The sequence below is a fragment of the Algibacter sp. L4_22 genome, from assembly GCF_023473045.1.
Taxonomy (GTDB): domain Bacteria; phylum Bacteroidota; class Bacteroidia; order Flavobacteriales; family Flavobacteriaceae; genus Algibacter.
Genome location: NZ_JAMCOK010000010.1, coordinates 1 through 46,986, shown reverse-complemented (window position 1 = coordinate 46,986; position 46,986 = coordinate 1). Strand labels below are relative to the sequence as shown.

The 46,986-nt window shown below is 30.4% G+C and carries 29 protein-coding genes and 2 pseudogenes; 8 read left to right on the top strand and 23 right to left on the bottom strand.

The features are described 5' to 3' along the window. Positions 1–204 precede the first annotated feature (204 nt). From M4I23_RS18945 to xerA, 3 genes are all read right to left on the bottom strand, one after another. Positions 205–894, bottom strand: coding sequence for a hypothetical protein (locus M4I23_RS18945; protein WP_249755431.1), 690 nt, complete (start codon positions 892–894; stop codon positions 205–207). A 219-nt stretch (positions 895–1,113) separates the two neighbouring features. Next, on the bottom strand, positions 1,114–2,469 hold the full coding sequence (locus M4I23_RS18940; protein ID WP_249755430.1) for a hypothetical protein: 1,356 nt from the start codon (positions 2,467–2,469) through the stop codon (positions 1,114–1,116). 61 nt (positions 2,470–2,530) lie between these two features. Then, positions 2,531–3,658 carry a site-specific tyrosine recombinase/integron integrase gene (xerA, locus tag M4I23_RS18935; protein WP_158848170.1) on the bottom strand — a complete coding sequence of 376 codons (1,128 nt, stop codon included), beginning with the start codon at positions 3,656–3,658 and terminating at the stop codon, positions 2,531–2,533. A gap of 93 nt (positions 3,659–3,751) precedes the next feature. Between xerA and M4I23_RS18930 the strand changes: the two genes are divergently transcribed. Next, positions 3,752–4,132: a hypothetical protein gene (locus M4I23_RS18930; protein ID WP_249755429.1), complete on the top strand. Its 381-nt coding sequence runs from the start codon at positions 3,752–3,754 to the stop codon at positions 4,130–4,132. Positions 4,133–4,406: 274 nt separating this feature from the next. On the opposite strand, the pseudogene M4I23_RS18925 reads toward M4I23_RS18930, so the two are convergent. From M4I23_RS18925 to M4I23_RS18885, 9 genes and pseudogenes are all read right to left on the bottom strand, one after another. After that, positions 4,407–4,565: pseudogene (locus M4I23_RS18925) on the bottom strand (transposase); the annotation flags it as partial. Between the two features lie 18 nt (positions 4,566–4,583). Further along, a complete protein-coding gene (locus M4I23_RS18920) occupies positions 4,584–5,528 on the bottom strand; it encodes a hypothetical protein (RefSeq protein ID WP_249755427.1) in 945 nt (314 codons plus the stop codon). 13 nt (positions 5,529–5,541) lie between these two features. Next, the gene (locus tag M4I23_RS18915) at positions 5,542–7,005 is read right to left on the bottom strand and encodes an MBOAT family protein (RefSeq protein ID WP_249755426.1); all 1,464 of its coding nucleotides are present in this window, start codon (positions 7,003–7,005) and stop codon (positions 5,542–5,544) included. 6 nt (positions 7,006–7,011) lie between these two features. Then, entirely contained in the window at positions 7,012–7,254 is a 243-nt protein-coding gene (locus M4I23_RS18910; protein WP_249755425.1) for an acyl carrier protein, read from the bottom strand. A gap of 312 nt (positions 7,255–7,566) precedes the next feature. After that, positions 7,567–9,087 carry an AMP-binding protein gene (locus M4I23_RS18905; RefSeq protein WP_249755424.1) on the bottom strand — a complete coding sequence of 507 codons (1,521 nt, stop codon included), beginning with the start codon at positions 9,085–9,087 and terminating at the stop codon, positions 7,567–7,569. 624 nt (positions 9,088–9,711) lie between these two features. Further along, positions 9,712–12,999 carry a VCBS repeat-containing protein gene (locus M4I23_RS18900; protein ID WP_249755423.1) on the bottom strand — a complete coding sequence of 1,096 codons (3,288 nt, stop codon included), beginning with the start codon at positions 12,997–12,999 and terminating at the stop codon, positions 9,712–9,714. Between the two features lie 118 nt (positions 13,000–13,117). After that, positions 13,118–14,644 (bottom strand): RagB/SusD family nutrient uptake outer membrane protein, encoded by a 1,527-nt coding sequence (locus tag M4I23_RS18895; protein WP_158848188.1) that lies wholly within the window; start codon positions 14,642–14,644, stop codon positions 13,118–13,120. A gap of 16 nt (positions 14,645–14,660) precedes the next feature. Then, the gene (locus M4I23_RS18890; RefSeq protein WP_249755422.1) at positions 14,661–17,684 is read right to left on the bottom strand and encodes a TonB-dependent receptor; all 3,024 of its coding nucleotides are present in this window, start codon (positions 17,682–17,684) and stop codon (positions 14,661–14,663) included. A gap of 609 nt (positions 17,685–18,293) precedes the next feature. Further along, the gene (locus M4I23_RS18885) at positions 18,294–22,457 is read right to left on the bottom strand and encodes a two-component regulator propeller domain-containing protein (RefSeq protein WP_249755421.1); all 4,164 of its coding nucleotides are present in this window, start codon (positions 22,455–22,457) and stop codon (positions 18,294–18,296) included. Between the two features lie 466 nt (positions 22,458–22,923). On the opposite strand from M4I23_RS18885, the gene M4I23_RS18880 reads away from it, so the two are divergent. The 7 genes from M4I23_RS18880 to M4I23_RS18850 all read left to right on the top strand — a co-directional run bounded on the left by M4I23_RS18880 (position 22,924) and on the right by M4I23_RS18850 (position 32,232). Then, positions 22,924–24,306, top strand: coding sequence for a glycoside hydrolase family 30 beta sandwich domain-containing protein (locus tag M4I23_RS18880; RefSeq protein WP_249755432.1), 1,383 nt, complete (start codon positions 22,924–22,926; stop codon positions 24,304–24,306). Between the two features lie 4 nt (positions 24,307–24,310). After that, positions 24,311–26,620 (top strand): beta-glucosidase BglX, encoded by a 2,310-nt coding sequence (gene bglX / locus M4I23_RS18875; protein ID WP_249755420.1) that lies wholly within the window; start codon positions 24,311–24,313, stop codon positions 26,618–26,620. 10 nt (positions 26,621–26,630) lie between these two features. After that, a complete protein-coding gene (locus tag M4I23_RS18870) occupies positions 26,631–28,283 on the top strand; it encodes a sodium/sugar symporter (protein ID WP_249755419.1) in 1,653 nt (550 codons plus the stop codon). Positions 28,284–28,611: 328 nt separating this feature from the next. Further along, the gene (locus M4I23_RS18865; RefSeq protein WP_158848201.1) at positions 28,612–29,337 is read left to right on the top strand and encodes a flavodoxin family protein; all 726 of its coding nucleotides are present in this window, start codon (positions 28,612–28,614) and stop codon (positions 29,335–29,337) included. A gap of 135 nt (positions 29,338–29,472) precedes the next feature. After that, the gene (gene egtB, locus M4I23_RS18860) at positions 29,473–30,627 is read left to right on the top strand and encodes an ergothioneine biosynthesis protein EgtB (protein WP_249755418.1); all 1,155 of its coding nucleotides are present in this window, start codon (positions 29,473–29,475) and stop codon (positions 30,625–30,627) included. A 1-nt stretch (position 30,628) separates the two neighbouring features. Beyond that, positions 30,629–31,576, top strand: coding sequence for an L-histidine N(alpha)-methyltransferase (locus M4I23_RS18855; RefSeq protein ID WP_249755417.1), 948 nt, complete (start codon positions 30,629–30,631; stop codon positions 31,574–31,576). 2 nt (positions 31,577–31,578) lie between these two features. Continuing rightward, entirely contained in the window at positions 31,579–32,232 is a 654-nt protein-coding gene (locus M4I23_RS18850) for a hypothetical protein (RefSeq protein ID WP_249755416.1), read from the top strand. A 51-nt stretch (positions 32,233–32,283) separates the two neighbouring features. Here the strand turns inward: M4I23_RS18850 and M4I23_RS18845 are convergent, their stop codons facing one another. The 11 genes and pseudogenes from M4I23_RS18845 to M4I23_RS18795 form a co-directional block, all read right to left on the bottom strand. Beyond that, a complete protein-coding gene (locus tag M4I23_RS18845) occupies positions 32,284–32,505 on the bottom strand; it encodes a DUF2892 domain-containing protein (protein ID WP_158848210.1) in 222 nt (73 codons plus the stop codon). A gap of 275 nt (positions 32,506–32,780) precedes the next feature. Further along, positions 32,781–34,265 carry a phage tail sheath C-terminal domain-containing protein gene (locus M4I23_RS18840; protein ID WP_249755415.1) on the bottom strand — a complete coding sequence of 495 codons (1,485 nt, stop codon included), beginning with the start codon at positions 34,263–34,265 and terminating at the stop codon, positions 32,781–32,783. 362 nt (positions 34,266–34,627) lie between these two features. Continuing rightward, positions 34,628–36,812, bottom strand: a pseudogene (gene feoB / locus M4I23_RS18835) (ferrous iron transport protein B). Further along, positions 36,802–37,833: a metal-dependent transcriptional regulator gene (locus M4I23_RS18830; protein ID WP_158848214.1), complete on the bottom strand. Its 1,032-nt coding sequence runs from the start codon at positions 37,831–37,833 to the stop codon at positions 36,802–36,804. The pseudogene feoB and the gene M4I23_RS18830 overlap by 11 nt, the downstream one beginning before the upstream one ends. Next, positions 37,830–38,483 (bottom strand): metal-dependent transcriptional regulator, encoded by a 654-nt coding sequence (locus M4I23_RS18825; RefSeq protein ID WP_158848216.1) that lies wholly within the window; start codon positions 38,481–38,483, stop codon positions 37,830–37,832. The genes M4I23_RS18830 and M4I23_RS18825 overlap by 4 nt, the downstream gene beginning before the upstream one ends. Positions 38,484–38,648: 165 nt before the next feature. Further along, complete coding sequence (locus tag M4I23_RS18820; protein ID WP_249755414.1) at positions 38,649–40,106, bottom strand: AMP-binding protein; 1,458 nt, start codon at positions 40,104–40,106, stop codon at positions 38,649–38,651. An 11-nt stretch (positions 40,107–40,117) separates the two neighbouring features. Then, a complete protein-coding gene (gene nadE / locus M4I23_RS18815; RefSeq protein WP_249755413.1) occupies positions 40,118–41,101 on the bottom strand; it encodes an NAD(+) synthase in 984 nt (327 codons plus the stop codon). 21 nt (positions 41,102–41,122) lie between these two features. Continuing rightward, positions 41,123–43,102, bottom strand: a complete 1,980-nt coding sequence (asnB, locus tag M4I23_RS18810; RefSeq protein WP_249755412.1) for an asparagine synthase (glutamine-hydrolyzing) — start codon at positions 43,100–43,102, stop codon at positions 41,123–41,125. Positions 43,103–43,202: 100 nt separating this feature from the next. Next, entirely contained in the window at positions 43,203–44,261 is a 1,059-nt protein-coding gene (locus tag M4I23_RS18805) for a peptidoglycan bridge formation glycyltransferase FemA/FemB family protein (RefSeq protein ID WP_249755411.1), read from the bottom strand. A gap of 121 nt (positions 44,262–44,382) precedes the next feature. Continuing rightward, complete coding sequence (locus M4I23_RS18800) at positions 44,383–45,051, bottom strand: hypothetical protein (protein ID WP_158848239.1); 669 nt, start codon at positions 45,049–45,051, stop codon at positions 44,383–44,385. Positions 45,052–45,165: 114 nt separating this feature from the next. Beyond that, positions 45,166–45,414: an acyl carrier protein gene (locus M4I23_RS18795; protein WP_249755410.1), complete on the bottom strand. Its 249-nt coding sequence runs from the start codon at positions 45,412–45,414 to the stop codon at positions 45,166–45,168. Between the last annotated feature and the right edge of the window lie 1,572 nt (positions 45,415–46,986).

Genomic DNA, 46,986 nt, shown 5'->3' with positions numbered 1-46,986 from the left:
TGAGTTACTATTTTAAACTACTTTTTAAGCGGTTTTAGAACTTTTTTTAGAGCTGAGTGAGCATGAATGGCAACGTTTATGTATAAGGATAGTTGCGGGTTTGTATGCGAGGATTTTCCGAAGGAAAATCAGATGCAGGCAAACACGCAATTGCCTTTGTTTTGGCACTAAACCGCAATTATTTTTATACGGTGTTGGCAATAGTTATGACTTCACGATTTTCATATTATATTTCGTAAAATAATCAAGAATAAATTGTACTTTATCTTTATCAGAATTTTTCATTTCTCTGTAAAGTTGCTTTCCTAGTATTTTGGGGAATTGTTTAAAATCTGATTTAGATTCTATTATATACAATCCATCCAAATATTGAAAGTATAATGTTTTGGATTCAATAAATTGATCTTTTTCTAGATTCACATGTGACGGCCACTCTACACATTCTTCCTGAGATAAAACTTTGTTTTTTAGATAAATATAATTATGTAAATATAAATTTAGTTTCCCTTTTTTAAGTTCACTTTCTGAATTTTCAATTAAAACAGTCATAAAAGCATTTCTTTTTACCGCACGACTAAATGTTTTTCTTTTAAAGGGTAAGGATTTTAAAGTTAAAGTTTTTCCTTCTGAATTTTTCATTAATAAATATGTGAAATCATCAGGGTTTATTTTTTTTTTATCTTCGTTTTCTGTTAAATAAACAAAACCTCTTTGTATTGTTTCAATTGGCAATATTTCACCATATATTAGTGTTGTATCACTCTTTTTATTTACCAAATAATAATTTATTGGTCTTTTAATATTTGAATTCAGCTTATCTATACTTTGAAGAGTTTGAGAATAACTTAGAGATATAAATCCTATTGAGATAGCAAAGAATAATTTAGTTTTCATAAGTTTTATTAAAATTGGTTTAAACTACGAATTCAAATAAATAAACCTCAAAAATCATTCCAATTAATTAATAATTAGGATTCTTGGATTCAGTTTTTATTATTGCCAACGTTGTTGTATAAGATTAGTTGCGTGTTTTAAGCACTAAAGTTAGCAAATAAATCACAGATAGAAAGTCCGAAAGGACTTTCGTAAATTGGCTTTTACCAGCAATTAATTTTATACGGTGTTGTACCTAGTTTTTATTAATTCAACTGTTTTTTGTAAATCCTCATCATATTTTACTTCTATTAGTTTACATCCATTCCGTTTACACTTTTTCTTTTTTATTTTATCTCTTTCAACGGTTTTTAAAAAACCTTCTTTTCCTCCAAAATATGTTACAGGTTCATAATGTTGTTTTCCATTATATTCTATAGCAAGATTTAGTTCCCTAATATAAATATCAATTCTTTGTCTTCCTAACCAATCTGGACTGTATTGAGTAATTACTTCGTAATTAGGAAAAGCATTTTGAATTAAATTATAAAGTAAACTTTCATTATAAAGACTACCGACAATATTAAATCCTTTTTTACTCCTAATTTTATTTTCGATAGACCTTAAGTTCCTTTTTATTCTCTTATAGTATTCGCGAATGAGTTTTTCTGATATGTTAACGGAATTCATTCTATTTCGGACATTATTCGCTACATTACCATTAAAACCATCTTTTTCCCATCTTTCCAAAATTTTAATACCTAAAACATCAAGTTTAAATTCAGGATATATATTATCCGTTTCTAAAGATTCTTCAAGAAAATTTAATTCAAAAAAATCTTTTACTTCTTCATTAGTTAAGGAATTAATAAATTCTAAAAAATCTTCTGTTTCTAAAATTTCATTTGTGCTATCTGAAACTTTGAAATTAAATGAAGGGTTTGAAATATAAGGTATTGAAAGAGGTATAGTATTATTGTTAAGTAGATAATTTTGGATGTCTTTTTTTTTTATACTTATTCCATCTGTAATTGAAATTATACTTAATTGAAAAGGATTTAGCAATTTTAATTTTTGAAAAGCATCTAAAATTTCATTTGGTCTTGCTTCAGACCTTACAAGAAATTGAATTCTTTCCAAGATAGTAAGCCAATCATTTTCCGAAAAGGTTTCAAGGTAAAGCTTGTCAAACTTTATTAAATCGTCAAATGATTTCAAGTGTTCAAACAGCTTTAGTGTATAAAAACTATATCTAACTGATGAATTTTTATTTAAAATCTTTATTTTCTGACCATTTGGAATTATTAACACTTCTACCCATCGATAACCATTTGTGTTTTCATAAACTCTTGAGCAAGGATAACATCTTGAATTACTGATTAAAAAGTTTTTATTCTCAAAATTTACTAATCTAAAAATCTCATTTGAATCGTCTGTATATGCAATTGGATGATTAATTAAATCTAAATCTACAATTTCTAATTTATTACCATTATTTGTGTGATATTCTGAATATGAATTCATCTCGAAATGAATTGATTTTAAATCAATATTCAAGAAATTTTCATAGCATTTATTTATTTTTTCAGATGTCATTCTAAATTAGGTACAACAATTGTATATAGTTAGTACTAACTATATATCTATTATATGCGCACTAAGATAGTAAATCTTTAATTTCTGTAAAGGAACTTGTAGCAACATGTGTGTAAATTTCTGTAGTTTTAGTAGAGTTATGTCCTAAAAGTAATTGAATGTAGCGAATATCTGTACCACTTTCCAGTAAATGCGTGGCAAAACTATGTCTTAACATATGGGGAGTAACTCTTTGTTTAATACCTGCATTTTTGGCAGATTTAACAACAATTTGTAATACACTAGAGCTACTGTATGGATTGCCAGGAATGGGATTTTCAAACAAATATGTTTTAGGTCTGTAAATTTTAAAATACGTTCTCATGTCTTCCAGAACACTTTTGTTGAGAACTGTATAGCGGTCTTTATTACCTTTAGCTTGTTCAACTCTAATAACCATTCTTTTACTATCAATGTCTTTTATTTTTAATTGTAAGAGTTCATTTCTTCGTAAGCCAGAAGAGTACAATAAGCTTATAATACATTTATGTTTTATGTTGTTCGTAAAGTTAATTATTGTAATTATTTCTTCTTTCGATAATACTTTTGGCAATTTAGATTCTTTTCTAGGTCTTTCAATAGAGTAGAATCGGTTAGGCATTCCTAAAACCATTTCGTAATAAAATTTAATAGCATTGATAGACATATTAATATATGAATTAGACTTGTCTTCTTTAATTAGTTTTTGAAGATAGAGCCTAATATCATTTTCGTTAATACTAAATAATTCCCTTTGTTTATAATGATTAATAAATTTCTCAAAACTATGAACATAGTTTTTTACTGTGCTATTCGAATATTTTTTTAGTTCTAATTTTTGTAGAAATTCATCAGGACATGTTCTAAAATTTTTTTTAATGGATCGTTCTCTAAACCAAGATACATCCGTAGTTTTGTTATCACTATTAAGTTTTCTATCTTTAAAAAAGTAGTTGCAATTAACCCAGGCAACACCCTTAAATTTTTCAAAAACCAAACTGACATTAGATTTGTTGTTTAGAATATATACCATATTAAACTCTTTACTCCATTTAGGGTTTGGTAATTCTTTAATTAGAGCTTGAATGACTTTATCTGAGTTGAATTGTAAGCCAATACATTGTTTTTCTTTAATAAAAAGATGTTTCAATGTGATATGTTTATTTAGCATATAAATATTTTGAATACAAGGTATTTATATGAAACGAAATAGTCGTATCTTAAACGAATAGTATTCGTGTAATACCACACTTAAATTTATTTTATGAAATTAAAGAAAAAAGAATGTTTAGCTTGTGGAAAAGAATTGATTGGGCGTTCGGATAAAAGATTTTGTGATTTGCATTGCAAAAGTTCTTATCATTATCGTAAATCTTTAGAAGAAACTCCTAGGTTTTATAGTAAAGTAGATAATCAGTTAAAACTGAATCGAAAAATTCTTAAGAACTACAATAAATCTGGAAAAGCAACTGTACGAGCATTGACAGTTTTAGGTTTAGGTTTTAATCCTAGCTTTTTTACACATTATTGGAAAAATGCAAAAGGGGATGTTTATCTTTTTGTTTATGAATTTGGCTTTTTGAAAAAGAAAGAAAATAATGTTGAAAAATACATTTTAATAAAATGGCAGGAGTATATGGAGTAATAAAATAATCTATTATATTTTATTCAAATATTTATACAACAAGTGAACATAAAGTTGAACACATTTTTGAACACAATTCTACAAAACAATAGCGCTAAACACCAGTAAAATGGTTTAAAAAATGAAGGTCTCAGGGATCATCACCCAAAGTTCACTGGTTCTATTCCAGTTCCCGCTACTAGAAAAATTAAGCCTTTACAGAAATTTGAGAGCTTTTTTATGCCTTGGGTACAACATTTCAAGGATCAAGTAATATTATAGGAGGCAACTCAATTTATGCATATAATTTAGTTAGTCTAAAGAAGACGAATTCTACACCTCTTACGCCTCTGAACTGAGTTCTAAATTCTTTGATTTTAGCATTAAAAGATTTGGCAGAGACATTGGCACTTCTGTTATTAAAATAGTTCAAAATAGAATTATGGTGTATCTGTAATGATTTAGATTTTTTTTAATTTGTAAGTTTTTTAATATCTTGAGCTAGAATTTTTGTAAATAACTCGGCTCCTTTTTTATTTAAATGTTGAGAGCTACAGAAATATTCGGTCGAGTTTACAATGTAATTACTTGAATAATCAAGAAACGGTATTTGATATTTTTTAGATAATCTGGTGTAGTATAAAATAATATCATTTTGGTTTTTAATGTATTTATTGTATTCGTAATAAGTTGGCGGGTAAACAAGAAACATGTTTATTTTATTCTTTTTACATTCAATAATATGATCTTCGAATAATGTCATTAATTCATGATCCATTTTTATGAACTGCCCGTTCTTATAGGTTTCCGTGAATCTATCAAAAGAGTTATCCCATTTTCTATCCTGTTCAAAATACCCCTTATATCCAGTAGGTTTTCTTAGTTCTAAACCTAGAAAACTGAAAAAACCATCTATAATATCAAAAGGACGCCCAATATATCGAATAAACGGAATATGATAATCTAAAAAAGTAAATCCCTTATATTTTTGAGTAACTGCTTTAATTTTTTCATTGTCTAAATAAGGTGCAAATTGTGGAAAACCTAGTAATTCTTCGTTTTTAAAGAGAGTAAGATCGCCCACCATTTGAATCACTGTTTTTGGTGGCTTATTATGTTTTACATAAAGGTCGTATTGCAATTTTTCTGGTGCGAAATCTACTCCTATCATTCCGAAGTTATAAGAGTTAACATTTAAAACAGAATCAATTATGGATGGAGATATTTGATACTTGGCTATAGAACTGCCATTGATTATTAAATCGGAATTTATCTCTCCATTAAATGTTTTGTTTAAATTATTAAACGTGTGAAAATGAGTCTTTTTTAAACCTTTTGTAACTGTATAATCTAAAAAATATAAAATGGAGCTTATTATTAAGCAAAATAAAACCATTTTCCCAATAAATTTTTTCATTTAATTTTTTGTTTTAAAATTGAAAATAAATAAAATCTTGTTTTCCTCCCGCAAATACTAGTATTGATACTACTATAATTATATAGATAAACCAACGGGTATATTTTTTAACTTTATTGTCTATTTCAGTTAACGGACACTGAGTATCTCGGCCATACCATTCAATTAGCATAAAAACTATTATGTAAATAATTATAATAATAATTAAATCTAGGTTGTGAGTACTAAGCTTTGGTGCGGTAAGAAGTGAACTCGAAAAAATATTTGAGAAATAACTCCAAGCCTGTGAAATATTATTAGCTCTAAAAATTATTAAACTAAAAGTCCATATTAAAAATGTACCACTAATCTTTAAAAAATCGGTTATCGATGGTAAATCGAACTTGTTTACTGTTAGTTTTTTGGTTTTAAAAATTGTTCCTGTAAGAATTAAAGGAATAAAAAGTAAGCCATGGTAGAGACCATAAAGAACAAAGGTCCAATTGGCTCCATGCCATAAACCAACTAGTGTAAAATTAATGATTATGGCTAGAATAATACCCCAATTTCCGAAAGAGCGAAACTTGAAATTTAATGGCATAAAAATATAATCTGTTAACCATGATGTTAAAGATATATGCCAGTTTCGCCAGAATTCTGCTATATTCCGAGAGAAATATGGGTAATTAAAGTTTTTAGTAATGTTGAAACCTAAAATTTTACCAACACCTATAGCTATGTGTGAATATCCCGAAAAGTCGGTATACATTTGGAAGCTATAAAGAATAGCCATAAGTAATAATGTACTTCCTTGTTGATTTGGGATATCGTTCCAAGCTCCATTAATAATTGAAGCTAAATTATCTGCAATTATTACTTTTTGGAATAAACCCCAAAGTATTTGGCGACAACCATCTACAGTCATTTCGTAATTAAACGACCGTTTATTTTTAAGTTGAGGAATAAAACTATTGGGTCTGTCAATTGGGCCAGCCATTATTGTAGGGAAAAAACCAATGTAGGTTGCAAAGACTACAAAATCTTTAGTAGGTACAATTTGGCCTCTATGTACTTCTATAATATAGCTAATTAATTTAAATGTAAAAAAGCTTATACCAATTGGCATAATAATATTAAAAGTTCCAATATTAGATTTTAGACCTATTGAATTTAAAACAGATGAAAACGACTCGATAAAAAAATTGAAATATTTAAAGTAAACTAATGATCCCGTTGCTAATATTATGCCTAATGTCGCTAACCATGAAGATTTTTTTTCATTTTCCTCAAATTTATATACAGCAATGCCCAAAGCATATATTACTATAGTTGAAATTAATAGAATTGGAATAATTTTCCAGTTTATATACCCATAAAAAAAATAGCTTGAAAGGAGTAAAAGCCAATTTTGAAATTTGGTGTTTTCTTTAAATACGAAATAATATAAAAAGAAAATAGTAACGAAAAATATTAAAAAACTGAGAGAGTTAAAAATCATGATTGGTTATTCTGTTTTTAATACTAAAAGATCAATCATATCTCCAACATTTTTCATCTTGTTTAATTCTCTTAATTTAAATTTTATATTAAAAGCTTTTTCTATTTCGACAATAAGCACCATGTGGCTTAAAGAATCCCAACTATCAACATCATTAGCAGTCATTGTTGAGGTAATTTCTAATGTATCATCTTCGAATACGTTTTTAAATATAGCTTCAGTTTTTTCGTGTATTTTATTCTTATCCATAATAATTAATTTTCTATTGTTTAGGTTGATTGTGTTTTTCGGTCTATTTATGAGACTTAGTGAAAAGTTTATATTAAAGCCGTTTTTTACAAAATTCGGCAAATGTATATTTTTATGTTTTATAGATTGTTTACATAATTTTTTTTATTGTTGAGTTTTCTGTTTTCTTAGATTAACTAGAGAGATTGAGAGAAAATTAATGCTTTTAAAATTAGTATGCTTAGTTCGCGTTTTTTGTGTAAAAACATAATACAAGATAATAATAAAAATTAAATTACTCTTTGATTATAAGTGTTTTAGCTGCTGCTGTTGTTAAGTGTTTATTAATGATTTTAATACAATTCTATCTGTTTTTCCACTCGTATTTAATGGAAATTCATTTAAAAAATATAGTTTAGAAGGAAGCATGTATGGAGGTAACTGTGTTGATAAATAATTTTTAATGGCATCGCCAGAAACCTCTTTGCTTTCTACAAATAATGCTAGTTCAGTATTACCGGTATTGTTAGTAAAAGCGATTGATATAGCATTTACACCATTAAGATAATCTCTAACTTTATATTCTATTTCTCCAAGCTCTATTCTATATCCTTGTATTTTTACTTGGTAATCAATTCTCCCGTACAATAAAATGTCTCCATCATTATCAAAATTACATGAATCGCCAGTTCTGTAAAACCTTAGCTCTTTATTATTAATTATTTTAGTGATAAACGAGTCTTTGTTCTTGCTATCATTTTTCCAATAACCAGGAGTAACTTGGTCTCCAGCAACACATAATTCTCCTTTAATTCCTGGCGCTTTCGTAATATCACCATCAATAAGAATAACAGCCTCTAAACCTTCCATTGCTTTACCAATAGAAAACATGCCGTTTAATGATTTATTTTTAGAATCTCTAAGAATCTCATAATATGTACAATATATTGTAGCTTCAGTTGGTCCATAAAAATTAAATAATCGTGCATTTGGCAGGCATGTTTTCCATTCATCAACCAATTCAATAGGAGAGGCTTCGGCTGTAAGAATATTATACCTCATGCTAGGAATATTAATTTCATCAAAATAAGGACGAAGATATCTTAACATAGACGGTGCCATAGCTCCAAAAGTAATTTCATGATCTTCTAAAAGTCCAAATACATAACTAAATTTTATTTGGTCGTGGGGTATTGTAAATGTGCATGCTCCTCTAGTTAGTGGGACTAAGTATGATTGAACAGAAACATCAAACGTTAAATCGAAAACCTGTAAACACCTGTCTTTTTCGGTAATATCAAATCCTATTTCAAAAAAAGATTTGATAAATGTTCCAACATTTCCTCTTGTAATCGACACACCTTTTGGTTTTCCTGTGCTTCCTGAAGTAAATAATATATAAGCGAGTTCGCTATCTGCTATTTCCTTTATTTCTAAATTGAATTTATTAAAGACTAATTCGTTTGTAGCTATTTTTTCGAATTTTTCATATTTGCTAACCAATGACGAGTCTAATATTAAACTCACCTCTGCTTGATCGATTATTTCAATATTTCTTTCAATTGGCTGTAGCGGATGCAGAGGTACATAGGCTAAACCTTCTAACCAAATAGCAAATATTGAGGCGTACGTTTCTAAATCGTCATTTACAACTAAGCCTACATTTTTAGAAACAACTTTTTGTAGTTGTAAACAATCTCTAATTTTAGAAATACTTTTAGTAAAGTCTTTATATGTAAAAAATGTTTCATTTATACAGAAAGCATTTAAATCTTTATTAATCTGATTAATGAATGGTTTTAATATATGATCGTTAAAAACGATGGGTTTTAGTTCTTTTCTGTGTTTTTGCATAGATTCTATTTTTTAGTTTAGCATATTACTAGTAATATGCTATTAAAAAAGTTAGAACTATTAATAATAATGAAGGGAGCTTTATTATTTAATATGGTTGAAAAATAATAATTAAAAATGTAAATATTGTAAATAAAGATAATTAATTTGAATATTTAAAAATAAAAACACCTTTAAAGGTACTATTTTATCAACCTTCCTTCAGGAAAGTAGTTAATTCAGAAGAAGTTATGAGTACCAAAAAAAAATAAAGAAAGCTTAAGCATAATTATGAAGTATATCTATTTAAATTCATCTCTATTTTGAAAGTAGAAAATTTGAGGGAAAATAAATTAACGCCAATCTTTAAAAAGAAACCTGATAAATAAAATATAGACGAACATTGGGGGATCGCAATGCTAAAACGAGAAAATAACAATATAATACTACCTGTAATTTCTTTTGAAATTAATTATAAGAAACCTGCCCGCTATTATGAGTTTATCACGCTAAAAACAATAATTAAAGAAATGCCAAAAGTTCTAATTTTTATTAATCTGAATATAATCGCGCAATTTGTTTTCAAACAAGATTATTTAGTTTTTGTTATTCAGGAATAAGATACTGCCAAAAAAAGCCAACCAATTAATGGCTGGCTTTTATAAATTGTAAAAAGTCGTTATTTTTTGCAACAACAATATATTTTACACCTTGCACTTCAATTTCTGCTAGATCTTTTGTGTCGCCTTTAATAAAGAAACCACTTTTACTTGGGGTAATTGCTTTAAAATCACCTTTTCCATTTCCTTTTAAAAAGTTACCAAAACTGCCATCATTTCGTGGAGTTTCAACTTCCGAAACATATAAGTTGCCAGCAATTAAAGCATCTAAATTGCCGTCTTTATCATAATCATCCACCAATATCTTATTAATACTTGAAAACTGTGCTTCAACTGGTAGTTTATGAGATACAAATTGAGTGCCTTTATTTTCTAAATAAATACTTGCAAACGATTTTACTTGATAATGCAACGACGATTCTAATCCTTTTTTAGTATAAACATCTACTAGTGTAGCTTCAGAAAAAGTATTGTAATCTTTAAATTTTTGTTTAATACCAGGTATTTGTTGAGAAGAGCACGAACGTCCTCTTACAGGAACTTGGTTGCCTTCACTATAATAACTTAATACTATATCTTCTTGATTGTTGTGATCAAAATCATTAAAATAAATATCGAAAGTTTCATTCTCTGTAGCTTTGTATTTATAGTTTAAGCCATTATTTCCTAAGAGATAATCCATATCACCATCACCATCAAAATCACCTTGATTAATACTCCACCACCAACCAGCAGTATCAGGGCCTAAACCCATTTTTTTAGATACATCTTTAAAACCGGTCTTAATGTTTTTAAATACTTTTATCGGCATCCATTCACCAACAATTATAATATCTAACCAACTATCATTATCAAAATCGGAAATAATAGCACTTGTTGCCATTCCTAAATTTAAAAATTCTTTCGCTAATTTATCCGTTTCATTTACAAAAAGAACTCCTTTTTCCGAACTTCTGTTCATTAATAAATAACTACTAGCAGGAGTAGGGTAGTGTCCAGGAATTTGCCTTCCAAGGACTAATAAATCTTCTTTTCCATCTTTATCAAAATCGGCATGATATACCTTGGAACCACTAGTTTTCATTTCTGGAAGTGGTGTTTTTAAGAATTCACCCTTTCCATTATTTAAATACAATCTGTCTTGACATAATTTAGATTCTTTTGCAAACTCATAACCTCCACTTACTACGTATAAATCGTTATCTCCGTCGGCATCAGCATCAAATATCAAGGCACCAACATCTTCACTTAAATTATCTTGTTTTAAAAAGTTTACTGTAGCTTCATTAAAACCTTTATTATTTTGAAAATAAATACTTCCCGTATTCCCGTATGCGCCTCCAATAAAAATATCCTCTAGACCATCATTATTTAAATCTCCTATGGCTAGAGCTGGTCCAAATGCAGACATTTTATGTGGTAGTAATATTTGTGTTGAAAAATCGTCATATTGATTTTCAATGTGTTTATGTTTTGGAAAAAAACTTGTAGTATCTGTTTTAAACAATGTCGCTGTTTTATTGATTTTATTAGCGGAAATCTCCGAATCTTTATGCTTTAAAACAAGGTTTTGGTTTGCTTTTACATTATCCATAGTCTGTACTTGCCCATCTGCCCATACAATCTTTAGTTTATCTATGTTTTTATAAGTTCCTAAACCGAAATGAAGTCTTGTGGATACAGACGATTGAAAGCCTCTACTCAAGGTTAATTCTTGCATTTGGGTTTCGTTTTCTGTAGTAACATAAACTCTATTGCCTATTCCGAATTTATTCTGAGATTCATCTTCAAAACGTATGCTTAAATAGTTATTCGTTTCCGAGCTATTGTTTTTGTACACAGAAGCAAAATCGTCAATATTATTCGTGATTATTTCTAAATCGCCATCATTATCTAAATCGGCATAAGCAACACCATTAGAAAACCCTTTGTATTCAATACCCCATTCTTGATTCGCTTTTTCAAAGTCTAAGTTTCCTTTATTTTTAAAGATAAAATTATCAGTTTTTTCTGAAGGAATTTTTAAACTCTTTTCAAGTTTAGTATAATTGGTTGTATCGTTCTTTGAATAAGTATTAAAGAAATCGGTGTTATTAATTTCTCTTCGTATGCCATTAGTAATAAATAAATCTTTATTTCCATCGTTATCAAAATCGGCAAAAAGAGGTCCCCAACTCCAATCGGTTGAAGAGGTTCCTGTTAACCTTGAAATATTTGAAAACTGCGGAACACTATCTACTAATATACCGCTATTTAACTGCATGCAATTATGCATGTATTGATAATGAAAACCCATAAAAATGATCTCTTTAAATACGCTAGGGTTCATGCTAGACATATTGGCTTTTTGTCTGCGGTTACTATTAGCATCCATATCTGCTTGAAAAATATCTAAATTCCCATCGTTATTAAAATCGGCAATATCGAGACCCATACCATAAAAGGCGGTCTGGCTTGTGGCTTGTTTTAAAACTTCTTTAAATGTGCCATCCCTATTATTGAGATAGAAGTAATCTGGAACGCTGTAATCACTAGAAATATATAAATCTTGCCATCCATCATTATTTAAATCACCAGCTGTTACACCTAAAGAAAACCCGTAGCTTTTTACCCCAGATATTTCTGAAACGTTTGTAAATATATCTCCATCATTTCTGAAAAGTTTATCGGACTCCTTATCGGTAACCGTTTTCATTCTATTTAAATAAGTAAAGTTTGAAGTATTTACATTAGAAATTGGATAATTAGCAACATATAAATCTAAATCGCCATCCTTGTCATAATCAAAAAAAGTGCCTTGTACAGAGTTCGCGGCATCATCAATGCCAAGTTTTCCTGCCATTTCAATAAAAGTACCATCTCTATTATTCATAAAAAGTTGATTTCTTTTTTCATTCGAAATTCCTGCTACCGAGCAGTAAATGTCTAAAAAGCCATCACCATTAACGTCTGCCATTGTAGAGCCTGTATACCAACGTTTATCTCCTGCTACATTTGCTTTTTTAGTAATGTCTTCAAAATGTAGACCTCCTTTGTTTAGAAATAATTTATTTTCAACTTGGTTTCCTGTAAAAAACACATCGATTAAACCATCATTATTAATATCTCCAGTAGAAACACCTCCTCCGAAATAAATAGAGGTGTAGTTGAAGTAATTAATAGAATCATTTTCAATTAAAATGTTTTTAAAATTAATTCCTGTAGAATTAGCCTTTAAACTTGTAAATATTTTGCCAGTAAGTTTGTTCTCCTCTTTTTTACAACTAGATAAAACCAATAAAGTTATTAGAAAAATTATGTTTTTATATGGCATCTTTACTCTTTTTTATGTTTTAATATAGATATACAAGCTTTCTTAAATAGAAAAACAACGTGAATTACCACGCTGCTTTTCAAAACTAAACAAACTCAAACTATGAAATTCTTTTTTATTAATATCCAGAGTTTTGATCTGCAATGGTTAGTGCGTCATTTTTATCAATTTCTGATGCTGGAATTGGAAATAAATCATTTTTTGATGTATAACCAGCAGAAGATAATTCTTCGTTTGCTTTTCCCCATCTCACTAAATCCCAAAAACGTTGACCTTCATGTGCTAACTCTAAATATTTTTCATTTACAATAGCATCAAATAAAGCATCATCTGCTAAGGTTGCATCTACATCATCTAACCCTGCTCGATCTCTTACTTTATTTAACTCTGTTCTCGCATTATCATCTTGTCCTTCTGCATTATAGGCCTCTGCTGCTAAAAGTAATACTTCCGCATACCTAAACACTCTCCAGTTTGTGGTGTAATTTAGTTCTGCAACACCATCACTAACTGTTTGTGACGAACGTGTAGCATACTTGGTTCTAAATGCGCCTTCGTAATCCCAAGGCGTACCTGTAAGACTTCCACCTACGGCAACAAGTTCGGCTTCCGTCATTAGGGTAGCGGCTTTGCGATCTACATCTCCAGCTGCTTCAAATGCACTTACTAATTTAGCTGTTGGTAAATTAAATCCCCAACCATTTATAAGTCCTGTTCCTGTTAAATCGAAGAAACCATCACCACGAGGTCCCATTAATTGGATGTGTAAATTACTTTCCATTCTACCTCCCCAAGCTACATTACCCCAATCGACACCATTAGTTGATATATAACCTAATTCGAATAATGATTCAACTCCAAACTCTGTGCTTTCTAACCAAATATCTGCTACGTTTGGTTCTAAATCGTGAGCTGGATTAGCTATTACAGCTGCCAAAAACGGAATCGCTTCATCATTTCTTCCTTGAAAGACTAATACTTTTCCTAAAAATGCTTGAGCTGCACCTTTTGATACTCTAAAGTTATGACTTACGGCGCTTTTATCTGGCAAACCAGCTATGGCATCAACTAAATCTAATTCTACTTGTGTATAAATTTGTGCTCTTGTACTCTTTGGTATTGCAAACGCTTCTGGACTAATTGCTGTAGGATTTACTAATCTTAATGGTACATCTCCCCACATGGTTGTTAATTCAAAATAGCACCAAGCTCTCATAAATTTAGCTTCTGCAAGAACAAATTCTTTGTTACTTAACGTACCTGTTTCAACTTCATTTATAATAGTATTAGCTAAAGCAATAGTTTTATAATATCCAGACCAAACACTTTCTATGGAAGGGTTTGATATTGAGATGCTTGTATAATCATCGATGTCTTGTAATTGAGTTTGATCTGTTGAGCTTCCTCCGCCTGCATTTGCTGCATCACCTGGTAATTGTTTTAAAAAGAAGGCACTACTCCAATCCTTAGAATAGTTATATTGCATGATATCATACAAACCTATTAAGGCTTCTTCCGCATTACTTTCACTTTGAAAGAATGTAGAACTCTCTAGAACACCTACAGGTGCTACTTCTGTAAAATCTTCGCTACACGATACACCTGCAAAAAATACAAGTACAACGCTATATAATATTTTTTTCATATTTATTATTTTTTTATTAAAATTCAATTGATAACCCTAACAATATTTTTGAAGGTATTGGATAAAATCCTCTATCTACACCAATACTATTATCAGAAAAACTTCCTGCTTCTGGATCTAAACCGTTGTATTTTGTAAAGGTGAAATAGTCATCTAAAGAAATATAAGTTCTTAACTTTTTAAGCTTAATTTTTTCAACTAAATTTAAAGGAAAATTAAAGCCTAATTGAATTTGTTTAATTCTCATATAGGATCCATCTTCAACCATTAAATCTGTGTCGTATGCTGTAGTAGCATTCGCTGCAGATGGGTATGTTGCATTGTCTCCTGCTTGTTGCCATCTCCCTGTGAAAAACTCAACAGGTTTGTTAGTAATTGGTCTTGAAGGTTGATGGTAAGCTGCAAAAATATCGTTGCCTTGTGTACCTTGAAATCTAACATTTAAATCTAAGTTTTTATATCCTAAATTTATACTACCTCCATAAAGTACATCTGGATGTGGAGAACCTATATTAGTTTTATCATTAGATGTTATTCCTGCTACACCATCGGTATCTACAATAATAATTTCGCCTGTGGCAGGATCTATACCATCTGTTTTATATCCATGAAAATACCAAAGCGGTAATCCTTTTTTAAAGCGTGTAACACCATCATTATTTTGAGGCGCACCAGCACCAACAATAAATCCATCATCACCTACAAAATTAATTTCGGTAACTTCATTTTTAAGGGTAGATAAATTTAAGTTAATACCATAAGTAAAGCCACTTTCTGTGGTGTCTCCATAGCCAATTTCGAATTCAAGTCCTTTATTTTCTACGGTTCCTGCGTTAATTGAAGGTACACCTACTCCTAAAGAAGGTGGAGCAATAATGTTTCCATCAACAAGAAGTAAGTCTTTGGTTGTTTTAATATAATAATCTACAGAGAAGTTTAGTTTACTATTAAAAGCTCTAAAATCTACACCAAGATCTAATTGCTCAGAACGTTCCCAACCTAAATCTGGATTTGGTAAATTACCTGGTGTAATCCCTGTAACACCCTCATAAACAACAGGTACAACACCGCTTTCGCGAGCTACTGTTTGAAATATTAAACTGTTAATATAAGTTCCTAAATTATTATCACTACCATTTTGTCCCCAACTAGCACGAAACTTAGCATAGTTTAATTTAGAATTTTCATTCCAAAAACTCTCTTTAGAAACAACCCAACCAGCGGAAACAGCAGGGAAATATCCTGATTTTTTATCTGTAGGGAAGAAACTTGAGGTATCATATCTTAGCGATCCTTCTAGTAAATATTTTCCTAAATAATCATAAGATAATCTACCAAAAACAGATTTGCCTGTTCTTTCAAAAATACCACCACCAATAACATCGTTATCTCTGTTAGCAAAATCGAAATAAGCAAATTCATCTGTTTGTTCATGAACATCAGATCCTCTTAAAGTATATGATGGTGCTTTAACTTTTTCAGATGAATATCCTAATAATCCAGTTAAATTATGATTACCTAATTCTTTAGTATAGGTTGCAAAGTTTTCCCATAACCATCTTGAGTTTCTATCGATTTTATTATTTAAAAGTACTGAAGTGTTTTGTGCTTCAGATGAAACAGACCAGATAGGTGTCCATCTATTATCGAATGTATTGGATCTTTCATATCCAAATCTTGATGTGAATGATAAACCTTCGGCTAATTTTAATTTGGCATAAACTGATGATAAAATTTTATCTGTATCAATACCGCCTCTATATCTAAAATTAGCAGATGCTACAGGATTTGTAACCTCTCCAGTAGAATATGTTGGGTATCCATAAACGTTACCATTTTCATCTACCATAGCAGTACCTGCTGCAACTCCATCTTGAGCTCTTTGTGGTAATGTTCCCGAATAAATAACAGGTGTTAATGGATCTATAAGTAATGCATGGTTTATAATTCCTCCAGTAGAATCATCTTCTGCAATAGGTGATGATGCTATATTTGAATATGTAATGTTAGTACCTAATTCTAACCAATCATTCACTTGGGTTTTTAAATTAAGCCTACCGGTAAACCTTTTATAATCAGAGTCATTTCCAACTACACCTTCTTGATCCACATAAGATCCTGAAAAATAAAATGATGTTTTTTCGTTTGCACCAGAAACACTAATATCATGTCTTTGGCTAAAAGCGTTGTTAAAGGTTTCATCTAACCAATTGGTGTTAATTCCATTATCAACTACTTGAGTTTGGCCTGCTTCTTGAAAATAGGTTACAAATTGAGAAGCATCCATTAGTTCCATTGATGTTCTAACCGATTGCGTTGCTATTTGCGTACTGTAGCTAACCACCGTTTCACCAACTTTACCTTGTTTAGTTGTAATTATAATAACGCCATTTGCTCCTTGTGTACCATAAATAGCGCAAGAGGCTGCATCTTTTAAAACCTCAATGTTGGCAACATCGTTAGGAGAGATATTATCAATAGAACTTACTTTAATTCCGTCAACAATATATAATGGATCTGAGTTTCCATTAGATCCTGCACCTCTAATTCTTATTTTTGCTCCTGATCCTGGCGCTCCAGATGAAGATACTACAGTTACCCCAGAAGTTTTACCTTGTAAAACACCTTCTATACGAGGCGCTGAGTTGTTTTGAATATCTTTAGAGTCAATACTAGAAATGGCTCCAGTAACCAAACTCTTCTGTTTTGTACCGTAACCAACTACAACAACCTCGTTTAATTGGGCTGCATCTTCTTCTAATAATATTTTTATTGAAGATTGTCCTGTGTAATTGAGTTCTTGTGTAACATATCCAACAAAAGAAAAGATTAAAACATCTCCTTTACTGGCTTTAACCTCAAATTCTCCATCAAAGTCGGTTACAGCTCCTACGGTAGTTCCTTTAACAACAACATTAACACCGGGAATTGGTCCTGTAGCATCGGAAACCGTACCCTTAGCGGTTGTTTGCGCATAAATAATACTTCCTATTAATAAAAATACGGGAAGTACTAATTTTTTTAGTAATCTGTTTTTCATAAAATTTAGTTTAGAATTAGGTTTTGTTTAAGTTGTATACAAGAAAAGAGATTTCTAAAAAATATAGATTATAACAAATACTACTAGAGCTATTATAGCTACTAATAATACTATTTCTATAACTTTATACCATTTGGAAAAATCGATTTTCATACAATACAAATGTTAAGAAAATATTAAAATATTAATATGAACTTTAGAGCGACCTATGATATTTTTGTAGCATTTATTGATTTCAAACTTTCAATGCAACATTTATTATAGTTTATGCAACAATTATTATGAAGTAATAAGAGGTTTTAAGACGTTGATTTAAAACATTGTAGAAGGTAGGTTTTAGTTTTACAATTGAATACGTATTTAGGCTTAATAACATTCTGAAAAAGGTTTTGTTTTATATGAATATGAGCATTAAATTATATTGAAGTTTGATTAGGCTAATGAGTAAAAGGCCCATACGGTTTGCAACTTTATATGATAAATGAAGTTGGACAACTAGAGCTATTAAAGGTAAGTGCTTTATTCTAAAGCAGTCAGGTTGAATTAATTTTAACATTAAATTTTCTGTTGAAGAAATAAAAAAGGGGAGTAGCCTAATAGTTTGAATAATTATTTATTTTTATTAAATACCTCGGTAGGTAAAATATCAAAGTAACTTTTAAAACATTTTGTAAAATACGAAGGTGAAGAAAAACCTGTTTTAAAGCAAACCTCACTAATACTAACATTTCCTGTTTCTAAAATTTGTTTCGCCTTTTGGAGTCTAATATTTCGTAAAAACTCATTCGCAGTTTGGTTTGTAAGCGCTTTAATTTTTCTGTAAAATTGGCTTCTACTTAAGCTTAATTTATCGGCTAGCATACCCACATTTAGCTCTGGGTTTTCAATATTTTTATGAATATGGTTTAGTACTTTTTCTATAAATTCTTTATCTATTGAGGAGGTTCTAATACCTTCTGGCATTTCACTAATGGCACTAAAGTATTTATTAAATATAAGTTGTCTGCTGGTTATTAACTGAGATAAACGTAGCCTTAACAACCTCATATCAAAAGGTTTTACCATGTAAGCATCTGCTCCAACTTCTATACCATCCATTCTATCTTCAATTTTAGCTTTTGCTGTTAGCATTAATAGAGGGATATGGCTTGTGCGAATATCACTTTTTATATGTTTACAAAAATCGACTCCATCCATTTCAGGCATCATAACATCTGTCATAATTACATCTGGAAGTAACTCTTTAGCTAGTTCAAGTCCTTTTTTTCCGTTACTAGCGAGTAGTACTTTATATTCACTTCCTATTTCTTGTTTTAAATAATCTAAGAGTTCTATATTATCTTCTACTATTAATAATGTGTATTTATGAGCGTCTGGGGTATCGTTAACTTCAGTATCTGTTAAAACACTTGTAGCTACAAGCCTTTCTTTTTGGTTTTGGAGTTCTGTACTTTCAGATCTTATTTCAGCTTCATTAAAATGTGTGTTTCCTGCAGGTAATTTTATCGTAAAAGTTGTGCCTTCTCCTATTTTACTTTCAACTTTAATGGCACCTTTATGCAAGCTTATAAAATCTCGAACAACTTCTAGGCCTATTCCTGTGCCTCCATAGTAACCTTTATTAAGGCTTTTAGATTGATAGAAACGTTCAAAAATACGTTCGACTTCTTCTTCTTCAATTCCTGGTCCTGTATCAGAAATTATTATTTTCACAACTTGAACAGGTTCTTTTTCGTTAACCAAAGGTAATACGTATAGCGTATCGGTAGACTCTAAATCTATACTTATAGAACCACCTCTTGGCGTTACTTTTAAAGCATTTGATAGTATGTTGAATATTACTTTTTCCATCATACTTGCATCACACCACAGCGGAATATTTGTTACGTCTGCATCTAAGTTAAGATCTATTCCGTTAGACAATGCTTCTTCTTTAAAATACCCAACAATATCTTTTGTGAAATCTACTAAATTTAAATTCTCTGCCTTAACTCTAGCTTTATTCAACTCTAGTTTTCTAAAATCTAAGAGTTCATTTATTAATCTATAAAGCCGTTGCGTATTCTTATAAATTATGTTGTGTTTTTGCTTTACTGCAAGAGGTAAATTTAAACTATGATCTTTTATAATATCGTTTATAGGATTCATAATTAGAGTAAGTGGCGTTCTAAACTCATGAGAAATATTAGTGAAAAATTGAAATTTCTTCTCGTTTAAAGCTGCTTCTTGCAACCTTTTATTTTGTTCTAAGGTTGTTGCCTGTTTTTCAATCATTCTTAATTGTGCTACTCTATTTAAAAAATAGATTCCAGAAACAAATAAAATTATATATATAAATAAAGCCTCGTATGTTTTCCACCATGGTGGCAATACACATATATCTAAGCTTAGTGGTTCATCATTCCAAACCCCGTCGCTATTAGACGATTTTAATTTAAAGGTGTATTCACCATGATCTAAATTGGTATAGGTGGCACTTCTTAAATCGCCAACATAATTCCAGTTTTCTTCTAAGCCCTCTAAGTAGTAAGCGTATTGGTTTTTCTCTGGTCTTGTATAATTAATTCCAGTGTACTCAATAGTAAAAACAGATTCTTTATGATTTAAGGTAATATGATTTGTTTCTCCAATAACACTTTCTAGAGGCGATTTATCTTTATTAGGGAAAATAGTCTCATTAAATAGCTTGAAACCTGTTAGATATAAAGAAGGAACGGTGTTGTTAACTAAAATATTTGAAGGTTTGAAATAGTCGATTCCTTTATAATTTCCAAAATAAAGACTTCCGTCGTCATCTCTAAAAGTTGAATTTATATAAAAGTCGTTAGAAAGTAACCCATCGTTTTTTGTGAATTGGGTAAATGTATCTGTTTTTACATCTAATTTTGTAATTCCAGAGTTAGAGCTAAGCCAAATATTACCTTCTAAATCCTCAGTAACACTAGTTATGTTTATTGCTTCTAGGCCATTTAGCTTGTTATACCAAAAGAGAGTATCAAGTTTAATGTTGTATTTACATAAGCCGGCTCCTCTTGTTCCAATCCATATAGATCCATTGGTTCCTTCCGCTAAGGATAGTACATGCTTAGCTGTAGAATGATTATTAAATTCCTTAGACATTCTACTTGCCATAGATATTATTGAAAAGTTACCATCACTTAATTTATTAATTTTAAATAGGCCTTTATTGGTGGTAGCTAACCATAGGTTGCCTTTTTTATCTATTATTATCTTTCTTGCGTAAGCATCTACAATGCCATGTTTAATGAAAACATCGCTTTCATGATGCGTAAATTTTTTGGTATTGGGGTTGTAAGAATGCAAACCTTTATCCCAACTAGCAAACCAAATGGTACCTTCTAGATCTTCTGCAATACTTAAGATGTTATTAGATTCTAATTCTCCTACTTTATTCGTTTTATTGTAATTAATAAATTTTTTGGTTCCGTACTTTAAAAAATACAAGCCTTGGTTCCAGCTACCTGCCCAAATATTTTTTTTACTATCTATAAAAAGAGATTCAATGTAATCATTGGTTATGCCGGAGTATGCTCCGTTTGTTAAACTATTAATATGGGTGAATTGATCTGAATTGGGGTTGTAAACATCAATGCCACCTCCATCCATGGCAATCCATATTTTATCGAATTCGTCTTTTGTTATAGCCGTTACAGCAGCATTTTGTAATGAATTTGGATTGTTGGGTAAGCTTTCTATATCATCAAACTTATCATATAGTTCATCATAAAGTCCTATTCCTGCGTTATAATATCCCATCCAAATACGCTCATTATGGTCTAAAAATAGAACCCATATTGAATTAGACATTATACCTTTTGCATTTGTTTTTTTAGATAGGTAATGATTAAAAACGTCTCCCTTATTGTTCATGTGGTATAAGCCATCGTTTTCGATAGTACTCATTATTGAACCATCTGGTAATTTGAGAATAGATAAAGTTCTGTTTTCCGAAATTAAAATTTTATCGAGCTTTCTACTTTCTATGCTGTCGTTATCAATATTTTTAATTTTATAAAGACCTTTAGACATAGAACCTGCCCATAGATTGTTTTGGTCTATAAGTAAACATTGAAAGTTTTCATTAACAATGTCTTTATATTTGTTACTATTATACAAAAATGAATCTAGCGTATTTGTATCAGGGTTGTATTGTTTTATTCCTTCATCTGTTGCAACATAAACTTGTCCGTTAGCATCAATTTCAAGAGCATTTACAATTAAAGGGGTTGAAAAACCGACTCCTTTTTCAGTTATCTTCTCGGCTTTAAAAGTATCCGAATTAATCTTATACAAGCCTAAGCCGTAGGTGCCTACAAATAAATCTCCTTTTTTGTCACCTTTAATACTTGTTACACGAAGTATTGTTTTGCTTTCTTCATTACCTATTAATTTAATTCTTTTAAATCGATCATTCTTATCGTCATATAAATTAATTCCGTTATCGGTTCCAAACCATAGTCTGTTTTTTGAATCAAGGAAAGAGCAGTTAACTGTATTACTGCTTAATGATGTAGAATCGTTTATTTCAGATTTATAGCTTCTATAATCTATGCCGTCAAAACGATTTAAACCAGTACCATTGGTGCCTATCCAAATAAAATCATGCTGATCCTGAATTATAGTATGTACCCCAATTTTTGAAACACTTTCCTTTATATTAACGAAAGCGAATTTTTTACTAGGCTTTTGGGCCCAAATATTTAATGATAATAATAGGAGATAGCAAACAAAAAACCAGTATTTTTTCTTCATAAAAACATTACTCTTTTATCCTATAAAATTTAAATTTTCAAAAAAACAACGAAACTTTAGGATTAGAAATTAAGGAAAATATTTAAAATATAAATCGTATCTGAATTAATTCTAAGATAAAGACATATTCGTTTTTAAATAGATTAATAATCTCAATTAATTTAGCAATGCTCTAAACTAAAGTTTTTAATTCAATTCGTATAATTTTTATAAACATTTAAAGCTGCTAAACTGAATTATACAACATTTTTTATAGTATATGCGTAATTTTTGCTATCGTCTACTTATTGCTTAAAATAACTTTGTACTTAAGCTTATTACAGGGTTTATTTTAAATTAAACTTAGTTGTATTTGGTTTGAATATAATCGAAAATATAAAAAATGGGAAAGAGAAACAATTTTAAAATAGGGCAGTTTGTTGTTTTGTTTTTTATTACTTTAGGAGTTATTAATGCGCAAGAAAATATGGTTCGAGAACAAGGCTTTAATAAAAAAAATGTAAAAGTATATACAACCGCTAAAGACAGTAATTTAAAACTATCCCTAACTAAAGAAACAACTTTTAAACCTAGTAGCCAACCAACAGAAACTGAGATTTCAATTTTTGTAAATCCAAATAAAACATTTCAGGAATTTTTGGGTATTGGTGGAGCAATTACAGATGCATCGGCTGAGGTTTTTGCAACGCTTAGCCAAGAAAAACAAGATCAACTTTTGCAATCTTATTTTGGTAAAGATGGTATTGGTTATAATGTAATTAGAACTAATATCCATAGTTGTGATTTTAGTTCTGGAAGTTACACTTATATAGATGAAGGTGATGCTGAGTTAAAATCCTTCTCTATAGAAAAAGATAAGCAATTTAGATTGCCTATGATAAAAAGAGCAGCAGCGTTAATAGGAAATAGTATGGTGTTTTATGCTAGCCCTTGGAGCCCTCCTGCTTTTATGAAATCTAATAAAGATATGCTGCATGGTGGTAAGTTGCTACCAGAGTTTAATCAAGCTTGGGCAAATTATTATGTAAAATTTATTGAAGCTTATGAAGCTGAAGGATTGCCTGTTTGGGGTGTAACCATACAAAACGAACCAATGGCGGTGCAAATTTGGGAATCTTGTATTTACACTGCGGAAGAAGAACGCGATTTTCTAAAAAACTATTTAGGACCAACGTTTGAAAAAGCTGGAATGAGTGATAAAAACATTGTAGTTTGGGATCATAATAGAGATTTATTATCGCAGCGTTCTAATACAATTTTTGAAGATCCAGAAGCTGCAAAATACGCTTGGGGAACTGGTTTTCATTGGTATGAGACATGGACAGGAGGAGAACCCATGTATGATAATCTTAAAAATTTTAAAGAATCATTCCCTTCTAAAAATTTATTATTTACAGAAGGATGTAACGAAAAGTTTGATGCCGATAAATACCAATATTGGCCAAATGCCGAACGTTATGGCAATTCTATGATTAGCGATTTTAATAATGGCACCGTAGGTTGGACAGATTGGAATATTCTCCTAAATGAAAAAGGAGGCCCTAATCATGTTGGTAATTTATGTTTTGCCCCTGTGCATGCAGATACACAAACTGGAGAACTTATTTATACACCTGCTTACTATTATATTGGACACTTTTCCAAATTTATAAAAAAAGGAGCTTTGCGTGTAAGCACTACCTCAAGTAGAAGTACACTAGATAGTACAACATTCCAAAATACAGATGGTTCATTTGTAACAGTAGTAATGAATAAAACTGATAATAAAATAACTTACAACTTAATTGTAAAAAACCGTAAGGTTTCTTTAGAAATTGAACCTCACGCTATGCAATCTATACTATATTAAAAATATGAAAAACTACTCACTCTACATCTTGCTTATTTGCATCATTACATCATGCAACGATTTAAAAAATAACACAAGTGTATCTCAAAAAGATCCAGGACAACAGATTATTCATTCGGGTTTTGATGATCAAATTAGCGATTTAATGGCTAAAATGACCTTAAAAGAAAAAATTGGTCAAATGAATCAATACAATGGGTTTTGGGATGCTACTGGCCCAAGTCCAGATAAAGGAAAATCGGCAATGAAATATGAGCACATAAGAAATGGATATGTCGGTTCTATGCTTAATATCAAAGGAGGGGTAAAACAAGTGAAAGCTGTCCAAAAAATAGCAGTAGAAGAAACCAGATTGGGTATTCCGTTAATAATAGCTTTCGATGTGATACATGGGTTTAAAACTATTGCACCTATTCCATTAGCAGAATCTGCAAGTTGGGATATGGAAACAATAAAAAAATCTGCCCAAAATGCTGCCGAAGAGGCTGCTGCATCAGGTATAAACTGGACTTTTGCTCCTATGATAGATACTTCTCGAGATGCACGTTGGGGACGGGTTATGGAAGGTGGAGGAGAAGACCCTTTTTTAGGTTCTAAAATAGCTATTGCAAGAGTAAAAGGTTTTCAAGGTGAAGATTTATCTACTTCAAATACTATCGCGGCATGTGCAAAACACTTTGCTGGTTATGGTTTTGCAGAAGCAGGCCGAGAGTATAATACGGTGGATGTTGGTACTTCTACTTTAAACAATATCATTTTTCCTCCTTTTAAAGCTGCGGCTGAAGCTGGAGTTAAAACATTTATGAATTCTTTTAATGAACTTAATGGAATTCCTGCTACAGGTAACAAATATTTACAACGAGAAGTTTTAAAAGGGAAATGGGGTTTTGATGGATTTGTTGTTTCAGATTGGGGATCTATGATGGAAATGACGGCCCACGGACATGCGAAAGACTTAAAGCAAGCTGCCGAGTTTTCTATTAAAGCAGGTTCAGATATGGATATGGAATCTTATGTTTATGTAGAGCATTTAGCCGATTTAGTTAACGAAGGCACTGTCGATGTCTCACTTGTAGATGATGCTGTAAGACGTATTTTAAAAGTGAAATTTGAATTGGGTCTTTTTGAAGACCCTTATAGGTATTGTGATGAAGAAAGAGAAAAAGCAATAACCGGAAAAAAAGAGTTTATTGATGATGCTTTAGATATGGCAAAAAAATCGATTGTTCTTCTTAAAAATAATAATAACCTATTACCCTTAAAAAAGGAGAATCAAAAAATTGCTTTAATTGGTGCATTAGCAAATGATAAAACAAGTCCATTAGGAAACTGGAGTTTGGCAGGAGAACCAGGATCTGCAATTTCAGTTTTAGAAGGATTACAGCAGTATAAAGGAAATAATTTATCTTATGCTAAAGGAGCAGATGTAGTTGTTCCAAAATCTAAAGCTGCTTGGGCTGATGAGGTTGTTGTAAATAAAACGGATACCTCTGGTTTTGTTGAAGCTATTGCATTGGCTAAAAAATCTGATGTTGTTGTTATGGTTTTGGGAGAACATGGTATGCAAAGTGGAGAAGCAAAAAGTAGAGCGAATATTGATTTACCAGGAGTGCAACAGGAGCTTTTGGAAGCTGTTTATAAAGTGAATAAAAACATTGTTCTCGTGCTAACCAACGGAAGGCCATTGGCTATTCCATGGGCCGATGAAAATATTCCTTCTATTGTTGAAGCATGGCAATTAGGTGTGCAGAGTGGAAATGCCATTGCACAAGTACTTTATGGTGATTATAATCCAAGTGGTAAGTTGCCCATGACGTTTCCTAGAAGCGTGGGGCAAGTACCTATTTATTATAACCACAAAAACACAGGTAGACCAAGTGCAGAAAACGTTTTTTGGTCTCATTATTCAGATGAAGAAAATACGCCTTTATATCCGTTTGGATACGGTTTGAGTTATACTACTTTTTCATATGAAAATTTAAAAATTGATACCGTGAGTGATAGAGAGATTAAAATTTCTGTCGATTTAACTAATACAGGGGAAGTAAAAGGAAAGGAAGTTGCTCAATTATATATCCATGATCTATTTGCTTCAGTTACTAGACCTGTAAGAGAATTAAAAGGATTTGAACTCGTAGAATTAGAGCCAAAAGAAACTAAGACTGTTCATTTTACATTATCAGAAAAGGAATTGGGTTTTTATGATAATAATGAAGCATATGTCATAGAACCGGGTGAATTTAATATTTATATTGGGGGCGATTCTGGAGCATTACTTCAGGATAGTTTCAAACTAAAAAAACAATCAAACTAATTAATAGAATATGACAACACATTTTGAATTTTGGGATTACTTTATTTTTGTAGCTTATGCTGTTTTAATATTAGGCGTCGGTTTATGGGTTTCTAGAGATAAAGAAGGTCATCAAAAAAATGCAGAAGATTATTTTTTAGCAAGTAAATCATTGCCATGGTGGGCTATTGGAGCTTCACTAATCGCAGCCAATATTTCTGCAGAACAATTTATAGGGATGTCTGGTTCTGGATTTGCTTTAGGACTCGCCATAGCATCTTATGAGTGGATGGCAGCTATAACCTTAATAATTGTTGGTAAATATTTTCTACCCATTTTTATCGAAAAAGGATTGTATACCATTCCTGAGTTTGTCGAAAAGAGATTCTCTACCAATTTAAAAACCATTTTAGCCGTTTTCTGGATTGCATTATATGTGTTTGTAAACTTAGCATCGGTGTTATATTTAGGTAGTTTGGCTTTAGAAACTATTATGGGAATACCTATGATGTATGGTGTTATTGGCTTGGCATTATTTGCAGCGGCTTATTCATTATATGGTGGACTTTCAGCAGTAGCTTGGACCGATGTTATTCAGGTCATCTTCTTGGTTTTAGGAGGTTTAGTTACAACTTATATTGCTTTAAATACAGTTTCTGGAGGTGAAGGTGTTATCTCGGGTATAAAAATAGTTTACGAAGCAGCACCAGATCGATTTACTATGATTTTTGATAAATCGAACGCATATTACGATATGTTGCCAGGTATAGGTGTTTTAATTGGTGGTATGTGGGTTGCAAACCTTTATTATTGGGGTTTCAATCAATATATCATTCAAAGGACATTAGCGGCAAAATCATTAAAAGAAGCGCAAAAAGGGATATTATTAGCCGCATTTTTAAAATTAGTGATTCCTTTAATAGTAGTGATTCCTGGAATTGCAGCTTATGTTATGATTAACGATCCTGAGATTATGGCAAGGTTAGGAGATTCGGCCTTGAATAATTTACCATCATTAGAACAAGCAGATAAAGCATACCCTTGGTTATTACAGTTTTTACCAACAGGAATGAAGGGGATTGCATTTGCAGCATTGGCAGCGGCCATTGTTTCGTCTTTAGCATCGATGCTAAATTCAACATCAACTATTTTTACAATGGATATTTATAAGCAATATATTAATCCAAAAGCTACAGATAGAGCAACGGTTAATGTAGGTCGATTATCTGCTGCCGCTGCTTTAATTATAGCATGTATTATGGCGCCATTGTTAGGTGGTATAGATCAAGCATTTCAATTTATACAAGAATATACAGGTATTGTAAGTCCTGGTATTTTAGCTGTATTTATGTTAGGATTATTCTGGAAGAAAACAACAAACAAGGCAGCCATTTTTGGAGCTTTAGTATCAGTACCAATAGCTATGTATTTTAAAGTAGCACCAAATGGCTGGTCTGGCTCAGCAATTTTTGTTAATGTGCCATTTATGGACCAAATGGGGTATACCACTTTATTAACTATGATTGTAATTGCAATGTATAGTTACATTCAGCATAAAGGCGCAGATGATGAAAAAGGAATAGAAATTACAAAAGAGTCTTTTAAAACGAGTCCGTTGTTTAATATAGGTGCTTTTGCAGTTTTTCTTATTGTAGCGGCATTGTATGCTTCGTTTTGGAATTAATTAATAATAGTGATTTAACTATAATCTGAGTCACAAATTTTAACTCATAAAAAAACGGTTTAGTTTTCTCTAAGCCGTTTTTTTATGCTTAAAATTCAACTTGTTATTATGTTTACAAAGAACTTAACTAAGAGTGATAATTTTTTGGAATGACAAAACAAGAGGAATAGAAATATATAAGGAGGGTATTCAAAAGAGTTAACATTATAAGCGGTTGAGCACAGGTTAGTCATCTTTTGACTTTAATTTTATCATTACATTATAATAGATGTGTTTTTGTTTGTCTTAAATCGGGCATGTTTCAACTTAAATTTAAAAAACTATAATTATGAATTTTTCAAACCTTTCAGTCATTTACATTAATTGCACATTAAAAAAATCACCTCAAAAAAGTCATACCGATACCTTAATGGGGATCTCTCAAGATATTTTGAAAAAAGAAAATGTGTCTTTTGAAACTATTCGATTAGTAGATGAAGAAGTTGCCGTTGGTGTATATCCTGATATGACGGAACATGGTTTTGATAAAGATGCTTGGCCAGAAATATTTGATAAAGTAATGGCTGCAGATGTTCTAATTATTGGCACACCAATATGGTTAGGCGAGAAATCTTCCGAAGCTCAAAAACTTATAGAACGTTTGTATGCTATGAGTTCTAAAACTAATAATAAAGGGCAATACATATTTTATGGAAAAGTTGGAGGCTGTATGATAACAGGGAATGAAGATGGTGTTAAGCATTGCGCTATGGGTATTTTGTATGCTTTGCAACATGTTGGTTATTCCATTCCACCTCAAGCAGATTGTGGGTGGATTGGTAAAGTTGGTCCTGGTCCAAGTTATGGAGATACAGAATGGAAAAAGGAAAAATTAGATGCTCCCGCCGGTTTTGATTCGGATTTCACCAATAGAAACGCTACATTTATGACTTACAACTTACTGCATTTGGCAAAAATGCTAAAAGAAAATAATGGTTATTCCAATTATGGTAATTCTCGAGAGAAATGGGATGATGGTACACATTGGGCTTTTAAAAACCCGGAATACAGATAGATTACCAATAGAATAACCAAAGCAATTAGTAAAAATTGTTTTAATCTTTATTTTCTTTAATTTACCAATTCTAGAAGAGATATAAGGTAAGTTTCTAATACAAAACCCGTCTGATATTTAATTACATGATTTAGAATGAATATTATTGAACACTATAAGCAAACAAGAAATCTTACTAATTCGCTTTGTAAACCTTTAGAAATTGAAGATTATACACCGCAGTCTGCAGCTTTTGCAAGTCCACCAAAATGGCATTTAGCTCATACTACATGGTTTTTTGAAGAGATGATTCTAAAACCATTTTTTAAGGATTATATGGTGTTTAACGTTGAGTTTAGTTTTTTGTTTAATAGTTATTACAATACTTTAGGTAAGCGTATAGCTAGGCATGAACGCGGTTTAATTACAAGGCCAAGTGTTGAAAATATTTATAAATACAGAGAATACGTAGATAAGCATATAGAAAAACTTTTGGGAGATTCTCAAATTAATGAAGACGTTTCTAAGCTAATTGTTTTAGGAATTAATCATGAGCAGCAGCACCAGGAGTTATTAATTACGGATATTAAATATACACTTTCTAGAAACCCTACGTATCCAAAATTATATGAAGTAGCATATGCAAACATGTTACAGGAAACAGAGTCTTTAAAATTTATTGATATAAAGGAAGGTATTTATAATATTGGTTATAATAAAAATGAATTTTGTTATGATAACGAGTTTGGTTTTCATCGTGTATTTGTAGAAAATTATGCTATTGCAAATAGATTAATTACTAATCGAGAATACATTGAGTTTATAAATGCAAATGGATATAGCACATCTAAATATTGGTTAGATGATGGTTGGTATTTTATTAATACAAATAACATAGAATACCCATTATATTGGGAACAGGAAAATGAGACTTGGTATGTTTATACATTGGCAGGAAAAGAGCTCTTAAATTTGGATGCACCGGTAACTCACATCTCATTTTATGAAGCAAATGCTTATGCTAGCTTTAAAAATAAACGATTGGCTACCGAGTTTGAGTGGGAAATAGCCAATGCGCAATTTAATTGGGGAAAAACTTGGGAATGGACTAATTCTGCCTATTTACCATACCCTAATTATAAACAAGATGAAGGTGCTGTTGGCGAGTACAATGGTAAATTTATGATTAATCTTATGGTTTTGAGAGGGCATAGCGTTGCAACATCACCAAACCATAGTAGACCAACTTATAGAAACTTTTTTTCACCGGAAACACGTTGGCAGTTTTCTGGTATACGTTTAGCAAAATAATATGAATATACAATTTAAAATAGATGTTTCTAGTGGTTTAACCAAATCACCAAAAACTTTACCTTCAAAGTATTTTTATGATGAAATAGGGGATAAACTCTTTGTTAAAATCATGAACTTACCCGAGTATTATCTAACGCGTGCAGAATATGAGATTTTTGATACGAAATCTGAAGATATAATTCGTAAATTAAAAATAAATCCTTCGGATACTATCGATTTAATAGAGTTAGGGGCTGGAGATGGTAAAAAAACAAAAACCTTTTTAAAGGTATTATTAGAGAAAAAATATAATTTTAAATATGTACCAATAGATATTTCTATACATGCATTGAAGGCTTTAGAAACATCTTGTAAAATGGAGTTTTCTAATCTTGATATAGAAATAAAACAAGGTGAATATTTTGGTGTTTTAGAGGATGTAAAAACGAATAAATCGCAAAAAATAATTATGTTTTTAGGTTCTAATTTAGGTAACTTAGAAGATGAAGCTGCTCAAGATTTTTTAACCAAATTGAGTAATGCTTTACAAGTGGGCGATAAAATAATTTTAGGATTAGATTGTATCAAACCGGAAGAGATTGTGCTACCTGCATACAACGATAGCCAAGGCGTGACTAAAGCATTTAATTTAAACTTACTACATCGAATAAATAAAGAACTTCATGCCGATTTTGATGTATCGAATTTTGATCATGTACCTGAGTATGATGAAAAAACAGGTATTGCAAAAAGTTTTTTAGTTAGTAAAAAAGAACAAAAAGTAAGTTTCAATAGGGATCAAACATACTACAAGTTTTCAAAAGGAGAAAAAATTCAAACTGAAACGTCCAGAAAATATAATGACCGTATTTTACAGACGCTTTTAAGAAATACAAATTTAGTTCAGATTTCTAAAATCAGTGATTCTAATAATTATTTTAATAGTTATATTTTAGAACGTGTTTAACAATGGAGCAGTTAATTATTTTAGGTTTAGGAGCTAGAAGCACATTGTTTTATCAAGAGAAATTACATGAGTTATATTTCTGTAAAAAAGGAGGTTACAGTACATTTCCTTTTATATTAAAGCAACTCGATTTTAATTCTATTAATCCATATTTACCTAATAATACCTCTGTTATAGCGCCAATACTTCAGCGTGAACTTAAAGATTACAATCGCGCAGAAGTTAAGTTGTTAGTTCCAAACATTACCATTCATAAAATATTGGATAAGATTGAGTTTAATTCACAGATTATTCACCCCTACGAGTTGTTAAATAAGGAGTTAGAAAATAGTAAATTGAGTAATTTGGTGTTTTTTGGAACCAAGTTTACAAATAATGATTCTTATATAGCATCGTATATTAAGGATAGATCAATAGAGAAACTAAGGGATGATGAGGTTCTCTTTTTGGATGATTTAAGAAAAAATGTATATGCTAATACTGAAAATAATGAGGATATTATAATTTATAATAAGTTGATTGAAAAGTATTCAGAGAATTATATTGTTATTATTGCATGTACAGAATTATCTATAATAAACTCTAGTAAGAATAAAAATGTTATCGATTTGTCAATACTTCAGTGTCGAGAAAGCATGAAAATTATAGCTCAATAAAGATCATATAGGTGTTAATTAATACGAACTTAAAGTTACATAGTTTTATAATTAAATATAATCGTCTCTATTATTTGTATTGAAGTTAACGCTTTTATAAAAAGGACAAAAAGCAGTTATACTTGCAAAGGCAAACATAACAGAAACAACAATTAACATTATGCCAAAAACACCTCTTATTTCTCCTATAAAAAATAATGATAGCAATAGTAAGGAGACTATAAATCTTACAAGTCTATCAAAATTACTCATGTTTTTTTTTAGTTTCAGCATAATTGAGAGGTATTAGTTATAGATTTTGGGTGGTACAAATTTAACTTTTTTTTATGAAACATAGGGTTTTAGCTTACTATTATTGTGCTTTAATTGGTTTTAATAGCGTTTTATCGGGTATTTTTGTTGATTTAATAATTTTAGATAATGTCTGGTTTAGAACAAATTGCAAAATTTGCGAGATTTTAAATATATAAGTTATGGAAGAATAAAACAGAACAATAAGGTTAACACATGCCTGTGAAGTTTATAATCTCCTAATCTTTTTCTTGAGATTACGTTTCTGTTTGTTGCTTTATTTTTGCGATTAATTGATTGCTTTGATAGAATGGTAATTTATCTAATGCTTCAAGTAAAATAGTTATTTCATTACTTGATAAACTTATTTGAACTTCTTTTTCACCATTAATAGTTTTCATTTGATGGGTGAATTTAAGTATGATAAATTCTGCTGGGCGGATAGGAGCAAGACCAATTTCGAATGTCATTCGTCCCTCAAGAATATCTTGGGTAGTCATAGTTTCATTTAAACCAACACGAACATAAAAGGCATGTTCGGCTTTAGTTCCAGCTAAAGCGCCTTGTCTCCATAATGAAGATAGGTAGTTTTCAATAATTGTTCTTGTTTTTATCCAGGTGGTAGCGTCGTTAACTTCAAAGGAGACAAAGGTTGTCGATTTTTTTATCGATTCCTCAACCATATTAAATAACCTTCTTACTGGTATATAACGCCATTCATTGTTATTTCCTGCTAAAGTTCTTGCACCCCAAATCAATGTGCCTTTTCCGGGAAAACTTCGAATAGCATTGATGGATTTGCCAGATGCTTGATCAGCGTTTAAGCTATTTTGTTCGCTTTCGCTTATTGTATGCGTTGGACCAATAATACTACTTATAGATACATTTGCTGGAGCTTTCCATACGCCACGATTATTATCCGTTTGAACATAAATACCGGCTACTGCGCAACTTGGTGGTAAGATTACTGTATGTTTTGCTAATTCAGATTTTACAAAATTGTAGACATCAGGATTTGAATCCTTAAGCAGGTTGAGTGTGGTTTTTACTGGTCTTGAAGTCTCTTGATTATTAATAACAGATACTTTACTATCGTTATATTTATAGCTAAATGATGAGTTAAGATATGGCATATATGCGGCTCCATATTTTAAATCTCCAACGATACCATTTCTAAATTTGATAGTAGATTCATCTATTTGATCTTCCATTAATACATCGAAAATTGCAAACCTATCCTTTAGAGCGCTACATTGGTGTAGAACTTCTTGGCATAGTATATAATAATCATTACCAAGTTGAATAGCATCGGGACAAACTAAAAGTGTTACTTCATCGATTTCGGCAACTGCTTTTAGAGCCTTCTCGTATTTTTCCTTGTTAGCATTGGTAAATAGTGGAGAAATGTAGCAAGGACCACCTCCATTGGAAAAATAAAGTTTGATGGCATAAAACATAATTTCTTTTTCGGCATCTAAGTCTTTTTCCAATTTTACTAGTTCAATAGTATTTGTTCTAGTTTTTTGTTTAATAGTTACGTGATATTCGTATGGTTTAGAAGTGCCAAAGTGATATTCATATTCTAAGAGAGAATTGATTTTAACAGGTGTAAATTCACCATTTTCCGGCACGATTTGAGTTTTACCAATAAAGGCAGGAATTGCAGAAGCTACTTGTGTAATCGAATTTGGAAAGGATGAGGTTTCCTCAACATAAACTCCAGGTGAATTATTAGTTGGCATAGTTTTATCTGTTTTAATTTTCAAATGTCTAGTTCTGATTATAATTACAGGGTAAAATTAATTTTACCCTGATTATTTATATACCATATTAGTGGCCTTGAAGACTAAAGATAAATGTAATTATAATTCAATGTACGAATTAATTACGTTTTTTTATAAAACTTAATTTTTTAAAGTGCTGTTTTTTAGTGGTTTATTTGTTTGTATGCTGAATAAGCTCATAACTTACTCAGGTGGATTTTGATTTGTTTTCAGTATAAAAACTGTTTAGAATTATATAATTTTTATTTAGGACTCGTCTATTTAATCAAATCTGAATCTATGCTACTAAAATATTTTCTTTATTTTAGATCACTTATTTGTTAAATGAAAATTCTCCATATTTGAGCAACTAAAAAAGTAACAATAAAACCTGCAATAACAGGAAGTATAGATGCTACAACTGTCCATTTCATACTATTGGTCTCTTTGTATATTGTGTATATTGTAGTACTACAAGGGTTATGTAATAAGCTAAATAGCATCACATTTATGGCAGTAAGTAACGTCCATCCACCAGCTTTTAAAATATCTGCTGTGGCTGTAACGGAATCTAATTCGAACATAACGCCATCACCAACTCCTCCAGAAATACCAGTTACCATTACGGTAAGCATTAATATTGTAGGGATTACTATTTCGTTAGCAGGAATGGCAACAATATAAGCTAATAAAATAACGCCATTTAAACCTAATAAAAAGCCAAAGCCATCTAAGGAGTTAATCGCCCAAGAAGCGATACTTAAATCTCCTATAAAAATATTAGAAATCAACCAAATAACTGCTCCTGCTGGTGCCGCAAAAACAATGGCTCTCCATAAAACTATCATTGTTCTATCTATTAATGATGTATAAATGGTTTTCCAAAAAACAGGTGGTCTGTAAGGAGGTAATTCTAAGTTAAAGGTTGAAACTTCTCCTTTTAAAACGGTTTTAGATAATGCCCAAGAAAAGAAAAACATAAACGCAATACCTAAAACAGCAATACCTATTACCGCAGATAAAGAAGCCAAACTTGAATAAGATGCTGGTACAACTGCTCCAATAAATATTGTGGCTAGTAATATTTGTGTAGGCCAACGACCATTACATAAAGAAAAATTATTAGTAATAATGGCAATTAAGCGTTCCCTAGGACTATCTATAATACGTGTAGCTACAACACCTGCAGCATTACAGCCAAAGCCCATACTCATGGTTAATGCTTGTTTACCGTGTGCTCCAGATTTTTTAAAAAGGTTATCCATATTAAAAGCAACTCTGGGTAAATAACCAAAATCTTCTAAAAGGGTAAACAAAGGGAAAAATATGGCCATTGGTGGTAACATTACTGCTATAACCCAAGCAACTGCTAAATATACTCCATCGAATAAAAACCCATTTAACCACCAAGGAAAACCTATATTAGTTCCAACAGTTTTTAAAAAGGGATGAATATTGTCTAGTAGTAATGTTGCCAACATAGAAGACGGATAGTTTGCTCCAATAATAGTGAGCCACAATACAGCTCCTAAAATAAAGAGCATAATTGGGAAGCCCCAAATTCTACTTGTAACAATTTTATCTATTTTAGCATCTAACCTAAATTTAGTTTTTTTGTTGTCTTTTGTTACAGCACCTTCAACAATCTTAGAAGCATCGGCATAAATACTTTCGGCTAAATTATCGTGAAAATCATCACCAATTTCCCAGCGTAATTCTTCTGATAATGCGATTATGTCATCTATATTTTTAGTATTCATTGGTTGCTATTTTACCTGTTTTTAATGCTTCTATTATTTGAGTGTCTCCTTCTAATAATCTAAAAGCAATCCATCTACTATTTGAAATATTAGGATATTCTTTTTCTATAGTTTCACTCAATTCTTTAACAGAATTTTCAATATTTTTAGGAATATTTTTTATTCTTCGTGGTTTGCATTTTATTTTACCATTTGCCAATTCACTAATAGTTTGAATGAGTTCTGGAATTCCTCTTTGAAACCTTGCACTTGTTGGTACAACCGGAATTCCAAGATCTTTTGATAAAACTCTCGTGTCTATTTGAATGTTATTTCTTTCAGCTTCATCTATTAAATTTAGACACAAAACGGCATTGTTTGTAATTTCTAAAATTTGTAAAACTAAATTTAAATTACGTTCTAATCGGCTAGCATCTACAACAATTACAGTAACAGTAGGTTTTCCGAAAAGGATAAAATCTCTAGCAACTTCTTCATCTTCCGAAGTTGATAATAAAGAATAGGTTCCTGGTAAATCTACAAGCTTATATTTTTGATCATTATACTCAAAACCACCTTCGGCTCTTGTTACCGTTTTGCCTGGCCAATTTCCTGTATGTTGGCGTAAACCAGTAAGTGAGTTAAAAACCGTACTTTTTCCTGTGTTAGGATTGCCGGCCAATGCTACAACAAAATCAAAATCACCAGTTTTTACGCCTAATTTTTTAAGTCCATCTGCATTAAAATGAGCGCAGGTTTCGCAAGCGCTTTTTGTTTTATTTTCCATGACTAATTTTGTTTATTAAAATTTTTGATGCTTGGTCTTCCCTTAATGCAATGGCTGTTCCTTTTATTAAAAATGCTTTTGGATCACCTAATGGATTTAGCAAATCTATCCCTACAGAAGCACCTCTTACAAACCCTAAATCTAATAATCGTCTTCTACTTTCTCCTCTACATTCTTTAGATAGTCCAATAATTTTAGCTGTTTCATCTATTTTTAAACTGGATAAACGCGCAATGTTTTCTTCTTGAATTTCAGTTTTTTCTAATACAGATACTGTAATATTTCCTGCTACTATTGGAGCTAAAACAAATTGTTCACCTTCTGAATGAAATACCAAACGTGTATTATTGTTTTCTATAACTCTAATAATGGAGTATAGATGTATGTTTTCGGCCAATATTTGCTTGTAAATAATATCTGGTTCATCTTCAATATGAATAATTTTACCTATGTCATTTTCTTTAAGAGAGGATAGGAGCACACCTCTTTTACTAACCATTTTTCCTTTTCTAGTTGGTATGGGATCTCCGTGTGGGTCAAATTTTGGATAACCTAAAAGATTAGCAAGGTTATTAACGTCCGATTCGCTTAATTCATGTTCTTTTTTTTCTGCTCTGTCGTGCCATTCTTCTTTATGAAAACCGGTTTTTTCGGATAAATATTTTTCCCATAACCGGTGTGCTCTAATAATTTGCAAGGCATATTCATTTCCATTTGGAGTTAATTTATAGCTGTCTTTTTCTAATATAATTAACTCATTATCCATCATTTTATTAAGACTTTCAATAATAGACGAATTTGAGAAATTTAAAGTATTAGTTAAATCTGTAGTGGTTATTGAGTTATTGGACGTTTGATTGTGATAAAGGAATTTTAATATATCCTCTATAATGGTTTTATCCTTTTTGTGGTAGGTGCTTTTCAGTAAAAAGTAAATTCCTTTTTTAGGTCGGAAAATTAAAAAAATCAATAAACTAATTCCAAAAAAGAAGTATAGAGCGGTGATTGGGTTGTAATTCATATTTTTAGGTATAAATTTTTTATTACATTTTCAGAAATATTAAATTGTTTTTTATCTATTTCTATTTTGAATGAATTATCGAATTCTTCTTTATCAACGACTTTAATTTTAGCACCAATTGTAAGGTTGTTTTTTGTTAAATATTTTAAAAATGTATCGGAATCATCTTTTACTTCAACAAAAATACCTTCGTCTTCAATTTTGAGCTTATCAAGGCAAATAGTATCAAGAATTGTAAACTTACCATTAGCATCGGGAATGGGATCTCCGTGAGGATCAACTTTAGGGAAATTTAAAAAAGCATCTAATTGGTTGGTTAGTTTATCTGAATGGATATGCTCCAATTGTTCCGCAATATCATGTACTTCATCCCAACTAAAGTTTAGTTTTTCTACAAGAAAAGTTTCCCATAGTCTATGTTTTCTTATAATAGAAAGTGCTGCTTTTTCACCTTTAGTGTTAAGCTTAACTCCTTTATATTTTTGATATATTAACAGGCTTTTTTTTGCTAATTTCTTTAGCATATCTGTAACAGAAGATGCTTTTGTTTCCATTCTTTCGGCGAGAAGATTGGTGTTTATATCTGTTTTATGTTTCTGCTCTAAAGCATAAATTTCTTTGATGTAATTCTCTTCAGATTTTGTTAACATTAAATAATGGTTTATGCAAATATAAATAATCTTTTAGTCTTGACTAAATTTTAAAACATAAAAAAAAGCTAATTTTTTCTGGCTAGTTTTTTAGAATAATTTGATAACGGAAGTTTTTATAATATTAATTTTAAGCATCTTGTTTGCAGGTATTTATCCAGTTGGTTATTTGAGTTTTTTGCCAGTTGAACTCATTTCTATAGAGGTTTTAAAAATAACTTTTTGAGGGATTTTATAAAGTGATAAATTTTTAGAGCATTCCTGGAGTATTTTTTCTTTTATTTTATCTTCATCCATTTTACTGCGAAGTACAATTGTTGCTTGTATTGCTTCTCCCAAAAGATCATCATCAAACCCTGTAATTGTACAATCCACTACATCTTCAATAGATAATATTACGGCTTCAATTTCTTTAGGGCTTACTCTTTTACCACCAACTTTTATAATCTCTTTTTTTCTTGCAACTAAGTATATAAATCCCTCTTCGTCAATTTTGGCAATATCACCTGTATATAACCATCCATTTTTAATGGTATTTCTTGTTTCAATCTCATCTTTATAATACCCTAACATAATGTTTTCGCCACGTGCTAAGAGCTCTCCTTCCTCATTTATTTTTGCCTCTTTTCCTTTATCATTAATAACCTTTAATTCTACATCTGGAATAGCTTTACCTATTGAGCTAGTTTTGGTTTTCACTAAGTTTGGAGGTAAATACGATAATCGTGCTGTAGCCTCCGTTTGTCCATACATAACATAAAATTTTTTAGTTGGAAATGCTTCTATAAATTCTTTAATAAAAACGGTATGTAATTTTCCACCCGCTTGTGTAACGTATTTTAAGTGCGGAAATTCTGTTGTTTTAAAGCTTTGCGATTTTTTTAGCAATATCTGAAAATGACTCGGTACTCCTGCAAACCCAGTACACTTATAATTCTTTAAATCATTAATTACGGTTCCTAAAAACATGAAGCTATTATTTAAAACTATGGAACCGCCTACTTTTAAATGTGTATGTAAAAGTGATAAGCCATAACAGTAATAAAAAGGTATTACCACAGCCATAATATCGTTTGACGATAGCTCTAAATAATCAATAATTGACGTTGTATTTGTTATTATATTTTGATGACTTAACATAACTCCTTTTGGTTCTCCAGTAGAACCAGAAGTAAAAATGATCTCGGCAACTCGATTTTTATTAAAGTCTGAATTAAATTCAACTAACTGTTGATTATCTATAATTTCCAAAGATTCATTTTCATCAATTAGATGATTTTCAATAGTAAATTTCAACTTACGTTTTAATCCTTTTGCAATAAAAACAGTTGTACTTTCAGTTGTGTTTAATATATAATCCAAATTACTTTGCTCGATTACAAAATTAAGTGGAATACAAATATTGCCAGATTTTATAATCCCCAAATAAGCTGTTAAAAAAAACATCGAATTTGGACTAATTAATAGTACATTTTTATTTTCTCCAATAATTTTTTTTAGATAAGACGCTATTTTTAAACTATCATTATATAACTTTTTAAATGACATTATTTCTTTTGAACCTAATAAAAAATCCTTTTCAAGATCTTTGGTTGAATCAAATAAGTAGTCAAAAATATTCATGATTTTAAGTTCTAAAATATGGGTCTCATTCGTAAATACTCGGTTGTTCTTCTTTTTCTTTTAAAGTTTTTATAGATATTCTCAATATCTTGAGTTGATCGATCCATAACCTTTGCAACTTCATTAGCTGGATAGTTGTTTTCCCAACCATACCATATTAAATCCATTTGCTCGAATGGCATTTGATAAAAGAAATCTTCCTGTGTTTGCTCCGCAGTATACGTATCTGTTGTAGGTGTTCTATCAATAATTTCTTGTGGAACTCCCAAATATTTTGCTATTTGATAAACTTGCGTTTTATATAAGTGCCCAATTGGCATAACATCTGCTGCGCCATCACCGTGCTTAACAAAAAAACCTTGTTCTACCTCATGTTTATTTGGTGTACCTATTACTGCATAGTGCAATCTTTCGGCATGATAATACAGCATACTCATTCTACTGCGTTGTTTAAAATTTGTAGACGCCACAATTTGAAGATATTCTTTTACTGGTAATATCTTACTTACCTTTTCTCCATTGGGTTTAATAACGGTTATAGAAAAAATTGGAGGTAAATTTGAAGCTACATCTTGCTTAATTTCAATTTTAGCTTTATCAATGTCTGGATTGAAATCGAGAATTACGCTTGCAATAGCTTCATCCCTTCTTTGGTAACAACCAAAACCATCTAAAACCTTCGTTATATCTTCCACCAATGTATTGGTAACACCGAATTTAGCAGCTAATTTTTCGGCTAATACTTGGCTGTCTTTGCTCGAATCTTGTTCCGGAAGCATGATTGCAGTTACTTTTTTGGAACCAAAAGCTTTCGCTGATAATGCCATACAAACAGAAGAATCAATTCCTCCACTAATACCTATTATAGCACCTTTACGTTGTAGTTTTTTAGCAACGTCTGTCCTTAGTTTTTCTATTATTTCGTTACAAACAATGTCAATATTTTCAATGTGTAAAATATCTTTTGAAAACGGTTTAGTTGTAATTGACCTCATAGCTAATTTGTTTTTAGTTGATTATTCTAATACTGTTTTATTAAATACCAATAATTCTCTTTCTTGTATTTTAGGTATGGAATGATTAATAAATAAATCATATAAAACTTGTGTTGATAATATGGCTGTAATGGCCATATTGTCAATTTCAGATACTTGTTTATTTAATTTCATTTTACGTATTAATCGATTTACAAATTTTGGGTTAAAAATTCCAAAACGTATAATTTTTTTATCAGATAACATATCCTTTAAATATATTGGCATTTCTTCAGAAAAGAAAGCACTTTGTATAGGTGCTCTATAGGCTTGTTTGGGTCTGTTTAATATAGATCCAGGCAATTTACCTTTCATTATTTTCTTCAATAGGTATTTTTCATTTAATCCATGTAATTTTAGATCAGGATTTAGTTTCATGGAAAACTCGATGACTCTATGGTCTAAAAAAGGATAACGTGCTTCAATAGAATTTGCCATGGCCATTCTATCTCCTTGTGAGGATAGTAAATATTTAGGTAAAAATAATTCGAACTCAATACATTGTGCTTTTGTAAGATAATCGTGGCCTTTAAACCTATCATGTAATTGCTTTTTTATTTCAGAAATTGGGTTGTAATTTTTAATTATTTCTTTGTAATCTTTAGATAAATAATTATTAATTCTGGAAGTGTTATTCCATCTCAATACATGCGAATAAATAGGCGATTCTGTTTCATTTAATTTATACCCAAAAAACATTTTTAATACATTGCTATTCGCTGTCTTAATTTGCGGAATATATGGATACAATTTTTTTAGTAATAAAGGACGATACTTTGATTCTGGGTCCTTGGCCCAAAAGTGTTTGATTTTGGTTTCTTTGAAAATATTATATCCTCCAAAAAGCTCATCGGCACCTTCTCCAGTAATAACTGCTTTTATGTTATGGTCTCGAACATTTTTAGCTAAAATACTCATTGGTGTAGGTGCTGTACGTAACAATGGTGCTTCTGAGTGCCAAATAACATTTTTAAAATTTTCAGCAATATCTTTAGGGCTACAATTAACATTTGCGTGTTGAGTCTTAAAATAATCTTTAGCTATATTTTGATAGGATGATTCATCAAAATCCTTTTCGGTAAAACCAATTGAAAAGGTTCGAAGGCTGCTACCTGGTGTTATTTTTTTTATAAATGATGTTGTTATGCTTGAATCTAATCCACCGCTTAAATAAGCTGCTACTGGTACATCTGATCTTAATCTTAATTTTACAGCATCAGTAAATATTGTTTCAAATTCTATTGCTGCTTCTTTTAAATTATTGAATTCATATTCATTGGGTTTAGTAATGGGTAATTGCCAATAACTTTTTATGGTTTTAGAATGTGCGTTAATGGTCATATAATTTCCTGGTGGTAATTCAAAAACACCTTCAAAAGCAGTATTTGATGATAGCGATGTCCAAAAAGTAAAATACTCTGATAAAGCTTTCGCTGAAATTTTCGGGTTGAAGTCTGGAAATTCTAAAAAAGATTTTATTTCCGAAGCAAAAACAAAAGAATCTCCAACTGTGGTGTAAAATAAAGGTCTGATACCAACTCGATCTCTAGCCAAAAATAATTCTTGTTTATTTTTATCCCAGATAGCTATAGCAAATTGACCATTTAATTTGTTAAGAAATTTAGGGCCGTATTCTTCATATAAATGAATAATGACTTCTGTATCACTATGCGTTTTAAACTTGTGGTTTTTTGATAATAACTCTTCTCTAAGCTCAATATAATTGAATATCTCACCATTGAAGACAATCCATAACGATTCATCTTTGTTAGACAATGGCATAGTGCCAGTACTTAAATCGATAATACTTAATCGTACACTTCCAAGACCAACAGTGTCAGATAAATAAATTCCACTTTCGTCTGGTCCTCTATGCTTAATTCTGGTTAGCATATGCCTTAAAGTGTTTACTTTATTATCTGTGCTTGAATTAAATTGGAAAAAGCCTGTAATGCCGCACATACGTCAATAATATTTTGTCTGTTAAAAACCTGAAAGTTCTTTTTAAAAATTAAGATTTACAATTTTGACTTTTTATTAAATATAATCTTAACTATTTGTTTTAATATTTAATATTACATCGATAACATGGGAAATATTCTAAGCAGGTTTTATGCGAAAAAACACAATCTATTTTCTGCTTATGTTTATCTCTAACTAAGTTTTCATAAACCTGTTCATTCACAATATATCTCCAAATTTTGAAATCTTTCATTTCCTTAGAAAACCCTGATTTAAAATGAAATAAGGTGTCTGTTTTTCCTCCTACACCACCACCTAAATTAAAGAATGTGAATTCTTCTTTTGTTGCCCTAATCCGCATTTTATCAATCAATAATTTTATTGGGTTTAAGGATAAATACTCATTTTTTACTCCAGATAAATGATATTGAACAATGTTATTCTTTTTAACAAACATGGCTCCACCAATAATTTCCTTAGAGTCGTTATCAATAGCTAATAATATATCGGTATCGAAGCTATTTGATTTAATAAAATCAAAAAAATAGGCTTTCGTAAAAAAGTATGAATCAATTGCTTTAACACGCCTCATATTTTCATAGTACATGTCAATAAACGTCTCAATGTCTTGGTTTTTTTTAGCTAAACGTGTACTATATTGCTTTCTAGATTTATTAATATAGGTTTTTAATCTCCTATTGTAATCGACTTTTTGACTTTCAATATCTTTTGTGAGATCAATATCTATGACTTGGCCAGGAGAATAAATTTGCCCTAAACCTTTGAGAATAGTTTCTTGGTGTTTTATATAAGGGTTTAGTCTGGAAAAAACCGATACAATATTATTTTCATATAAAAACCGATACAATTTTTTTATGAAAATAGTATTGTTAAAATCCTCTGTTAAATTAATGGAAATAGGGCCAGGGTAGCCATAAACTGAAGTAGCGTCTTTAAATTGTGTTCCTTCAATTTTTCTTATTAGTAGTGGTAACACAATTACTAAATCATCCTCGTTGTATTTTATTAAAATAGGAGTTTCATCTTCTTTTTTAGAAATTAAATGATAATCATAAGTATGATAAAAATCGGATTCTACAAATAACTTAATTGTTGAGTCCCATTCCAATTTGTTTTTTATGATTTCTAATTCACTCATAAATATTAAAATATATTTTTATAATTTAAAACTTCTCTTGTTTATTAGCCATCGATGCAATTATTAGTTTAAAAAAAATTGAGATATGTAATTATTTGTAAATTGAATTATTTTGTTAGTATTAAATTTTTCGTAAAACTGATTTGTTGAAAAATGTCATTAACTCATCTGAAACCTTGCTAAAAATTACCTTTTTTTTGAATAAAAACCATTTTTCCGTTCGTATTATATAAGGCGTATACCCAGCATAAACTATTGATCGTAATGCTATGATGTTATCTTTAAGCACAAAAGTTATTATATGTTTAATTCCTTGTTCCTTTCCTTTTTCCGAAATTAAATTCGTGGCTGTGGGCATAACCCCAAAACCTCTGTATTTAGATACAGTGTAAGCACTTTCTAATAAAGCTTCACCCTTTTTTAGGACAGGATAGGAATTGCCCCAAAAGCCATGAATCTTAGAGTTTTCAGATGAATCCATAAGCCATTGTCGAAAGCAGGGGTTGCCATCTTTATTAAGTGCAACATAACAAGTGTTAATGTTTTTTTCAATTAATCCATGGTTGTTGTTATCTAATCGAAAATATTCGCTATCATTTGGTTGATAAGGTCTAATAGATATATTAATGAGTGATCTAGGAGGCGTCCATTCTAGAGATAAGTCTCGCTTTAGTCCAAAAGCTATATTTTCCGATTTAATTCGTTTTTTAATTCCATTCCACGCAAATAAATAGTCACCATTCTTCAATAAATTCTTAACGAAAATTATTTTTTTTAAAACTTCTACCATAATAATTCTATTCTAGTATTAGATAAAAACAGAGTGATAAATTTGATTTTGGTAATTAAATTAAATGAGGTAAAGGTGAAATTTTCTCATATTTAAAAGAATAAAAGCTAGAAATCACATTTTATTTTTTATAAAAATAACTATACTATTAATGGATTGAAAATTATCAATCACAAGTTCCTCATCATTAGTTGTAATATTAAATTCTTCCTTTAAGAATTCTATTAAAAAAAGTAAACCCATGGAATCAAGAACTCCTTCTTCGAAAATAAGAGTTTCATCCGTTATTTTTTTTACATCATCAAAAGTAGATTCGATAATATAGTCTCGGATTTTATTTTTTATATCAATTTCTATTTCCACGATCTTATTTTTTTAATCCCACTATTGCAGCTTAGTACAAGTTATAAAATGATTGTAAACTCATCAATGTTATTGATTCTGTTTTAAAAGCTCTTTTTAGGACAGTCTTGTATCACATTTAGTATCTGATTTCGAATGTTTAAAGGTTAAATATTTTTGTTAAAATAAACATGATAATAATCATTTTAGATTAATTTAAATCGTTCTGTTTTTTCATAGATAATTTGTGATATAAGTAGTTAATTATCTATTTATTAGATAAATATTAAAACAGAATTAGTAGGTTTTATTTATGTTACTTTGAAAGTTTTTCGTTGATTGAATAATGGTTGATTTATCATAGAAATATCTTTAGATAATATAAAAACCTTCTGTAGTTCCTTTTTTGTTTAAACAATAGTTGTGATATTGTTATATGCTCATAAAAAAACTGGTTCAAATTTAATGTATAAACGTGTTTAAAAACATTTCCAACAGTATTAGATTATAGATGCTTTCTCAGGAAAAGAAGCCCACGAATTCAAGTCGGTTTTTATGGATGTTTTTAAATTTCTATTAAATGAAATTATAGCTTGTTTTATTTGTCAATTGTTTTTTATTGTGAATATACTTGATAATCAGCATGTTTATTTAGGATTGAACAATTTTGAAGTTGGATTCTGCATAATAATAGATTTGCATCTTTTGTTTTCTTAGAGATATAATAGGTTTGGTTAGAGGTATAAACTATTATGGTTTGTTTTTGCAGTATCTAGAATTAGAGAAGTTCCATCGAGTTTTTCGGATTTTGAAGATGTAGTATTAATTAAAATTATCAGAATAGAGTAGGTGTTAAAAAAACCTTCTTACATATAAGGAGATTAATAATTATTTATTCATTCTATATGATAAGGAGTAATAATGGGAAAAAGTTGAGTGTTTTGTTCGGTAAAGCAAAAAATGATGAAGAATTCATTTGTTAACCGTACAGTTTATGGAATCATTCTACCAAATTCGTGTTGATTATAAAAAGATGTATCTATTATAAAGAGTATAAAACAACCTAAATGCACCAAACACTGTATCAGCAAGGCAAGAATTAATTAAAAACGAAGTAACTAGAGAAGTAAATTGTTTAATAAATATTTCGGCAACCCATGCATTATCTGCAGTAAATAAGGAATAACAATAAAAATCACGTGAGCCTCAAAAGAAAGCTTAACTCCTAAGTTGTTAAAAAACAAGGTTCTAAGATTTAAATTAAAAATAATCCAAAAAACCTTCCTAAAAAGGTTGTCAGAATCAAAAAGGCATGTATATTTGCACCCCGCTAAAAAAGGTAAAATTTTTAAAGCGGTAACGTTCATACAGAGGTTGCTTAGTTTAGATTTTGAAGGGATTAAATTTCTTTTAAAAAAAGGATTAAAAAACATTGTGAGTTTCAGAAAAGGTTGTAAGTTTGCAGCCGCTAAAAACGGCAGCGAATTTAGCGAGACGTTCATAAGAAGGTTATTGGGTTTTAGTTAAGAAAGGGTTTCAAATTTTTTCAAAATAAAAATCAAATAATTGTTGTGGGAGTTAAAAAAGGGTTTT

Bases quoted from the DNA above. Each gene is read 5' to 3' on its own strand.
- M4I23_RS18945 (WP_249755431.1), bottom strand. From the start codon at position 894: ATGAAAACTAAATTATTCTTTGCTATCTCAATAGGATTTATATCTCTA.
- M4I23_RS18940 (WP_249755430.1), bottom strand. From the start codon at position 2,469: ATGACATCTGAAAAAATAAATAAATGCTATGAAAATTTCTTGAATATT.
- xerA (WP_158848170.1), bottom strand. From the start codon at position 3,658: ATGCTAAATAAACATATCACATTGAAACATCTTTTTATTAAAGAAAAA.
- M4I23_RS18930 (WP_249755429.1), top strand. From the start codon at position 3,752: ATGAAATTAAAGAAAAAAGAATGTTTAGCTTGTGGAAAAGAATTGATT.
- M4I23_RS18920 (WP_249755427.1), bottom strand. From the start codon at position 5,528: ATGAAAAAATTTATTGGGAAAATGGTTTTATTTTGCTTAATAATAAGC.
- M4I23_RS18915 (WP_249755426.1), bottom strand. From the start codon at position 7,005: ATGATTTTTAACTCTCTCAGTTTTTTAATATTTTTCGTTACTATTTTC.
- M4I23_RS18910 (WP_249755425.1), bottom strand. From the start codon at position 7,254: ATGGATAAGAATAAAATACACGAAAAAACTGAAGCTATATTTAAAAAC.
- M4I23_RS18905 (WP_249755424.1), bottom strand. From the start codon at position 9,087: ATGCAAAAACACAGAAAAGAACTAAAACCCATCGTTTTTAACGATCAT.
- M4I23_RS18900 (WP_249755423.1), bottom strand. From the start codon at position 12,999: ATGCCATATAAAAACATAATTTTTCTAATAACTTTATTGGTTTTATCT.
- M4I23_RS18895 (WP_158848188.1), bottom strand. From the start codon at position 14,644: ATGAAAAAAATATTATATAGCGTTGTACTTGTATTTTTTGCAGGTGTA.
- M4I23_RS18890 (WP_249755422.1), bottom strand. From the start codon at position 17,684: ATGAAAAACAGATTACTAAAAAAATTAGTACTTCCCGTATTTTTATTA.
- M4I23_RS18885 (WP_249755421.1), bottom strand. From the start codon at position 22,457: ATGAAGAAAAAATACTGGTTTTTTGTTTGCTATCTCCTATTATTATCA.
- M4I23_RS18880 (WP_249755432.1), top strand. From the start codon at position 22,924: ATGGTTCGAGAACAAGGCTTTAATAAAAAAAATGTAAAAGTATATACA.
- bglX (WP_249755420.1), top strand. From the start codon at position 24,311: ATGAAAAACTACTCACTCTACATCTTGCTTATTTGCATCATTACATCA.
- M4I23_RS18870 (WP_249755419.1), top strand. From the start codon at position 26,631: ATGACAACACATTTTGAATTTTGGGATTACTTTATTTTTGTAGCTTAT.
- M4I23_RS18865 (WP_158848201.1), top strand. From the start codon at position 28,612: ATGAATTTTTCAAACCTTTCAGTCATTTACATTAATTGCACATTAAAA.
- egtB (WP_249755418.1), top strand. From the start codon at position 29,473: ATGAATATTATTGAACACTATAAGCAAACAAGAAATCTTACTAATTCG.
- M4I23_RS18855 (WP_249755417.1), top strand. From the start codon at position 30,629: ATGAATATACAATTTAAAATAGATGTTTCTAGTGGTTTAACCAAATCA.
- M4I23_RS18850 (WP_249755416.1), top strand. From the start codon at position 31,579: ATGGAGCAGTTAATTATTTTAGGTTTAGGAGCTAGAAGCACATTGTTT.
- M4I23_RS18845 (WP_158848210.1), bottom strand. From the start codon at position 32,505: ATGCTGAAACTAAAAAAAAACATGAGTAATTTTGATAGACTTGTAAGA.
- M4I23_RS18840 (WP_249755415.1), bottom strand. From the start codon at position 34,265: ATGCCAACTAATAATTCACCTGGAGTTTATGTTGAGGAAACCTCATCC.
- M4I23_RS18830 (WP_158848214.1), bottom strand. From the start codon at position 37,833: ATGAATTACAACCCAATCACCGCTCTATACTTCTTTTTTGGAATTAGT.
- M4I23_RS18825 (WP_158848216.1), bottom strand. From the start codon at position 38,483: ATGTTAACAAAATCTGAAGAGAATTACATCAAAGAAATTTATGCTTTA.
- M4I23_RS18820 (WP_249755414.1), bottom strand. From the start codon at position 40,106: ATGAATATTTTTGACTACTTATTTGATTCAACCAAAGATCTTGAAAAG.
- nadE (WP_249755413.1), bottom strand. From the start codon at position 41,101: ATGAGGTCAATTACAACTAAACCGTTTTCAAAAGATATTTTACACATT.
- asnB (WP_249755412.1), bottom strand. From the start codon at position 43,102: ATGTGCGGCATTACAGGCTTTTTCCAATTTAATTCAAGCACAGATAAT.
- M4I23_RS18805 (WP_249755411.1), bottom strand. From the start codon at position 44,261: ATGAGTGAATTAGAAATCATAAAAAACAAATTGGAATGGGACTCAACA.
- M4I23_RS18800 (WP_158848239.1), bottom strand. From the start codon at position 45,051: ATGGTAGAAGTTTTAAAAAAAATAATTTTCGTTAAGAATTTATTGAAG.